At 68.6% G+C, this 57671-nt stretch carries 52 protein-coding genes, 1 tRNA gene and 1 riboswitch (2 of these 54 cut by a window edge); of the genes, 35 read left to right on the top strand and 18 right to left on the bottom strand.

What is annotated here, in order from left to right:
• The 4 genes from IE075_RS14335 to IE075_RS14350 all read left to right on the top strand — a co-directional run.
• A protein-coding gene (locus IE075_RS14335; RefSeq protein ID WP_189457788.1) for a TonB-dependent receptor crosses the window boundary here: on the top strand, nt 1–2058 show its 3' portion. 63 nt of this gene lie to the left of the window's left edge; the window shows 2058 of its 2121 coding nt (coding positions 64–2121); the start codon falls outside the window, past its left edge; its stop codon occupies nt 2056–2058.
• Nucleotides 2059–2060: 2 nt separating this feature from the next.
• The gene (locus IE075_RS14340) at nt 2061–3155 is read left to right on the top strand and encodes a PepSY-associated TM helix domain-containing protein (protein WP_189457789.1); all 1095 of its coding nucleotides are present in this window, start codon (nt 2061–2063) and stop codon (nt 3153–3155) included.
• Nucleotides 3156–3263: 108 nt separating this feature from the next.
• Nucleotides 3264–4256, top strand: a complete 993-nt coding sequence (gene dusB, locus IE075_RS14345; protein ID WP_189457790.1) for a tRNA dihydrouridine synthase DusB — start codon at nt 3264–3266, stop codon at nt 4254–4256.
• 216 nt (nt 4257–4472) lie between these two features.
• A complete protein-coding gene (locus IE075_RS14350) occupies nt 4473–5312 on the top strand; it encodes a class I SAM-dependent methyltransferase (protein ID WP_189457791.1) in 840 nt (279 codons plus the stop codon).
• 64 nt (nt 5313–5376) lie between these two features.
• Here the strand turns inward: IE075_RS14350 and IE075_RS14355 are convergent, their stop codons facing one another.
• Together IE075_RS14355 and IE075_RS14360 are read right to left on the bottom strand one after the other, a co-directional pair.
• Nucleotides 5377–5967 (bottom strand): carbonic anhydrase, encoded by a 591-nt coding sequence (locus IE075_RS14355; protein ID WP_189457835.1) that lies wholly within the window; start codon nt 5965–5967, stop codon nt 5377–5379.
• A 386-nt stretch (nt 5968–6353) separates the two neighbouring features.
• Complete coding sequence (locus IE075_RS14360; protein WP_189457792.1) at nt 6354–7367, bottom strand: metal-dependent hydrolase; 1014 nt, start codon at nt 7365–7367, stop codon at nt 6354–6356.
• A 140-nt stretch (nt 7368–7507) separates the two neighbouring features.
• Here IE075_RS14360 and metK point away from each other — a divergent pair, with 140 nt between their 5' ends.
• On the top strand, nt 7508–8722 hold the full coding sequence (gene metK / locus IE075_RS14365) for a methionine adenosyltransferase (RefSeq protein ID WP_189457793.1): 1215 nt from the start codon (nt 7508–7510) through the stop codon (nt 8720–8722).
• A 287-nt stretch (nt 8723–9009) separates the two neighbouring features.
• Nucleotides 9010–10539, top strand: a complete 1530-nt coding sequence (locus tag IE075_RS14370) for an SDR family NAD(P)-dependent oxidoreductase (RefSeq protein ID WP_189457836.1) — start codon at nt 9010–9012, stop codon at nt 10537–10539.
• An 88-nt stretch (nt 10540–10627) separates the two neighbouring features.
• Here the strand turns inward: IE075_RS14370 and IE075_RS14375 are convergent, their stop codons facing one another.
• Complete coding sequence (locus tag IE075_RS14375; protein ID WP_189457794.1) at nt 10628–13120, bottom strand: S9 family peptidase; 2493 nt, start codon at nt 13118–13120, stop codon at nt 10628–10630.
• Nucleotides 13121–13239: 119 nt separating this feature from the next.
• A riboswitch (S-adenosyl-L-homocysteine riboswitch) is annotated at nt 13240–13366 on the top strand.
• A 47-nt stretch (nt 13367–13413) separates the two neighbouring features.
• Here IE075_RS14375 and ahcY point away from each other — a divergent pair.
• On the top strand, nt 13414–14847 hold the full coding sequence (ahcY, locus tag IE075_RS14380; protein WP_189457795.1) for an adenosylhomocysteinase: 1434 nt from the start codon (nt 13414–13416) through the stop codon (nt 14845–14847).
• Between the two features lie 223 nt (nt 14848–15070).
• On the opposite strand, the gene IE075_RS14385 is transcribed toward ahcY, so the two are convergent.
• From IE075_RS14385 to IE075_RS14395, 3 genes are read right to left on the bottom strand one after another with little or no spacing between them, the layout of a single operon-like run.
• A complete protein-coding gene (locus tag IE075_RS14385; protein WP_189457796.1) occupies nt 15071–15790 on the bottom strand; it encodes a LytR/AlgR family response regulator transcription factor in 720 nt (239 codons plus the stop codon).
• On the bottom strand, nt 15787–16830 hold the full coding sequence (locus IE075_RS14390; RefSeq protein WP_189457797.1) for a sensor histidine kinase: 1044 nt from the start codon (nt 16828–16830) through the stop codon (nt 15787–15789). The genes IE075_RS14385 and IE075_RS14390 overlap by 4 nt, the downstream gene beginning before the upstream one ends.
• A 9-nt stretch (nt 16831–16839) precedes the next feature.
• Complete coding sequence (locus IE075_RS14395) at nt 16840–17739, bottom strand: alpha/beta fold hydrolase (RefSeq protein WP_189457798.1); 900 nt, start codon at nt 17737–17739, stop codon at nt 16840–16842.
• 161 nt (nt 17740–17900) lie between these two features.
• Here IE075_RS14395 and metF point away from each other — a divergent pair, with 161 nt between their 5' ends.
• From metF to IE075_RS14415, 4 genes are all read left to right on the top strand, one after another.
• Nucleotides 17901–18722: a methylenetetrahydrofolate reductase [NAD(P)H] gene (metF, locus tag IE075_RS14400; protein ID WP_189457799.1), complete on the top strand. Its 822-nt coding sequence runs from the start codon at nt 17901–17903 to the stop codon at nt 18720–18722.
• A gap of 258 nt (nt 18723–18980) precedes the next feature.
• A complete protein-coding gene (locus tag IE075_RS14405) occupies nt 18981–19475 on the top strand; it encodes a hypothetical protein (RefSeq protein ID WP_189457800.1) in 495 nt (164 codons plus the stop codon).
• A gap of 54 nt (nt 19476–19529) precedes the next feature.
• Nucleotides 19530–20057 carry a hypothetical protein gene (locus IE075_RS14410; RefSeq protein ID WP_229792550.1) on the top strand — a complete coding sequence of 176 codons (528 nt, stop codon included), beginning with the start codon at nt 19530–19532 and terminating at the stop codon, nt 20055–20057.
• 70 nt (nt 20058–20127) lie between these two features.
• Entirely contained in the window at nt 20128–21039 is a 912-nt protein-coding gene (locus tag IE075_RS14415; protein ID WP_189457801.1) for a branched-chain amino acid transaminase, read from the top strand.
• A 179-nt stretch (nt 21040–21218) separates the two neighbouring features.
• On the opposite strand, the gene IE075_RS14420 is transcribed toward IE075_RS14415, so the two are convergent.
• From IE075_RS14420 to IE075_RS14445, 6 genes are all read right to left on the bottom strand, one after another.
• Nucleotides 21219–22577, bottom strand: a complete 1359-nt coding sequence (locus tag IE075_RS14420; RefSeq protein WP_229792551.1) for a sensor histidine kinase — start codon at nt 22575–22577, stop codon at nt 21219–21221.
• Nucleotides 22578–23267, bottom strand: a complete 690-nt coding sequence (locus IE075_RS14425) for a response regulator transcription factor (protein WP_189457802.1) — start codon at nt 23265–23267, stop codon at nt 22578–22580.
• A 368-nt stretch (nt 23268–23635) separates the two neighbouring features.
• A complete protein-coding gene (rimK, locus tag IE075_RS14430) occupies nt 23636–24589 on the bottom strand; it encodes a 30S ribosomal protein S6--L-glutamate ligase (RefSeq protein ID WP_189457803.1) in 954 nt (317 codons plus the stop codon).
• Complete coding sequence (locus IE075_RS14435) at nt 24586–25071, bottom strand: ATP-dependent zinc protease family protein (RefSeq protein WP_189457804.1); 486 nt, start codon at nt 25069–25071, stop codon at nt 24586–24588. The genes rimK and IE075_RS14435 overlap by 4 nt, the downstream gene beginning before the upstream one ends.
• Before the next feature lie 60 nt (nt 25072–25131).
• A tRNA-Gly gene (locus IE075_RS14440) sits at nt 25132–25205 on the bottom strand.
• Nucleotides 25206–25282: 77 nt separating this feature from the next.
• Complete coding sequence (locus IE075_RS14445) at nt 25283–27139, bottom strand: autotransporter domain-containing protein (RefSeq protein ID WP_189457839.1); 1857 nt, start codon at nt 27137–27139, stop codon at nt 25283–25285.
• A gap of 169 nt (nt 27140–27308) precedes the next feature.
• Between IE075_RS14445 and thiS the strand changes: the two genes are divergently transcribed.
• The 4 genes from thiS (at nt 27309) to IE075_RS14465 (ending at nt 31630) form a co-directional block, all read left to right on the top strand.
• Entirely contained in the window at nt 27309–27509 is a 201-nt protein-coding gene (thiS, locus tag IE075_RS14450; protein WP_189457805.1) for a sulfur carrier protein ThiS, read from the top strand.
• 463 nt (nt 27510–27972) lie between these two features.
• Nucleotides 27973–28767: a thiazole synthase gene (locus tag IE075_RS14455; protein ID WP_189457806.1), complete on the top strand. Its 795-nt coding sequence runs from the start codon at nt 27973–27975 to the stop codon at nt 28765–28767.
• Nucleotides 28768–28832: 65 nt separating this feature from the next.
• Nucleotides 28833–29582 carry a tRNA (guanosine(46)-N7)-methyltransferase TrmB gene (gene trmB, locus IE075_RS14460; RefSeq protein WP_189457807.1) on the top strand — a complete coding sequence of 250 codons (750 nt, stop codon included), beginning with the start codon at nt 28833–28835 and terminating at the stop codon, nt 29580–29582.
• 206 nt (nt 29583–29788) lie between these two features.
• The gene (locus IE075_RS14465; protein WP_189457808.1) at nt 29789–31630 is read left to right on the top strand and encodes an SLC13 family permease; all 1842 of its coding nucleotides are present in this window, start codon (nt 29789–29791) and stop codon (nt 31628–31630) included.
• A gap of 47 nt (nt 31631–31677) precedes the next feature.
• Here IE075_RS14465 and IE075_RS14470 read toward each other — a convergent pair whose 3' ends face one another.
• Nucleotides 31678–32010: a Rieske (2Fe-2S) protein gene (locus tag IE075_RS14470; RefSeq protein ID WP_189457840.1), complete on the bottom strand. Its 333-nt coding sequence runs from the start codon at nt 32008–32010 to the stop codon at nt 31678–31680.
• A 132-nt stretch (nt 32011–32142) separates the two neighbouring features.
• Between IE075_RS14470 and IE075_RS14475 the strand changes: the two genes are divergently transcribed.
• From IE075_RS14475 to mscL, 3 genes are read left to right on the top strand one after another with little or no spacing between them, the layout of a single operon-like run.
• A complete protein-coding gene (locus IE075_RS14475) occupies nt 32143–32466 on the top strand; it encodes a hypothetical protein (protein ID WP_229792552.1) in 324 nt (107 codons plus the stop codon).
• A 13-nt stretch (nt 32467–32479) separates the two neighbouring features.
• Nucleotides 32480–33217, top strand: coding sequence for a fumarylacetoacetate hydrolase family protein (locus IE075_RS14480; RefSeq protein WP_425489386.1), 738 nt, complete (start codon nt 32480–32482; stop codon nt 33215–33217).
• A gap of 19 nt (nt 33218–33236) precedes the next feature.
• Nucleotides 33237–33665, top strand: a complete 429-nt coding sequence (mscL, locus tag IE075_RS14485; protein ID WP_189457810.1) for a large-conductance mechanosensitive channel protein MscL — start codon at nt 33237–33239, stop codon at nt 33663–33665.
• Nucleotides 33666–33686: 21 nt separating this feature from the next.
• On the opposite strand, the gene IE075_RS14490 is transcribed toward mscL, so the two are convergent.
• Entirely contained in the window at nt 33687–33914 is a 228-nt protein-coding gene (locus IE075_RS14490; RefSeq protein WP_189457811.1) for a hypervirulence associated TUDOR domain-containing protein, read from the bottom strand.
• 235 nt (nt 33915–34149) lie between these two features.
• On the opposite strand from IE075_RS14490, the gene IE075_RS14495 reads away from it, so the two are divergent.
• Nucleotides 34150–35520, top strand: a complete 1371-nt coding sequence (locus IE075_RS14495; RefSeq protein ID WP_229792558.1) for a M28 family peptidase — start codon at nt 34150–34152, stop codon at nt 35518–35520.
• Between the two features lie 215 nt (nt 35521–35735).
• Entirely contained in the window at nt 35736–37475 is a 1740-nt protein-coding gene (locus IE075_RS14500) for an EAL domain-containing protein (RefSeq protein WP_189457813.1), read from the top strand.
• 69 nt (nt 37476–37544) lie between these two features.
• On the opposite strand, the gene IE075_RS14505 is transcribed toward IE075_RS14500, so the two are convergent.
• From IE075_RS14505 to flgA, 4 genes are all read right to left on the bottom strand, one after another.
• Complete coding sequence (locus IE075_RS14505) at nt 37545–38774, bottom strand: ATP-binding protein (protein ID WP_189457814.1); 1230 nt, start codon at nt 38772–38774, stop codon at nt 37545–37547.
• The gene (locus IE075_RS14510) at nt 38771–39100 is read right to left on the bottom strand and encodes a flagellar protein FlgN (RefSeq protein WP_189457815.1); all 330 of its coding nucleotides are present in this window, start codon (nt 39098–39100) and stop codon (nt 38771–38773) included. Before IE075_RS14510 ends, IE075_RS14505 begins: the two co-directional genes overlap by 4 nt.
• A gap of 10 nt (nt 39101–39110) precedes the next feature.
• Nucleotides 39111–39422, bottom strand: a complete 312-nt coding sequence (gene flgM, locus IE075_RS14515; RefSeq protein WP_229792553.1) for a flagellar biosynthesis anti-sigma factor FlgM — start codon at nt 39420–39422, stop codon at nt 39111–39113.
• Nucleotides 39423–39670: 248 nt separating this feature from the next.
• The gene (gene flgA, locus IE075_RS14520; protein WP_229792554.1) at nt 39671–40309 is read right to left on the bottom strand and encodes a flagellar basal body P-ring formation chaperone FlgA; all 639 of its coding nucleotides are present in this window, start codon (nt 40307–40309) and stop codon (nt 39671–39673) included.
• Between the two features lie 189 nt (nt 40310–40498).
• On the opposite strand from flgA, the gene IE075_RS14525 reads away from it, so the two are divergent.
• The 15 genes from IE075_RS14525 to IE075_RS14595 form a co-directional block, all read left to right on the top strand.
• Nucleotides 40499–41419, top strand: coding sequence for a chemotaxis protein (locus IE075_RS14525; RefSeq protein WP_189457817.1), 921 nt, complete (start codon nt 40499–40501; stop codon nt 41417–41419).
• A 245-nt stretch (nt 41420–41664) separates the two neighbouring features.
• Nucleotides 41665–42048, top strand: coding sequence for a flagellar basal body rod protein FlgB (gene flgB, locus IE075_RS14530; RefSeq protein WP_189457818.1), 384 nt, complete (start codon nt 41665–41667; stop codon nt 42046–42048).
• Between the two features lie 8 nt (nt 42049–42056).
• Nucleotides 42057–42464 carry a flagellar basal body rod protein FlgC gene (gene flgC, locus IE075_RS14535; RefSeq protein ID WP_189457819.1) on the top strand — a complete coding sequence of 136 codons (408 nt, stop codon included), beginning with the start codon at nt 42057–42059 and terminating at the stop codon, nt 42462–42464.
• Nucleotides 42465–42504: 40 nt separating this feature from the next.
• Nucleotides 42505–43167, top strand: coding sequence for a flagellar hook assembly protein FlgD (locus tag IE075_RS14540; RefSeq protein ID WP_189457820.1), 663 nt, complete (start codon nt 42505–42507; stop codon nt 43165–43167).
• Nucleotides 43168–43199: 32 nt separating this feature from the next.
• Entirely contained in the window at nt 43200–44420 is a 1221-nt protein-coding gene (flgE, locus tag IE075_RS14545) for a flagellar hook protein FlgE (protein ID WP_189457821.1), read from the top strand.
• Nucleotides 44421–44591: 171 nt separating this feature from the next.
• The gene (locus tag IE075_RS14550; protein WP_189457822.1) at nt 44592–45338 is read left to right on the top strand and encodes a flagellar basal body rod protein FlgF; all 747 of its coding nucleotides are present in this window, start codon (nt 44592–44594) and stop codon (nt 45336–45338) included.
• A 47-nt stretch (nt 45339–45385) separates the two neighbouring features.
• On the top strand, nt 45386–46171 hold the full coding sequence (gene flgG, locus IE075_RS14555; RefSeq protein ID WP_189457823.1) for a flagellar basal-body rod protein FlgG: 786 nt from the start codon (nt 45386–45388) through the stop codon (nt 46169–46171).
• 8 nt (nt 46172–46179) lie between these two features.
• Entirely contained in the window at nt 46180–46947 is a 768-nt protein-coding gene (gene flgH / locus IE075_RS14560) for a flagellar basal body L-ring protein FlgH (protein ID WP_189457824.1), read from the top strand.
• Nucleotides 46948–46956: 9 nt separating this feature from the next.
• On the top strand, nt 46957–48054 hold the full coding sequence (locus IE075_RS14565; protein WP_189457825.1) for a flagellar basal body P-ring protein FlgI: 1098 nt from the start codon (nt 46957–46959) through the stop codon (nt 48052–48054).
• Between the two features lie 238 nt (nt 48055–48292).
• Nucleotides 48293–49315, top strand: coding sequence for a flagellar assembly peptidoglycan hydrolase FlgJ (gene flgJ, locus IE075_RS14570; protein ID WP_189457826.1), 1023 nt, complete (start codon nt 48293–48295; stop codon nt 49313–49315).
• 3 nt (nt 49316–49318) lie between these two features.
• Nucleotides 49319–51199 (top strand): flagellar hook-associated protein FlgK, encoded by a 1881-nt coding sequence (gene flgK / locus IE075_RS14575; protein ID WP_189457827.1) that lies wholly within the window; start codon nt 49319–49321, stop codon nt 51197–51199.
• Nucleotides 51196–52398: a flagellar hook-associated protein FlgL gene (gene flgL, locus IE075_RS14580; protein WP_189457828.1), complete on the top strand. Its 1203-nt coding sequence runs from the start codon at nt 51196–51198 to the stop codon at nt 52396–52398. Before flgK ends, flgL begins: the two co-directional genes overlap by 4 nt.
• Before the next feature lie 256 nt (nt 52399–52654).
• A complete protein-coding gene (locus tag IE075_RS14585) occupies nt 52655–55633 on the top strand; it encodes a bifunctional diguanylate cyclase/phosphodiesterase (protein WP_189457829.1) in 2979 nt (992 codons plus the stop codon).
• A 119-nt stretch (nt 55634–55752) separates the two neighbouring features.
• Nucleotides 55753–56772 carry a low-specificity L-threonine aldolase gene (ltaE, locus tag IE075_RS14590; protein ID WP_189457830.1) on the top strand — a complete coding sequence of 340 codons (1020 nt, stop codon included), beginning with the start codon at nt 55753–55755 and terminating at the stop codon, nt 56770–56772.
• A gap of 172 nt (nt 56773–56944) precedes the next feature.
• Nucleotides 56945–57671: the 5' portion of a flagellar brake protein gene (locus tag IE075_RS14595; RefSeq protein ID WP_189457831.1), read on the top strand. Its footprint extends 38 nt past the window's final position; only the first 727 of its 765 coding nucleotides appear in the window; its start codon is at nt 56945–56947; the stop codon falls past the right edge of the window.

Below are 57671 nucleotides of genomic sequence, written 5' to 3' on the forward strand. Positions count from 1 at the left end.
GAAGACGCCACCGACCTCGACCGCGTGACCGTCTCTGCCAGCACGTCGCGGCTGCCCGACTCCGAGGCCGCACTGCCAAACACGATCACGGTGATCGACCGCGAGCAGCTCGAGCGCCAGCTCACATTGACGCAGGATCTCTCGCAAGTGCTCGCGAACCTGATCCCCGCATTCGCGCCGTCGAGCCAGAAGCTCACCAGCCGCGGCGAGTCGCTGCGCGGTCGACAGCCGCTCTACATGGTCGACGGCGTGCCGCAGTCGACGCCGCTGCGCGACGGCGCCCGCGATTCACGCACGATCGACCCGGCGATGATCGAGCGCATCGAAGTCGTCCACGGCGCGAACGCGCTGCAGGGGCTCGGCGCGTCTGGCGGCATCATCAACATCATCACCAAGCGCGCACCGCGCCAGGACGGCGCGACGTTCGTCGACGTGGCGGTTGCGGGCAGCACCGCACTGCCGAGCCAGGACGAAGGCACCTCCGTGCGCGGCTCGGTGCTGTTCGGCACGCGTCGCGGCGCGTTCGACCTGATTGCCGGCGCCTCCATCGCCGAGGAAGGCCTGTACTACGACGGCGACGGCCGCGCGATCGCGGTCAACGGCGTGCAGGGCGACACGATGGACGCGCACAGCCGCAACCTGTTCGCCAAGGTCGGCTGGCGGCTCGACGACGAGCGCCGCCTGCAACTGACGGCAAACCACTTCGAGCTGCAGGGCCACAACGATTACGTCTCGGTCGACGGCGATGCCGTGCGCGGCATCACCGCGACCTCCGTGCGCGGCGAGCCCGAAGGCGAAGGTCCGCGCAACCGCGCCGACTCCCTCTCGCTCGACTACACCGACAACGCGTTCGCCGGCGGCTACCTGCAGGCGCAGCTGTACTGGTTCGACTTCGCGGCGCTGTATGGCGGCAGCTATTGGCGGGATTTTTTCCAGGACGGTTCGCGCCCGAACTGGTTCGACCAGTCGCAGAACGCGAGCCGCAAGCTCGGGGCGAAGTTCGCCTGGTCGCGCGACCACATTGCGGACCTGCCGCTGCGCGTGATGCTCGGCCTGGATGCGCAGCGCGACACGACCTATCAGGAGCTCATCGAAAGCGGCCTGAACTGGGTGCCGGAGACCACGTACGAATCGGTCGCGCCGTTCGTGCAGGCCGAATACCGGCTCGGCCCGGTCGCGCTGATCGGCGGCGTGCGCCATGAGCGCGCCGAATTGCAGGTCGACGATTTCACCACGCTTCCGATCTACGGCAGCCAGCGCGTCGAAGGCGGCTCGCCGCGCACGCGCGAAACGCTCGGCAACCTCGGCGCAATCTGGAACGTCAACGACGCGTTCAAGCTCTACGCCTCGTATGCCGAGGGCTACACCGTGGCCGACATCGGTCGCGTGTTGCGCGCGATCAGCCGGCCGGGCGAGCGCGTCGATACGCTTGCCGACATCCGCCCGGTCATCGCCGACAACCGCGAGGTCGGGCTCGACTACGACGACGGCCGCTGGCTCGTGCACGTGGCCGCGTACTGGTCGGATGCGGAGTTCGGCTCGCGCCTGGACTACAACCCGGATTCGCGCAGCTACGAGGTGCGACGCGAGCCGACGAAGATCCGCGGCGTCGAGGCGAATGCGGCGCTTCAGGTGTCGGAGGCCACGCGTGTCGGCATCGCGTACGCCGCGGCGGAGGGTCGCTACGACGGCATCCCCGAGCGCAATCCGGACGGCTGGTATGAAAGCGACCTGTCCGGCGCCGACATCGCACCCGACCGCGCAACCGGGTTCTGGGAGCAACAGTGGACGACCAACGTGTCGACACGCCTCCAGGCCAGCCACGCGTTCGATCGCGGCTTCGAAAGCGAGGGACAGGAGGTGGCCACGTTCGACGGCTACACCACCTTCGATCTGCAGGCCCGGATCGCGCTGCCGGTCGGGCATCTGAATGTCGGCGTCGAAAACCTGTTCGACCGCCAGTACGTGACGTATTACTCGCAGACGACGCCGTCGAACCGCGACTACGTGTCGGGCCGCGGTCGTGTGCTCACGCTCGGCTGGTCGAACCGGTTCTGAGCATGGTCGCCGTCGCCGCGCCGCGAGCCATCCCGCGCGCCACGTTGCGGCAGCGTGTGCGTGCGCTGCTCGCATGGCTGCACCTGTGGGTGGGCCTAGGCGTCGGCACGGTGTTCGCGGTGATCGGCCTGTCGGGCTCGGTGCTCGTGTTCGGCGAGGACATTCTGCGTTGGCAGCAGCCGCAGCTCAGCACGTTCGAGCCGCGCATCGACGGCGAGGTGCTCGCCGGCATCCTCGCGCGCGAAAGCAGCGAGGGCCTTCGAGGCGTGCACCTGCCACATGCGGAGCGGCCGGTCTGGACGGGCTTCTATACCGACGGCCGCGAGCGGCTGTTCGCCCCCGATGACGGCCGCCTGCTGCTCGAACGCTCGGCGGAGAACGACGTGATCGCGTGGCTGTTCGAACTGCACGCGCACCTGCTCGGCGGCGAAACCGGCGAGGCGGTGCTCGGCATCGTCGGCTGGATCTCGCTCGGCCTGCTGTTGACCGGGCTGTACCTGTGGTGGCCCAAGCCCGGGCGCATACGCGCGCAACTGCGCGTGTTCCGCGGCCCGCCAACGCGGCGCTGGCTGACGTGGCACCGCAGCGCGGGCGTCGTGCTGACGCCGCTGTTGCTGCTGTCGACGCTGACCGGCGTCGGCATGGTCTACCACGACGGCGCACGCGCCCTACTGACCTCGCTGTTCGGCGGCGGTGAGACGCCCGCGGCCCCCTCGCAGGACGCACGCCGCGCCGACGTCGACTGGCCAGCCGTGCTGGCGCGCGCGCAGGCCGCGTTGCCCGGCGCGCAGCTCACCCGCACTGGCGCGCCGGCGGAGGACAACGACGTGGTGTCGTTTCGCGCACGCGCCGTCGGCGAATGGCATCCAAACGGTCGCAGCACGGTGCACGTGGATCGTGCCGGCCGCGGGCTATTGCTCGTCCACGACGCGACCGGTCAGCGGCTGGGCGCGCGCATGACCGAGGCGATTTATCCGCTGCACATCGGCTCGGTCGGCGGGGTCGTGATGAAGTGGCTGACGGCGCTCACCGGCCTGCTGCCGGCCTTCCTGCTAGCGACAGGCTTTCTGTACTGGCGACGCCGTCGCGGCAAGTGACGTATTCGCGCGCCCGGGCTTCCGGTCGCGCCGGCGCAGCACCGTCCCGGAACAACGGTCGCCCTTTGCATTCAGCCGGGCCCGACGCCCGTCCGTAGAATGCGCGCCATGCGCATCGGCCCCTACACCATCGCCCCGCACGTGATCCTCGCGCCGATGGCCGGCGTCACGGACAAGCCGTTCCGCGTGCTGTGCAAACGCCTCGGCGCTGGGCTGTGTGCGTCGGAGATGACGACGTCCGACCCGCGCTTTTGGAACACCGCGAAGTCGCGCCACCGCATGGACCACGACGGCGAGCCTGCACCGATCAGCGTGCAGATCGCCGGCACGGTGCCCGAGGTGATGGCCGAGGCCGCGCGCTACAACGTCGCGCACGGCGCGCAGATCATCGACATCAACATGGGCTGCCCGGCGAAGAAGGTCTGCAATGCCTGGGCCGGCTCCGCGCTCATGCGCGAGCCCGCGCTCGTCGCACGCATCTGCGAGGCCGTCGCGCGCGCGGTCGACGTGCCGGTCACGCTGAAGATCCGCACCGGTTGGGCCGCGGGCCAGAAGAACGCGCTCGAGATCGCGCGCATCGCAGAGAGCGCCGGCATTGCCGCGCTCGCGATGCACGGTCGGACGCGCGATCAGCAGTACACCGGCACGGCCGAGTACGACACGATCGCTGAAGTAAAGGCCGCGCTGTCGATCCCGGTCGTCGCAAACGGCGACATCGACTCGCCCGAGAAAGCCGCGGCCGTGCTCGCCTACACCGGCTGCGATGCGGTCATGGTCGGCCGCGCGGCGCAGGGCCGGCCGTGGATCTTCCGGGAGATCGCGCATTACCTGGCTACGGGCGAGCACCTGCCACCGCCGACACTGGACGAGGTGCGTGACGTGCTGCTCGGCCACCTCGAGCAGCTGCACGGGTTCTATGGCGAAGTCTCGGGCGTACGCATCGCACGCAAGCACCTGGGCTGGTATGCAAAGGACCGCCCGGAGAACGCGGCGTTCCGCGCCGTCGTCAACCGCGCGGAAACGGCCGAGGCGCAGCTTGCGCTCACGCGCGAGTATTTCGATGCGCTGATCGCCGGCGAGCCGCTCGCGGTTGCGGCGTGAGCAAGCACCGGGCGAGCGCCAGCGCTTTGCCTCCAGCAATGGACTGAAGCGTCTCCCGCGCCAAGTGGCCTGAAGCAGCCTTCTGTGCTGCGCGGCGTCCATGCGCCTGTGAGGACAGGCATCGACGCACGTCGCCGCATCCTGCATGCAGTGCGGCACGGCCCGTCATGGCCGCCGTCCGCGTATTTGTTCTTGTCCCTTTGCAGTTGCAACGCCATGACCGACGCCACCGCCCCGTCCACACCCTCGATGCCCTACCTGCACGGCTTCTCGCCGACCGAGCAGGCCCGACTGCGCAGGCAGGCGCGCATTGCCGAGTCGACCATCTTTCGCAACGTCGACTACAGCGGTGCCCGTCGTCTGCTCGAGGTCGGCAGCGGCGTGGGCGCGCAGACCGAGATTCTGTTGCGCCGGTTCCCGGACCTGCACGCGACCTGCGTCGACCTCAACGCCGCCCAGCTCGATGCCGCACGCGAACATCTGGGCGGCATGGCCTGGCTTGAGGGCCGTTATTCGCTGCAGCAGGGGGATGCGAGCGACCTGCCCTTCGAGCCGCGCAGCTTCGACTCGGCGTTCCTGTGCTGGGTGCTCGAGCACGTGCCCTCGCCCGCGCGCGTGCTCAGCGAGGTGCGACGCGTGCTCGCGCCCGGCGCGCCCGTGTACATCACCGAGGTCATGAACGCCTCGTTCTTGCTCGACCCGTACTCGCCGAACGTCTGGCGCTACTGGATGGCGTTCAACGATTTCCAGATCGACTCCGGTGGCGACCCGTTCGTCGGCGCGAAGCTCGGCAACCTGCTGCTGGCCGGCGGCTTCCATGACGTGCAGACCGAGATCAAGACGTTCCACTTCGACAACCGTGAGCCCGCGCAGCGCAAGACGATGATCGCGTTTTGGCAAGAGCTGTTGCTGTCGGCAGCCGAGCAGTTGATCGCCGAAGGCAAGGTCACCGAGGAGATCGTCGCCGGCGTGCGTCAGGAGATGCAGCAGGTGCAGAACGACCCGAATGCGGTGTTCTTCTACTCGTTCGTGCAGGCGCGGGCCGTCGTGTACTGACCGATTCCTGGCGGGCAAGCCGCTGGGGGCCTGGGACCGCCAGGGAGAATGGCCGGACGAACCGTCAGGTGTGGAAGAAATCCACCTTGCCGTCGTCGAGGTCGTAACGCGCGCCGACGATCTTGAGCTTGCCGGCGGCGATCGGGTCTTCGAGAAGCTTGCCCGAGATCTTGAGCCGTTCGACCACGTCCACAACATTGCGGCGCACCGCGTTGTCGAGCCAGTCGCCTTCTTCCGACCGCGCGCGAATAGCCGCCGGCAGGATGGGGCCGACCATTTCACCAATGGCGCCGGGGAACTCGGTTCCGTCACGAACGATGGAAACGGCCGCGGCCACCGCGCCGCAGCGCTCGTGCCCCATTACCACAATCAGCGGCACGCCCAGTTCCGCGATGGCGTACTCGATGCTGCCCAGGCCCTCGGCGGAAACCGTATTGCCCGCCACCCGCACGATGAAAAGGTCGCCGAGACCCTGACCGAACAAGGCCTCGGGCGGAACGCGCGAATCCGAGCAGCTCACCAGCACCGCAAACGGGGTCTGGTTCTTCGCGATCTCAAGCCGTCGCTTGCGGTCGAGCTGAGGCGAAGGCGCCTTGTCGGAGACAAACGCCTGGTTGGCCTCTTTAAGGCGCTGCAGTGCCTGGTCGGCCGTCATCGTGGTGGTGGTCTTGGCGCCTGCGGGTGCTGCAACCGCGGCGGCCGACGCGGCAACGCCAGCGGCGCCTGTGGCGCCCAATGCGAGCGTACGCAGGGCATTGGCACCTAGCAGCGGCGCCGCGGCGACGGCACCCGTGCAGGCGCAGACGGCGCCGAGTGCGCGGCGGCGACTCGGAGAAGCGGGAGGGGGATTGCTCATGATCGAACCTCATCGGTTGCGGCAGAAGTAAAGCGGCGCACCGCCTTCGTCGACAACCGAGCGGTTCAGGCCGGTGCATCCCCATCCTGCCATGACACCCTGCCGAACCGGACGACACCGCATTCACCGCATACGTCCCGCCGAAGCCGAGCCACTCCTCTAACGCGTCAGCGCTGTGCCCCGCTTCACCGGGCTGACGGCTCGTTCCAGATGCGATGCCACATCGATGCAAGCCGCCGGCTTGCATTCCACGGCCATTCGATCGGACGCGGTTCAATCGCGCGCCACCCGCCGTCGACCCGCTCCGCGACCACGAAGCGAAACGTGTAGTCAGGTTCGCTGCCCATGCGCAGGTCCGACAGCACGAGCGCGCCGTCGCGGACCTCAGCCTTCATGAAGCCCCGGTTGAACCACGCGAGCCGCTTTACCACCGGCAAGTCGCGCACCGCGTGCATCGCGTCGACATCAGACGCGTAGTGACGGAACCGCATCGGCCCGCGGTCGGCCACGATCGAGCGCTCGCCTTCGACGAAGCCCTTCGGCGTCATCGCTACGACGCGCCACAGCAGTGTGTTGAACGGCATCGGCACGGAGAATCGAGGTGCGTCGGCGAGCCCGATGCGTGCAAGCGACGCATCGGCAGCGCGCTCAACCGATGTCTTTGCGAGCAGTGAAAAGCCGAGGTACGCGGTGCTCAGCACCAAGCCTGCAACAAGCAACCTCTGTGCGCCGCGCCGCTCGCGCAGCCACCAGGCCGCGATGCATGCCGCGAGCAACCAGATCGTATAGAGCGGATCGATGATGAACACGCTCGACCACATCGCAGGCGGCGGCCTGAGCGGCCACCACAGCTGCGTGCCGTAGACGGTGAACGCATCGAGCAGCGGATGCGTCACAAGCGCGAGCTGCATCGCCCAGAACCACCGCATCGGCGCCTGCGCCACGCGCCCGCCGCAGCGCTTGAACCATGCCCACAGCAGCGCACCGATGATCGGCAGAACGACCAACGAGTGGCTGAGGCTGCGGTGCCAGGTCATGCGCTCGACTGGATCGTCGGTGAGCGGATTGATGACCAGCACGTCGAGATCCGGCAGCGTCCCGAGCGCGGCGCCTGCGAGCAGCGCCGCGCGGCGATGGCCGGCGGGGGCGATGGCGGCGGCGACCGCGGCGCCGAGGACGATCTGACTCAGGGAATCCATCCGCGCATGCTAACCGTCGCGCTTGCGGCCGGCGCCGGGTGGCCCTCGCCTTAACGGCCGTGCAGGCACCATGCGCGGCTGCCGGCGTGGCTGTATCATGCGCGGCCATCCTTTTATCCGAATGCAAGGATATAGCCTCGATGTCCAGCTACCTGTTCACCTCCGAATCCGTCTCCGAAGGCCATCCGGACAAGATCGCCGACCAGATCTCCGATGCCGTCCTCGACGCGATCCTCGCCCAGGACAAGCGCGCGCGCGTGGCCTGCGAGACGATGGTGAAGACCGGCGCCGCGATCGTCGCGGGCGAAGTCACCACGACCGCGTGGGTCGACATCGAAGCGCTCGCGCGCAAGGTCATCAACGACATCGGTTACGACAATTCCAATGTCGGCTTCGACGGCCACACCTGCGCCATCATCAACATGCTCGGCAAGCAGTCGCCGGACATCGCCGCGGGCGTCGACCGCACCTCGCCCGAGGAACAGGGCGCGGGCGACCAGGGCCTGATGTTCGGTTATGCCGTGAACGAAGCACCCGAATTCATGCCGGCGCCGATCTTCTACAGCCACCGCCTCGTCGAACAGCAGGCGAAGGTGCGCAAGGACGGCACGCTGAAGTGGCTTCGTCCGGACGCGAAGAGCCAGGTCACGCTGCGCTACGACAACGAGCACAAGGTCGTCGGCCTCGACGCCGTCGTGCTGTCGACCCAGCATGACCCGGGCATCGCGCAGAACGACCTCGTCGACGCGGTGTACGAGCACATCCTCAAGCCGGTGCTGCCGGCCGAGTGGCTGGGCGCGCTGCCGAAGAACAAGGTGCATATCAACCCGACCGGCATTTTCGTGATCGGCGGCCCGGTGGGCGACTGCGGCCTGACCGGCCGCAAGATCATCGTCGACACCTACGGCGGCATGGCGCGCCACGGCGGCGGTGCGTTCTCGGGCAAGGACCCGTCCAAGGTCGACCGCTCGGCCGCGTACGCCGCGCGCTACGTCGCGAAGAACGTCGTCGCCGCGGGCCTCGCCGACAAGTGCGAAGTGCAGGTCTCGTACGCGATCGGCGTCGCCGAGCCGACCTCGATCTCGGTCACCACGTTCGGCACCGGCAAGATCAGCGACGAGCAGATCGAGAAGCTGATCCGCGCGCATTTCGACCTGCGCCCGTACGGCATCGTCAAGATGCTCGACCTGATCCACCCGGTGTACCAGGCCACCGCCGCGTACGGCCACTTCGGCCGCGCGCCGGAGCAGGTCAGCTACCGCGACCAGGGTGGCATGGAGCACACGGCGACGGCGTTCTCGTGGGAGAAGACCGACAAGGCCGACGAGCTGCGCAGCGCGGCCGGCATCAAGTAAGAAACTTCCGCTGCACCCTCGCGCCTGCGTCCGCATCGACGCAGGCGCGGCCGACGGGCCGCCCATTCGGGCGGCCCGTTCTGTTTTGGTCAGCGAGGAACCTCGATACTTCGCGCCCAGCATTTCCGGCCCGCACCTGCACGCGGGCGTCTTTCCGGCTCTCATCGGCCTGCCATGGACCTCCAGTTGTGAACGACGCGCAATCCACCTGCACCGCCCCGCACCCCGAATCCACCGACGCACCCGGCCCCGGTGCGGCTGACGCGCATGCCGCGTCGCCCGACAGCGTGCTCAACGCGATCGAGCTGCTGGAGGCGATCGTCGCCGACCGCACGGTGCTCGACACGCTGCCGGAGCAGGATCGCGTGCGCCTGCATCGGGCCGTGGCGCAGGTGCATTCACCCGAGCGACGCCAGAAGCGACAGAAGACGAAGACGCTGACGCGCCAGCGCAATGCGGATCTCGCGCGTCGCACCGAAGCGCTTCTCGACAGCACCGGCATCCGCGAGCTGCGCCGCAAGCCGGTGTTCACGACGCCGAACTATTTTCCGCCGGGCCCGGCGGGCAGCCATCTCGCGCTGGAATCGTCGTCGCCGCATCGCGAGGACCGCGAATCGCCCGAGCTGCTGCACTGCTATGTCTGCAAGCAGAAGTACACGCAGGTGCACCACTTCTACGACCAGCTCTGCCTGCCGTGCGCCGACTTCAACTTCTTCAAGCGCACCGAGCTGGCCGACCTGCGCGGGCGGGTGGCGCTGCTGACGGGCGGCCGCGTCAAGATCGGCTACCAGGCAGGCCTGAAGCTGCTGCGCGCCGGTGCCGAGCTCATCGTCACGACGCGCTTTCCACGCGATTCGGCCGCACGCTACGCAGAGGAGCCCGACTTCGCCGAATGGGGCCACCAGCTCGAGGTATTCGGGCTCGACCTGCGCCACACGCCGAGCGTGGAGGCGTTCTGCCAGCACCTGCTCGCCACGCGCGAGCGGCTGGACTTCATCATCAACAACGCCTGCCAGACCGTGCGCCGCCCGCCCGAGTTCTACGCGCACATGATGGCCGGCGAAACCGCCGCCGTGCACGACGCGCCCGAGGCCGTGCGCCGCATCCTCGGCCGCTACGAAGGACTGCGCAGCTACACGATGCTGCCCGAAGGCGATCAGGCGACTACCCAGCTCGTGCACGACACGAGCGCGATGCGCGACGCGGCCGGCCTGACGCGCGCCGCCGAGCTCTCGCAGGTGCCACTGCTGCCCGAGGAACTGCTCGGCCAGAAGCACCTGTTCCCCGAGGGTCGACTCGATGCGGACCTGCAGCAGGTCGACCTGCGCGGCCGCAATTCATGGCGGCTGCAGATGCACGAGGTGCCGTCGGTCGAGCTGCTCGAGACGCAGCTCGTGAACGCGGTCGCGCCGTTCGTCCTCAATGCGCGGCTCAAGCCGCTGATGCTGCGCACGCCGGGCCGCGACAAGCACATCGTCAACGTGTCGGCCGTCGAAGGGCAGTTCTACCGCAACTTCAAGACCACGAAGCATCCGCACACGAACATGGCGAAGGCCGCGCTCAACATGATGACGCGCACCTCGGCGGCCGATTACCACGGCGACGGCATCCACATGAACTCGGTCGACACCGGTTGGGTCACCGACGAGGATCCGATCGAGATCGCCGCGCGCAAGGTCGTCGAGGAGCGCTTCCACCCGCCGCTCGACATCGTCGACGGCGCGGCGCGCATCGTCGATCCGATCATCGCCGGCCTCAACACCGGCGAGCATGTGTGGGGTCAGTTCCTCAAGGATTACAAGCCGACCGACTGGTAATCGACCGCACGCGTTGCGCTCGAATCCGCTGAAACGAAACAGGGCGCCGAGGCGCCCTGTTTCGTTTCTGATCGTGCGAAACCGTTGCTTACTTCTTCGCCTGGGCCGCCGGCTCCACCGCCGCGTCCTTGACGTACCGGTCCAGCCACTCGCTCGTCTCAGCGAGCATGTGCAGGATCGATTCGCGCGCGCGGTAGCCGTGCGACTCGTTCGGAAGCATCACGAGCTTTGCATTCCCACCGAGGCCTTTGATCGCCGCAAACAGGCGCTCGGACTGGACCGGGAACGTTCCCGAGTTGTTGTCCTGCTCGCCGTGGATGATGAGCAGCGGGTCCTTGATGTTCTGTGCGTGGTTGAACGGCGACATCGCCGCGTACGTATCACGCGCCTGCCAGTAGTTGCGCTCCTCGGCCTGGAAGCCGAACGGCGTCAGCGAGCGGTTGTAGGCGCCGCTGCGCGCGATGCCGGCCTTGAACAGACGCGTGTGCGCGAGCAGGTTTGCGGTCATGAACGCACCGTACGAATGCCCGCCGACCGCGATGCGGTCGCGGTCTGCAACGCCGCGGCGCACGACTTCATCGACCGCCGCCTCCGCGCTCGCGACGAGCTGCTCGACGTAGGTGTCGTTGGGCTCGGCATCGCCCTCGCCGACGATCGGCATCGACGGATCATCGAGCACGGCGAAGCCCATGGCGACATACGGCAGCGGGCCCCAGTAGCCGATCGCGTTGAAGCGGTGCGGCGAATCGGTGACCTGGCTTGCCGCGCTCGCGGATTTGAACTCGGCCGGATACGCCCACATCAGCAGCGGCAATGCGCCATCGCGCTTGGCGTCGTAGCCCGGCGGCAGGTACAGGTTGCCGGTCAGCTCGACACCGTCGCGGCGCTTGTAGCGGATCTGCTCCTTGCTCACGTCGCGCAGCTGCGGCGTCGGATGCTCGAACGCCGTCAGCGCGCGCGGCGGCGCATCGCCGCGCCGCACGAAGTAGTTCGGCGGATCACGGGGAGACTCACGACGCGTCAGCAGCGCAGTGCCGCCGTCGTCGAGCAACGCCAACGGCACCTCGTAATGCGGCGCCTGCGAATGGAACAGCCGGGTCTTGGAGTTGTCCGCAAGCGACCAGCGATCGACGAACGGACGATCGCCTTCGGGCGACGCGCCCTCGCCGATCAGGAACAGCGCATCGCCCTCGCCAATCAGCAGCCGCTCGAACCCGGCCGCATCGCGCACGGTGACCGGCTCGCCCGGATCGTTATAGCGATCCTCGCTCGAGCCTTCGTGCAGCAGCGTCGGTGCGGTCGAGGGCGCATCGGGCGCGACACGCCAGCGCTTGGTCTGCCGCGTCTTCCACCAGTACTCGTCGACGAGCGCGAGATCCCCGCGGCCCCACTCGGCGCCTGCGTAGCGGCTGCCGAGCTTCGCGAGCACAGCCGGCGGCTGCTTGAATGGCGCGGCCTGGATCATGACCTCGTCGCGCACGGCCGTCTCCACGGCCGGATCCCCGTTGTCGCGCGCCTCGGCCCAGACCAGCGTTGCCGGCGCGTCGCTGCGCCAACCGATCGCGCGCACGCCGGTCGGCACCGCATCGTTCCCGGTGGGCAGGCCTTCGACGAGCGGCCGCTTCGCGACCGTGTGCAACACGCGCCCGTCGAGGCCCAGCACTTCGGTGCGCTGTGGGAAGAAGTAGACCGGCACGAGGTACGAAAACGGCCGCTCGATCGCGACGCTCAGCACGTGCCGCCCATCGGGCGACGGGGCGGCCGTCGTGCGAAGCTCGGGCGAACCGAGCTTCTGCTGCGTGCCGTCCAGCGATACCAACGCAAGCTGCGAGCGCAGGTAGTGCTCGAACGTCTTGGCGTCGTGCTCGTTCTTCAGCAGGTCCTGGTAGGTGCGCATTGATCGCACAGTCCCGCCCGGGCCCGTCTGCTGGATGTTCGGCCCGGTCGGAACGCCGTCCGACACCGGCGCTTCACCACCGGCGCGCAGCGTCACCAGCAGGCGCCGGCTGTCGGGGAGCCAGTGGTACCCGCGCCCGGCAACGGTGTTGAGGTCGCCCGCAATGCGCCGCGCGCGACGCGTCGCGACGTCGACGACCCAGAGTTCGTTCGCCCCGCTGCGCGGATCGACATGGTTGAACGCGAGCTGCGACTGGTCCGGCGACCATGCGGTGGTCGCGATCGACAGCGGCTGCGGCAGACCTTCGATGCGCAGTTCCTTCCCGGAGCCGACCTCCATCAGCGACAGGTCGCTGCCGAAGCTGAAGCGGCTGTCCGAGTACGTGCGCGGGTTGATGCGCATCCCGGCGAGCTTGAGCTCGGGCTGGGCGACGGTTTCGATCGACGGCAAGGGCGGCACCTGCATCAGCGCGGCGAGGTCGCGCTTCGGGCCGAGCAGCAACTGGGGCGGGCGTGGCGCATCGACGATGGCCTTGAGCGCAGCCGATGGCAGACGGTAGCCACCGGCGGCCGTTTCTGCGGGAGCGGGCGCAACCGTGGCAGGCGCCTGGGCGACGAGCGTCGACCACGGCAGCAGGGCGAGCAGCAGGATGGCGGCGGAGCGCCGCGGCGCGATCTTGTTCATGGGCGACCGTTGGAATGGAGGTGTCCGCAACGGGACGCGGCTCACATCTCCTGCCCGTCCCTTAGCGCGACCCCGAGCATATCGGCTGGGCGGCGCCCGAGCCGGTACAATTGTGGCGATTCACCGAGGGGCGCTGCGACCGCTGCACCGTGCGGATTCTTCCGCCAAGCCCGCACATTCGTGTGCGGACTTTAAGGCAACGGCCAGGCTCGGCGAAATCTCTTCTGTAAACGGCGCCCGATGTCCGCGATCCGCCTGTTCGACCACGGCGTATCGCCCACTTCGGAGCACGTATGAACGCTATGCCCAAGACCTTCTCGACCGAAGGCGATTACAAGGTTGCCGATATCTCGCTGGCCGACTGGGGCCGCAAGGAAATCGACATCGCCGAGCACGAGATGCCCGGCCTGATGTCGATCCGCAACAAGTACGCACCGGATGCGCCGCTCAAGGGCGTGCGCGTGACCGGTTCGCTGCACATGACGATCCAGACCGCGGTGCTGATCGAGACCCTCAAGGATCTCGGCGCCGACGTGCGCTGGGCCTCGTGCAACATCTTCTCGACGCAGGACCACGCCGCCGCCGCGATCGCCGCGTCGGGCACGCCGGTGTTCGCGTGGAAGGGTGAAACGCTCGAGGAATACTGGGATTGCACGCTCGATGCGCTGTCGTTCGCGGGCGGCAAAGGCCCGCAGCTCGTCGTCGACGACGGCGGCGACGTCACCCTGCTGATCCACAAGGGTTACGAGCTCGAGCAGGGCGACACCAACTGGGTGAACAGCGCCTCCGCGTCGCACGAGGAGCAGGTCATCAAGAACCTGCTCAAGCGCGTCGCGAAAGAGCGCCCGGGCTTCTGGGCTGGCGTCGTCAAGGAATGGAAGGGCGTCTCAGAAGAGACCACGACCGGCGTGCACCGTCTGTACCAGCTCTCGCAGCAGGGCAAGCTGCTGGTGCCGGCGATCAACGTCAACGACTCGGTCACGAAGAGCAAGTTCGACAACCTCTACGGCTGCCGCGAGTCGCTGGCCGACGGCCTCAAGCGTGCAATGGACGTGATGCTCGCGGGCAAGGTCGCGGTCGTCTGCGGTTACGGCGACGTCGGCAAGGGTTCGGCGCACTCGCTGCGCGCGTACGGCGCCCGCGTCGTGGTCACCGAAATCGACCCGATCAATGCGCTGCAGGCGGCGATGGAAGGCTTCGAGGTCAACACGATCGAGAGCACGCTCGGCCGCGGCGACATCTACGTGACCACGACCGGCAACAAGGACGTGATCACGCTCGAGCACATGAAGCAGATGAAGGACCAGGCGATCGTCTGCAACATCGGCCATTTCGACAACGAGATCCAGGTCGATGCGCTTTACGCCTCGGGCGCGCAGCACACGAACATCAAGCCGCAGGTCGACAAGTACACCTTCAACAACGGGAACTCGATCTTTCTGCTCGCCGAAGGCCGCCTCGTGAACCTCGGTTGCGCGACGGGCCACCCGAGCTTCGTGATGTCGAACTCGTTCTCGAACCAGACGCTCGCGCAGATCGACCTGTGGGCGAACAAGGACAGCTACGAGCCGAAGGTCTACATCCTGCCGAAGAAGCTCGACGAGGAAGTCGCGCGCCTGCACCTGGAGAAGATCGGCGTGAAGCTCACGACGCTGACCGCTGAGCAGGCCGATTACCTCGGCGTGCCGGTCGAAGGCCCTTACAAGCCGGACCACTACCGCTACTGATCGCGCATCCGCGCATCGGCTGCATCGAGACGGGCGCTTCGGCGCCCGTTTCTTTTTGGTGGAGGCGTGGCAGCCCTGGGCCGGGACGCACGAACGTCAGGCGTCGTCACACAGCACACCGCGACAGTCCAGCGCGCGCATCGCCCGAGTTCGTACATCCGCTGGCGCGAGCGCTGACCCGGGAATCGTGTGTCGATGCTTGGTTCGCGAAGTGGTCTTCGGCTTACAGCGCCAACCGCTCGCGAAGCTCCCTGGCCTGCCGTCGCGAGACCTCGACCTCGGCGCCGTCCCTCATCGTCAGCGTGTAGCCCTCTCCCACCGAGAGGTCGATCGCCTGCACCAGGCGCAGATTCACGAGCGTGTTGCGGTTCGCACGAAAGAACACCGCGGGATCGAGCCGTCCCTCGAGCGTCGCGAGGCTGCGGCCCAGCATCGCCTTCTCTCCGCGGAAGTGCACGGTCGCGTAGTTGCCATCGACCTCGATGCGGCTGATATGGGCGAGCTGCACGAACCAGCACCGCTCGCCATCGCGCAGGAAGACCTGATCATCCGCGCGCAGCAGTTCCCGCGCGGACGCCACGGGCTCGCGCGTCACCGCGCGTGCCTTCTGCAGCGCCGCCGCGAGGCGGTCGGCCTGCACGGGCTTGAGCAGGTAATCGAGCGCGTTTGCCTCGAAGCCGCGCAGCGCGTACTGGTCGTAGGCGGTGGTGAAGATCACGCACGGTGCGACGTCGAGGCGCTCGAGCAGGTCGAAGCCCGTGCCCGACGGCATCTGGATATCGAGCAACACCGCGTCGGGCTGCAGGCGTTCGATCGCCGCCTGCGCGGGGGGCACGTCGTCGGCCTCGCCGACGCATTCGACGTCGGGGATATCGCGCAGCAACGTGCGCAGCTCGAGCCGCGCAAGGCGCGTGTCGTCGACGATGAGCACGCGCACTGTCATTGCGGGATCTCCAGGGTGGCGATAACGCGACCGTCGTGCTCCGACAGCTCGAAGCGGCCCCCGATGCGGGCCAGGCGCTCGTGCAGAAACGCATGCCCGACACCGGTGCCGGCACGCGCGCCGTCGTCGAGGCGCCCGGCGTTGGTCACGCGCGCAATGAGCACGTCCCCGCGGCGTTCGGCGTCGATCGCGAGCACGCCGCCGCCGGCCGTGCGCGCAATGCCGTGCTTGATCGCGTTCTCGACCAGCAACTGCAGCGCCATCGGCGGCAGCCGAGCGCCGTGCAGCGCGTCGGACACGTCGATGCGCGGCTGCAGGCGCGATTCGTAGTGCACCTGCTCGACGGCGAGGTAATCGCCCACGACAGAGATCTCCTCGCCGAGCGTGGTCCATTCGTGCTGGCTGTGCTCGAGTGCGTGTCGGAGCGTCGACGACAGGCGTGTCACGAGTTCGCGCGCGCGCCCGGGGTCCTCGAGGATCAGCGCGCGCAGGTTGTTGAGCGCGTTGAACACGAAATGCGGATTGAGCCGCGCGCGCAGCGCATCGAGTTCAAGCGCGCTGCGGGCGGATTCGGCGCGCAACGCCGCGACTTCACTCTCTCGAGCACGGCGCAGCATACGGCGACCGGCCCAGACACCCGTCCACAGCGCGAGCATGATCACCGTGTTGACCCAGTATCCAAACGCCGCGCCAACGCTGTAGCGCGCGCCGGTGCCGTGCAGCGTGACCCACCCCTGCCCGAGCGCAAAAAACAGCACCACGGCGATGCCCGCCTGCACGAGCAGCGCGAGCCCCGCGACCGCGAAGCCCAGCCGCCACGCCAGTGCGAGCGGCTCGCAGCGAAGCCAGCCGCGGGCAAGCGCGACGCGGCGCAGCGACGCGCTCGCCGTCCACAGGAGCACCGTCAGCAGGATCACGACGAGCGTGTAGCCGGACGACTCGCCGCCAGCGAACGCGCGCCCCATCGCGAGGCTCACCGCGCCGTAGACACACCAGACCGCCGCGTTGATCAATCCGAAGCGCAAGGCGGCGGTCGGCATGTCGGCTCGTCAGTTCGTCTGCGGATGCGCGGCGAGGAAGTCGCGGACGTTCGACTGCAGCCACGTCGGGTCGTCCCACATGAGGAAATGGTAGCCGCCCTCGCTCATCTCGATGCGCGCGCCGTCGAGGCCGGCGTATTGCGTGCGGAAGATCGCTTCCGTCGACGCCTTCGTCGAGCCCATCGGCGCGTACGCGGCCCACGCGCCGAGCACGAGCGTCGGCGACTTCACCTTCGACAGCTGCGGGCGCAGGTCGGTGACCATCAGCTCGTACATCGCCTGCGATGTCGTCGCGCGCTCACTCGCGCGGCCCCAGGTCTTGAGCGTTTCGGTGCGGGCCGGGTCACGCGTCATGCCGCGCACGGCGGCTTCGGCGTTCTTCGCATAGGTGGCGTCGTCGGCCGCGAGCATCTGCGCGCGCATGCCGGCGGCCATGGGCTCGACGGAGGCAGCGGTCGCCTTTGGATTCATCACGCCGGCGAAAAACGGCAGCGAGTCGACGATGACGAGCGGGCCGACCGCGTCGGGCGCCTCGACCGCCACCTGCAGGGCGAGCACACCACCGAGGCTGTGACCGATGACCGCAGGCTTCGCGAGCTTGCGGCTGCGCACGTACTCGACAAGCTGCGCGCGCATCGCCGGCAGGAAGGCATCGTGCTTCGCTGCAGGCGCACCGGCGAACCCTGGCAGCTGGACGAGGTGGCACTGCACCTGCGGCTGCAGCGCCTGGCAGGTCTCGCGCCAGGTGTCGGCGGCGCTGTTGAGGCCGGGAATCATGAGCACGGGGCGGCCGTCGCCGACGACTTCGACGCTGAGGTCGCTGAAGCGGTCCGTGGCGTGGGCGCCGCTTGCGGCGGTGATGAGAGCCAGGACGAGGGCCGGGCGGATCGTACGAGGGGTAAGGCGCATGGCGGTGCTCCATCGAATGTGGATGCAGCCTGCCGCCGCGCCGCGCCGGCAGAGTCGGAAAAGTGACGAGCGGCCCATCGCGTCCGTAAGCGGCGGCGCTTCCATTGTTCTCTTCATCGCGATGCAGAGATACAATGCCGCGCCTTCCGGGAAAACGCGCCATGGTCCCCATCAGTTTCGAGTTCTATCCGCCAAAGACGCCCGAGCAGCAGGCCCAGCTCGACAAGACCGTCGCGAAGTTGCGCACGCGCGGCCCGGACTACGTCAGCGTGACGTTCGGCGCCGGCGGCTCGACGCTGAGCCACACGCCGGAGACGATCCGCCAGTTGCGCACCGACGGGCTCGAGGCCGCGCCCCACCTGACCTGCATGGGCGGCTCGCGCGAGGAGATCCGTAACCTGCTCAAGCTCTACCGCGCGCTGGGCGCAAAGCGCATCGTCGCGCTGCGCGGCGATTTGCCGTCGGGCATGGTGAGCGCGGGCGAGATGCGCTACGCGGACGAGCTCGTGAGCTTCATCCGCGAAGAAACCGGCGACCACTTCCACGTCGAAGTCGCCGCATATCCCGAAACGCATCCGCAGGCGCGCGACGCCCGGGTCGATCTCGAGCACTTCATCGGCAAGGTCAACGCCGGTGCGAACGGCGCGATCACGCAGTACTTCTACAACGCCGACGCCTATTTCCGGTTCGTCGACGACGTGCGGGCGCGCGGCATCGACGTGCCGATCGTGCCGGGCATCATGCCGATCGCGAACTTCAGCCAGATCCGCCGTTTCTCCGAGCTGTGCGGCGCCGAGATCCCGCGATGGGTGGCCCAACGCATGCTGGCCTACGGCGATGACGTCGAAAGCGTGCGCTCGTTCGGGGCGGACGTGGTCGCGCAGCTTTGCCGTCGACTGATCGACGCCGGAGTGCCGGGCCTCCACTTCTACACGTTGAATTTGTCGAAACCCACCATGAACGTGCTCGCGCGTATCGGTTGAGTTAGGCCGGCGTTCAGCGCAAACGCACGTTTTCGCACCGGACGTTGACAGTGGCAGGCGGAGCATCGGAATCGTTTCCGATGTGGCTGCCGTGCAATGAGAACGCTCCCGTTTGCCGCTTGCCTGACCGCGCTGTGCGCGCTCGCGCTGCCCGCTCCCCAAGCGGCGCAGGCGGGCACTGGCCTGGTCCGGTGTGAAGGGGCGAACGGTCAGACGATTTACACGGACAAACCCTGTGCGGCCTTGGGTGCGCGACATGTGCCGATTCCTGGCGAACTGCTCGCCCGGCTTGCGACTGATCGCGACCCAGCGACCCTCCCCGACCTCGACAATCCCGGCGCGATGCCGCTGCCGGCTGCGCCCGGGCGCCGTTCGCCTGCAGCAGGCTGCGCACGCTCGCCGGGCCAACTCGCGCGCGATCTGCACGGCGCCCTCGCGCTTGGCGACGTGAACCGCGTCTCCGAGAGTTACCACTGGGTGGGCCACACCCACGCACAGGCGCAACCCGTGCTCGCTCGGCTTGAACGGCTCGGCAGCCGTCCGGTCCGGCAGGTGGAGTTTTTCGACGTCACGATCGGCCCCGCCTCGTTCGTCGACGCGCAGGCGCCGGCGCTTGCACGTCCGGATGGGACCGCAGGCCTGTTGCAGCTCGAGTTCGGCCAGGGCACGGCGTACGAAGTCGTCGACTTCGACGTGCAGCGCTATGCGGGCTGCTATTTCGTGCGCTTCCGCGACCGCAGCCACCGCGCCTGAACCGGCCGAGCGTCCCGGATCGCCCGCGTGCGGCGGGGCCGTTAGGCTGCACGCATGCATGCTCGATCCCTACGTCGTTGCACCGGCCTCGCACTGCTGATCGCTTTCGCGTCCGCGCCGGATGCACAGGCGCAGGTCCGTCGCTGCGTTACTGCCGAGGGACAGGTCATCTACACGGACCGTCGCTGCGAGGACCTTGGCGCACAGGAGCGGGCAGCGCCGCAGCGGCCCGCGTTGCGTTCGACGCACCGCGCCGGCTGTGCACGCACCCTGCGTGATCTCGTGTTCGAGGTCGGCGACGCGATCAATGCCCGCGACCCGAACCGGCTCGCGGCGTACTACCACTGGGCCGGCATGTCGAATGCGCAGGCCTATGCCACGCTGGGCCGGCTCGACGCGATCGCGCAACGGCCGCTCGTCGACATCGTCCCGATCATGCCTGCCGGCACGAGTGATGCAGACGCGTGGCGTCGACCGCCGACGGGCCTGCGCTTCGAGCAGACGCAGCGCAATGGCATCACGCCCGCACGCGCGGCGTTCGGCCTGCACCGCCACCTCGGATGCTGGTGGCTGCGGGGCTGAGCAGGCCGGGCACAGTCGAGGCCTCGCGCGAACGGGCACAATAGCCGCCTTTCCCGACGGACGGCCCCGCATGCAGTACCCCGAATGGATCTGGCACAACGGCGAAATCAAGCGCTGGGCCGACGCGACCGCGCACGTGATGTCGCATGCACTGCACTACGGCTCGTCGGTGTTCGAGGGCATCCGCTGTTACGAAACGCCGAGCGGGCCCGCGATCTTCCGCCTCAACGACCACAACAAGCGCCTGTTCGCGTCCGCGAAGATCTACGAGATGCAGATCCCGTACACACTCGAGCAGATCAACGCCGCGTGCCATGAGGTGATCAAGCGCAACGGACTCACGAAGGCCTATCTGCGGCCGTTCGCGTACCGCGGCCTCGGCGGCTTCGGGTTGTCGGCCGAGACGCCGATCGATGTCTCGGTCGCCACGTGGTTCATGGGCCCCTACCTCGGCGACGGCGTGCTCGAGGCCGGCATCGACGCCTGCGTCTCGAGCTGGCAGCGCTTCGCACCGAACACGATTCCCGCAGGCGCAAAGGCCGGCGGCAACTATCTTTCGGGCCAATTGGTCGCACGCGAAGCGCGCCGCCTCGGCTTCGGCGAAGGCATCGCGCTCGCGTCCACGGGCCTGCTCAGCGAAGGCGCGGGCGAGAACCTGTTCCTCGTGTTCGACGGCGCGCTGCACACCACCCCCGTGAGCGCGGCGCTGCTCAATGGCATCACGCGCAACACCATCATTACGCTGGCGCGCGATGCCGGGCTCACGGTGGTCGAGCGCGACCTGCCGCGCGAATACCTGTACCTGTGCGATGAGCTCTTCATGTGCGGCACCGCCGCCGAGATCACGCCGATCCGCTCCGTCGACGGCCGCCAGGTTGGCGCCGGCAAGCCCGGCCCGGTCACGCGGCAGATCCAGGACCTGTTCTTCGGCCTGTTCGACGGCCGCACGCGGGACACCTATGGCTGGCTCGATCCACTGTAAGCGACAGCGGGCTGCACAGCGCGGTGCCGAAAAACGGCATCGCGCTGCAGCGCTCACGACGAACTGAAAACAGGGGCGGATGCGGATACCCAATGCATCCGGCCTTTCGGCGCCGGCAAGTCACTCCGCCGCGCCTGAGCGGGCGCCCCGCCCGCTCCCTCGCGCGCCTCACATGCGCTTCAACCCGCGACCACCTCGCGCGCGGTATTGCGCTGCGTGAACGTCAGCGTCGCGATGACGCCCGTCTCTTCGCCCGGTTTGACCCGCACATCCCAGCCGTGCAGGTCGCACAGCCGGCGCACGATCGACAACCCGATGCCGCCGCCCTGCGAATGACCCGCGTGCGTGCCGCGGTAGCCGCGTTCGAACAGCTTTGCGGCGTCTTCCGCGCTGAGGCCCGGGCCGGAGTCGATGACCTGCACAAACGTCGGCCCGAGCCGCACGATGACGTCGCCGGCGGGCGTGTACTTCACCGCATTGCCGATGAGGTTGCCCAGCGCCACGGCAACCGCCGCCTCCGGCGCGTCGACGACGAGCCCGCGCTCGCCTTCGAGCTTGAGTTGCAGCGGCTTGCCGCCGATCTGCGCCCGATGCATGTCGAGCAGCTGCTCACAGAGCTTCGCGACGTCCGTGCGCCCGGTCGCGCGTTCATTACGCGAGAGCTGCAGCAGCGCGCTGATGAGGTCAGTGCACTGCTGCTCGGCGCGCTGGATCCGCTGCAGACGGCTGCGTGTCTTCTCGTCGACATCGCTGCGACTCAGGAGCAATTCGACCGCGCCCTTGATGACCGCGAGCGGCGTGCGCAGCTCGTGGCTCACGTCGGCATTGAACTCGCGGTCGCGCTGCACCACGTGCGTGAGGCGCGCGGCGTAGTCGTCGAGCGCGGCGGCCAGCTGGCCGACCTCGTCGTCGGAGAAATGGCTCGCGAGTGATTCGGGCTGCGCGCTGCGGCCCGAGCGACGGATGCGACGCGCGAGTTCCGAGACCGGGCTCATCACGCGCGAAGCCGCCCACCAGCCCACGAGCAACGACAGCCCGGTGAACACGACCACGGCGCCGAAGATCGCGCGATTGAACTGCGCCTCGCCCCGCCCGGCCTGCGTCATGTCGTAGGCAAGGAAGAACCACTCGTCCGGCGTCTTGCGCACCGCGAGCTTGTACGAGAACGGCGTGCCGTCGGGGTTCTTGCCGTTGAGCGTGTGGATGCCGTCGGGCAGCGAGTACCAGTCCGGCTGCTCGGCGCGCAGCTCCTCGAAACGCTCGCGGCGCACCACCCGCCCAAGCATTTGTTGCACGCTGAACTCGGGCTTCTGCCCGGGCTGAGCGTAGTACTGCTCCGCGAACGCATCGATGTTGCGGTTCATCACGTCTTCGACGAGCTGGTTTTCGACGCGATTGCGCGTCCAGTTGGTCGCGAACGCGAACAGCAACATCAGCCCGAACCCGAGCATTACGAATGCAAGAATGATGCGGCTGCGCAACCGTCGCCGGTAGCGCGCCTTGGGCCGCCTCGCGGGCGGCTCGGGAGCTGGGGTCACTTATTGACCGTTGGCGCTTTCCGGGGCAGCGATACGATAGCCGATGCCGTGGCGCGTCTGAATCAGCGGCGTGTCGAACGGCTTGTCGACGACCGCGCGCAGGCCATGGATATGCACGCGCAGGCTATCTGAATCCGGCAGCTCCTCGCCCCAGACGCGGGTTTCGAGCTCCTGCCGCGTGACCACCGCGGGCGCGGCTTCCATCAGCGACTGGAGGATCTTGAGCGCCGTCGGGTTGAGTTGCAGCAGCTTGCCCTGGCGGCGCACTTCGAGCGTGTCGAGGTTGTACTCGAGGTCGGCGACGTTGAGCACGCGCGTCTGCACGCCGCGGCCGCGGCGCGAAAGCGCGTTGAGGCGCACTTCGACTTCCTGCAACGCGAACGGCTTGATGAGGTAATCGTCGGCGCCCGAATCGAAGCCGGCCAGCTTGTTATCGAGGCTGTCGCGCGCGGTGAGCATGAGCACCGGCGTCTGCTTGCGTGCTTCGTTGCGGAGCTTGCGGCAGACCTCGATGCCATCGAGGCCCGGCAGGTTGAGATCGAGCACGATCGAATCGAAGTCGTTTACGACGGCCAGATGCAGGCCGGTGATGCCGTCCGCTGCGAAATCGACGGTGTGGCCGCGGTCCTCGAGAAAATCGCCGAGGTTCGCCGCAATGTCCTGGTTGTCTTCAATGACGAGGATGCGCATGGAGTCGTCCTGAGGGGAAAAAGGCCCGGCGCGCCGGGCGCGTCATCGCGGTACCGCGCTTTGGAGCAGCGGCGCCGCGGCGAAGTTCCCGAAGTGTGGCGCGGGCGTGTGCATGTGCAAAGTGAGCGCGACCCGTCCGCACGGCTTGTGCGCACCGCGGACCGTCATGCGCAAAGAAGACGCTTCGGCAGCCCTGAAAACAAGGACCCAGGCGCGGGGCCGCCACGCCTGGGCCAATAGGGATTACCCGATTCACCGTGACCGGCCCACCCGCGGCCGGGAGGTCCGGTCGCGTTCGGGCTGTATCGCGGTCGCAGGAGCCTAGGGCCGGCGGGATTAAACGAACGTTAAAAACCCGTCAAAGCCGATCAGCCGGCTGCGGATCCCTTGCGGCCGTAGGCGCCGAGCTTCTGCGCCGCGGCGTCGGCCGCGCGCTGCTTGCTGCGCTGCGTCAGGCGCTCGGCGACGTGCTGGACGATCGCGCCCGCGACGTCGATGCCGCTTGCGTTCTCGATGCCTTCGAGGCCTGGCGATGCATTGACCTCGAGCACGAGCGGCCCGCGGTCGGAGCGGATCAGGTCGACACCCGCGACGCCGAGCCCGAGCGCATTCGCCGCGCGCACCGCCACGTCTTTTTCCGCCTCGGTCGCGCGCACGCCCTTCGCCGTGCCGCCGCGGTGCAGGTTGGAGCGGAAATCGCCTTTCGGTGCCTGCCGCCGCATCGCGGCGATCACCTTGCCGCCCACGACGAAGCAGCGCAGGTCCGCGCCCTTCGCTTCGGCCACGAACTCCTGCACGAGAAAGTTCGCGTACAGCCCGCGCAGCGCCTCGATGACGCCGCGGGAGGCCGAGAGCTTCTCGGTCAGCATGACGCCGGCGCCCTGCGTGCCTTCGTTGAGTTTGATGACGTGCGGCGGCGGGCCGAGCATCGCGAGCAGGTCATGGGTGTCGTCGGGGTTGTCGCCGAAGACGGTCGCCGGCAAGCCGATCTTCTGAGCCGCAAGCAGCTGGTGGCTGCGCAACTTGTCGCGCGCCTTGAGGATCGCGTCGGACGGGTTCGGTGTGAACGTGTCCATGAGCTCGAACTGCCGCAGCACCGCCGTGCCGTAGCGCGTGACCGACGCGCCGATGCGCGGTATCACCGCGTGGTAACCCGACAGCGGGTTGCCCTTGTAGTGCATCGCAAAGCCGTCGGAGTCGATTCGCATGTAACAGCGCAACGGGTCGAGCACGCGCGCGGTGTGCCCCTGCTCGCGCGCGGCCTCGAGCAGCCGTCGCGTCGAATAGAGCTTGCCGTTGCGCGAGAGGATCGCAAGTTTCATGACGCGGCCTGACATGCCAGAGCGGGCTCGACGGCGACGGTCGCGGGCGTGCGACCGTGCAGGAACGAGCGTGCGGGATCGACGATGAACGTGCGCGTCATCGCGCTGCGGCCAAGCAGCATCGGAAACGCCATGCCGCCGCGGTGACAGAGATTGAGTTCCACCTCACGCTCGACGCCCGCAAGCGCAAGACGCGAACGAAGGAAGACGCGGCGCGTCGTGTGGCCGCCCGAGTCGGTGACCTCGCGCTCGTCGACGATCGGCGCTGCGGTTTCGAGCGAGCCGGCCACCCCTTCGGGGCCGAGGCGAAACCCGATCCAGGGCGCACCGCCCTCGACGAAGCGCCACTGGGCGTCGACATGCAATGCGGACGTGCGCGCGCCGGTGTCGACCTTCGCACGCACGATAAAGCGCAGGTCCGGCAATGCCACCCACTCCCGCCAACCGAGCACGATCCTCGCCATCGGGGTCCTCGAATGCATGCGCGATTGCCGAAACCAAAAACGGCGGCCACCGTAATCGGGGCCGCCGTGCAGGCGATGTGGAGCGGGTGATGGGAATCGAACCCACGCTAGCAGCTTGGGAAGCTGCAGTTCTACCATTGAACTACACCCGCGCCGGCGCAGTGTACGTCGCACCTGCGCGCAGTGGCAACGCGGGCGGACGGCGCACCGAGCGCCGCCCGCGGCCGTGTCAGAAGCGCTGGCCGATCGTCGCGAACACCGTCGTGTTGCTGCCGTCGTCCTGACCGACGGTGAGGCTTGCGCCCACGTTCGCATCGAAGCCGAACAGCTCCATGCGCGTGCCGAGCAGCACCGTGCCGTAGCTGTCGTCGAACTGCACGCCCGGCACCGCGTACGGCGTCGAACCCGGAATCGACTGCGCCTGAGCGAACGCCTCGGCCGGCGCGTCCTCGAACTCGCGGTCGATCGTCGCGCGGGCGTAGGGAGCGAAATGCTCGCTCGCACGCAGGCTCATCTGCCAACCCACGCTGCCGATCAGCGAGTCGAAGTTCTGCTCCGGATACGACAGCGACGTCGACAACGTCGGCTGGTCCTCGGCAAACGCGTCGATGTCGATGCGCTGCGCGAGCGCCGCGACGACCGGGCCATGGCGCAGCGCGCCGTCGCCGAACTCGAAGCCGCCCTGCACGCCCATCGCGAGGTTGTCGCCGTCGGCCGACGCGCGATGCGTACGCACCGACTGACCGAGCACGACGGTGCGGTCGATGTCGAAGTCGAGGCGGCTGTAGCTCAGCTGCGCATCGACCCAGCCGCCGCCCGAGCGCCATGCGACGTGCGCGCCGAGCGTGGCATCGCTCTGGTCGAAGCTGCCGCCGCGCAGGCCCCAGTCCATGCCGCTGCGGCCAAAGCCGGCGAACGCGCCGTACACGAGGTTGCCCGACGTGAAGTCGACGCCGCCGGTGAGCGCCGGGCCGGCGCCGTCGTAGAGGTCGCCGTGCTCATAGCGCTGCACGTCGGCGCGCACGTCGGCCCACCAGCCGGCGCCCGCGCCCGCTGGCGCACCGATCATGCGCGTCGCCACGCGGTCGGCGCGCGCGCGCCCAACGGCGGCGGCGGAGTTCGTCAGCACGCCGACGCGGCGCGGCGCCTCGAGCATCGACACTGCGTAGTCGGCGATGATTTCGTGCGCGGCGAGCGTCGGATGCACGCCGTCGGCGAACGCGTAGGTGAACGGCGCGGATGGGTTGACGTACGTGTCCGGGCGGCAGGTCAGCGACTGCGCGGTGATCTGCGGCTGGCATGCGGTCCCGGTGACGTTCGTGAAGCCGAACGTCGACGGGTTGGCCACGACTTCCTGGAACAGGCTGAACATGTTGAGCGGGATCACGCGCAGGCCGGCGGTGGCGAGGCCGGTGTAGAGCGCTGTGTTGTAGCCGCGGGCAAGCTGGGTGAGACCGGCCTGAGCGGCATCACTCTGCCTGCGTGCCTCCGGCGTCAGACCCAGATCCGGGATCGAAGGCACAAGCACGTAGCGTGCGCCGGCGGCCTGCAACGTTCCGATCGCGGAGATCTGGGACCTCACCGCGGCTCCAATCGTGGCAGGCGCGTCGGCAGGCGGGTTCTGTGCTGCAAAGAACAGGTCATTCGCGCCACCCCAGACCGTATAGAGCGCATTCGGGTCGGCGCTGCCGCCCGTCGTGGCGAGATAGCGGCCAACCTGTGCAGTCACCGGGAGCGCCGGGCCGAGGGCCGTGGGATTCGGAACGCCCGTGCGTGCTCCGCCGATCGCGAAGTTCGTCGCGCCCGGATTCGTAACGACGCCGATCGGCGCGTCCGGAGGCGGAAGTCCCGTCAAGCGATACTGCAACGCAGGATCGGCGCGGGTGCCGTAGAAATCCGCGAGGTACTCGGCCCAGACCAGGCCCGGGTTCGTCGTGAAGCGCCCGAGCACGGCCGCCGCCGGGTTCTGCGCGACGAGGAGCGGACGGAACGCACCCGAATCGGTGAGGCTGTCGCCGAAGAAAATGGTCTGCGAGTACGTCTGGGCGAAGGTCGGCGCAGCGGCGAGCGCAAGCGCGGCCGCCAGGGCGGTGCGGGTCAGCTTCATTCAAGGTCCTTGTCGAGATGCGATCGGATCCGGCCCGCAAGCGCGTACGCCCACGGATGGCGCGCAATCGAAACACGACGGCGTGAAGATGCACAAGCGGCAGCGCGTCACGCTTGGGTGCGAGGCTCGGCGAGGCGACAATGGGGGAATGGACATCGTGCTCAACGGCGAGCCTCGCTCGCTCGACCCCGCCCTCACCGTGCTGCAGCTGCTGCAGCGCGAAGGCCTCGCCGACCGCCGGGTGGCGGTCGAAGTCAACGGCGACATCGTGCCGCGCAGCCGCCACGCCGAGCATGCGCTCGCGACGGGCGATCGTGTCGAGATCGTGCATGCGCTGGGCGGTGGCTGACGCGACGGCGTGAGCGATCCTCCGGTTGGCGGCCGCGCGCCGAACGTCCACAGCGCGGCGCCGCGCGGAATGAGCGTGCGCGCTTTCGCGGCGACCTTGTAATCCAACGGGTGCTGGGCAACGCACGATGAGCGCGGCCGCTCGCGCAGCGTCCCTGTGTGGACATTCCAACGGCTCGCGCGGCGCCAAGCCGCATGGGCCCAACGCAGCTCGTCGGCCGATGCAAAGGCATTCGCCGCGGGCGCTGACGGCCGCGGGATCCGCGTCAGTCGCCCTCACGGGTCCGCACCACCGGTGACTGACACGGCTTCCGACGAATCGAGCCTCCGTCCGCTGCCTCGCCGACCAGGCGCAGGACCTGCGGCGCGTCGCGCGGCGCACCCGAGGTCGGGGACGCGACACCGAGCCGCGGATTCACGAACCCGCAGGCCCGGCCCGCCGACACCGGTGCGATAATCCACGGATGACCGCACCCGCCCATCTCGACCCTCTCGTCATTGCCGGCACGCCATACGCGTCGCGCCTGCTGACCGGCACCGGCAAGTTCACCGACCTCGAACAGACGCGCCTCGCCACCGAGGCCGCCGGCGCGCGGATCGTCACCGTCGCGATCCGCCGCACGAACATCGGCCAGAACCCCGGCGAGCCGAACCTGCTCGACGTGCTGCCGCCCGAGCGCTACACGATCCTGCCGAACACCGCCGGCTGCTACACCGCCGACGACGCGGTGCGCACCTGCCGCCTCGCGCGCGAACTGCTCGATGGGCACAAGCTCGTGAAGCTCGAAGTGCTCGGCGACCAGCGCACGCTCTATCCCGACGTCGTGCAGACGCTCGCCGCGGCTGAAACGCTGGTCAAGGACGGCTTCGACGTCATGGTCTACACCAGCGACGACCCGATCCTCGCCAAGCGGCTCGAGGAAATCGGCTGCGTCGCGGTGATGCCGCTCGCCGCGCCGATCGGCTCGGGGCTCGGCATCCAGAACAAGTACAACCTCATCGAGATCATCGAGAGCGCCAACGTGCCGATCATTGTCGATGCCGGCGTGGGCACCGCGTCGGACGCGTCGATCGCGATGGAGCTCGGCTGCGACGGCGTGCTGATGAACACGGCGATCGCCGGCGCGAAGGACCCGGTGCTCATGGCACACGCGATGAAACTCGCGGTCGAAGCCGGGCGCGCGGCATTCAAGGCCGGGCGCATTCCGCGCAAGCGCTTTGCGAGTGCGTCGTCGCCGATCGACGGCCTCGTCGGCTGAGCGACGATGCCCTGCTTCCTTTGCCACCAAGGCGCCCGCCGCCGTGGATCGACGCCGGCAGCGCGATGACCGACCCGTTCGCAAGTCCGGGCGCGAAGTCGCCGCCCAAGCCGTTCACGATCGAGGACGGGCACCGCAAGGTGCGCAGCTTCGTGCTGCGCCAGGGCCGGTTCACGCCCGCGCAGCAACGCGCGTTCGATGCGCTGTGGCCGCGCTTCGGCCTGGATTACGAGCCGAACGAACGCGGGGGCGCGCCGCGCGACTTCGATGCGGCGTTCGGCCGCGCCGCGCGGCGCGTGCTCGAGATCGGCTTCGGCAACGGCGAGGCGCTGCGCTTTGCCGCCCGCCAGGATCCCGCACGCAACTACATCGGCGTCGAAGTGCATGCGCCCGGCGTCGGCCGGCTGCTCAATGCCCTCGCCGAAGACGACAGCGACCACGTGCGGCTGTACCACCACGACGCCGTCGAAGTGCTGGACAACGAGGTGGCGGATGCGAGCCTGGACGAGGTTCGCATCTATTTCCCCGATCCCTGGCACAAGAAGCGCCACAACAAGCGCCGGCTCGTGCAGCCCGAATTCGCCGCGCGGCTGGTGCGCAAGCTTGCGCCGGGCGGTCGCTTGCACCTGGCGACTGACTGGCAGGACTATGCCGAGCAGATGTGGGACGTGCTTGATGCAACGCCGGGGCTCGTCAATCGCACGGGACCGCGCGGCCATGTGCCGCGACCCGAATGGCGTCCGCAGACGCATTTTGAAACGCGCGGCCAGAAGCTGGGCCACGGCGTGTGGGACCTGCTGTACGACAGGCGTTGACATGAAGCACGTGGTTCGCGCTCCCCGCGGGGCGCGCGGATCAGGTTGGGCGGTTCGGATCGGGACGTGGAGCCAGTGACGAGACACATGCAGTGCAGCTTCCAAGCCATGGCGCGGGCCGGCTGCACGCATGCGGCGTCCGCCTGCGCGCCTGCATTAGGTCCCGACGGGCTCAGCTACCCGCCTTCTGACTCGCGCGCTCCATGATGGACACCGCGCTGACGCTCACCACCGACATGAAGCTCGTGCTCGGGCTGGTGGGCTTCACGATGGTGATGTTCCTGTTCGAGCGCATCCGCGCCGACGTCGTCGCGCTCGTCGTGCTCGTGCTGCTGGGCCTGTCCGGGCTCGTCGAGCCTGACGAGCTGTTCAACGGGTTCTCGGGTAACGCCGTCATTGCGATCATCGCGACGATGATCCTCGGCGCCGGGCTCGACCGAACCGGCGCACTCAACCGTCTGGCAGGTTGGCTGCTGCGACGTGCGAAAGGCACGGAAAGCCGCCTGCTGCTGCTCACGAGCGCGGTCGCGGGCCTCAACTCCTCGTTCATGCAAAACCCGTCGGTGATGGCGCTGTACATGCCCGTCGCCGCGCGTCTGTCGTCGCGCACGGGCCTGTCGCTGCCGCGGCTGCTGCTGCCGCTCGCGGCGGCGATCGTCATGGGCGGCGCACTGACGATGGTCGGCAATTCGCCGCTGATCCTGCTCAACGACCTGCTGCTCGCCGCGAACAGCAACCTCCCCTCGGGCGCGGCCACGCTCGAGCCGCTGAAGATGTTCGCGCCGCTGCCGATCGGCCTGACGCTGCTCGCGGCCTCGTTGCTGTATTTCCATTTCTTCGGCGACAAGCAGCTGCGCGACGAGGGCGGCGAGTCGGTGACGCCCGGCCGCACGCAAAGTTACTTCGCGAAGACGTACGGCATCGACGGCGACGTGTACGAGCTCACCGTCACGGCCGACAGCCCGCTCGTGGGCATGTCGCTCGGCGAAGCCGAGGCGCTGCGCGGCGCGCCGCTGTTGCTCGCGCTCAAGACCGGCACCGAGGAGGCGAAGCTGTCGCCGTCCGCGGACGCGCGCATCTGGGTGGGCACCGTGATCGGCGCGATGGGCCCGCGGCAGCAGGTCGTGGATTTCGCGCAGAACCAGCTGCTGAGGCTCGCCACGCGGCTGCGCAACTTCGCTGACCTGTTCAACCCGAGCCGCGCGGGCATTTCCGAAGCCGTCGTGCCGTCCACGTCGAAGTTCATCGGCAAGACCGCGAGCGACCTGCAGCTGCGCAAGCAGTTCGGGCTGAGCCTGCTCGCGGTGAACCGGGACAAGACCGTGCGCCGCGAGAACGTGCGCGACATGGCGCTGCGCGCGGGCGACATGCTCGTGCTGCACAGCATCTGGACCGACCTCGCCGAGGCGGCGGAGACGAAGGACCTCGTCGTCGTCACCGACTTCCCCAAGGGCGAGCAGCGGCCGCACAAGCTGCGCATCGCGCTCGCGATCTTCGCGGTCACGATGCTGCTCGCACTCTCGTCACGGCTGCCGGTGTCGATCGCGCTGATGACGGGCGTGGCCGGCATGCTCGTCGCGGGCGTCATCAACATCGACGAGGCCTACGACGCGATCAACTGGAAGACCGTGTTCCTCATGGCGAGCCTGATCCCGCTCGGCTGGGCGATGGATTCCAGCGGCGCCGCGGCGTGGATCGCAGCGCACACGGTCGAGCAATTGCCGGGCGACACGCCGACGTGGCTGCTCGAGCTGTCGATCGGGCTCATGACGACGATGTTCTCGCTGGTGATCAGCCATGTCGGCGCGACGATCGTCGTCGTGCCGCTCGCGATCAACCTCGCGCTCGCCGCGGGCGGCAACCCGACCGCGTTCGCGCTCATCGTGGCGCTGTCGGCATCGAACAATTTCATGACGGCGTCGAACCCGGTGATCTCGATGATCACCGGCCCGGCCGGCTACACGACCCGCGAGCTGTGGCGCATCGGTGCGCCGCTGTCGTTGCTGTACACGGTGCTGATCGTGGCGATGGTCAACCTGCTGTTCTGACGGCGCGGACGCGCACCCTGCCCGGCTTGCGGCCCGGTGACGATTCGCTATTGCGCGGCGTTCGCCCGCAGGAACACCCGGCCGTCGTGCACGTCCACCTCAACCGCGCGCAGCGTCTGGCCGCGGCACGGGCCGGACACGCATTCGCCACGCAGCAGTTCGAAGCCCGCACCGTGCGCGGCGCACACCAGCAGGCCGTCCTTGCTCTTGAGGAACTGGCCCGGCGACCAGTCGAGACGCCGGCCGGCATGCGGGCAGACGTTGAGCCAGGCGCGCACCGCGTCGCCTTCGCGAAACAGCACCAGCGACTCGGGCTCGTCGTCGATGCTCGCCTCGACCTCGGCGAAGCCGCCGTCCGCGATGCGGTCGAACTCGATCAGCCACTCGCGCTGCGCGTTGCCGCGCTCGTTGTGACCATCGTCTCCGTTTAACGAACCCCTCACACGCCTGCTCCGCGTCGCATCGATACTCGCCGGTCCCGGCTCCGCGCCGATTGTGTCATGTGCCCTCCGATGTTCGCGTACGCCCGACTCTTCCTGTCGAGCCGCTTCGGCTCGCGTCGTCCCGATCCCCGCCACGTGCTGTCCGCGCTGCGCACGCTGCTCGAGCCGCGCAAGCCGCGGCACCGCGCACTGCGCGTGCTGCTCGGTGTGGTCGGTGTGCTGCTGCTGGCCGTGCTTGCGGTCGTCGGCATCGCACTCGGTGCATTGATGCTCATGTGCGGCCTGGGTTACCGGATGCTGCGCGGCAGCCCGCGTCGCGAACGCGTCACGGCCACCCGCGTCGTCGACGGCGAGTACCGCGTCGTCGCGCGGCCCGTGCTGCCTTCGCATTGATCGGGCGGTCACGATCGTGGCCGACGTGATCCCGGTGCCGGCGCCAGTGCGCATTCCCGTTCGCGGCAGCGGCACGCTCTCCAGCGGCCGCTTTCCCGTGCGCCGCATCCACTGCGTGGGACGCAACTTCGCCGACCATGCACGCGAAATGGGCGCGCAGGTTGCGGCCTCGCCCGCCGAGCGCGGGCAACCCGTGTTCTTCACGAAGCCGGCCGACGCGATCGTGCTTGACGGCGTCGTGCCGTACCCGCGCGCCACGCGCGAGCTTCACCACGAGGTCGAACTCGTCGTCGCGCTCGGCGCCGATGCACCCGAGGGCGTGCTTGATCCGTCGGAGGCCGATGCCCTCGTGTTCGGCTATGCGATTGGGCTCGATCTCACGCGTCGCGATCTGCAGGCCGCGATGAAGGCCAAGGGCCTTCCTTGGGACATCGCAAAGGCGTTCGATGCGTCCGCGCCGGTCAGCGAAATCGTGCCTGCGCGCGAAGTCGGCTCACTCGCCTCGCGTTCGATCACGCTGGATGTCAACGGCACGCGGCGCCAGCACGGTGCGCTGCATGACCTCGTGTGGTCCGTGCCCGAGATCCTGCACGAACTCTCGCGCCTCTACGCGTTGCGCGCGGGCGATCTGATATTCATGGGCACGCCGGCCGGTGTAGGGCCGCTCGTCCCGGGTGATCGATTCGAGGCGCGCCTCGACGACATCGTGTCGCTCACGGGCCGGGTCACGGGAGCGATGCCGCCGGCCTGACTCCTCTAGGACCGGTGGCATGCGCCTGATCAGCGAATTCCGTAAATTCATCGCACGCGGCAACGTGGTCGACCTCGCCATCGCGGTCGTCATCGGCGCAGCGTTCAACAAGATCGTCACCGCGCTGGTCGACGGCGTCATCATGCCGACGATCGCGACGATCACCGGCGGCGTCAGCGTCGACGACTGGAAGTACGTGGTGAAACCGGCGCGTGTGTCGCCGACGGGCGAGGAACTCGCCGAAGTCGCGATCCTCTACGGCCACGTTCTGCAGACCGTGATCGACTTCCTGCTCATCTCGTTCGTGATCTTCCTGGTGCTGCGCGTCTACAACCGCGTGCGCAGCCACGAAGACGAGAAGGCCGAGAAGAAGCCGATCGAAACGCCCGAGGACGTGAAGCTGCTGCGCGAGATCCGCGACCTGCTCAAGCAGCCGCGCGCAGGCTGACGCCGGGCTGGAGCTCGGGCGTCAATCGGCCTTGTACGGCCGCAGCGCGCCGGGCTTGTGGATCGCCGTGCTGCCGGTCTTGTCGCTGCGCACGCGGTACTGCGGCTCGTCCTTCGTTGCATGCGCGGTGTGGCCGCCTGCCTGCGCGCTTGCGGTCACCGTGCCGACGATGGTGCCGTGCGTGGTGCCCTGCGACGTGTTCCATTCCACGGCGTCGCCCTTCTGGAATTTCGGTGTGTCGTTCGACATGGCCGGCCTCGTGCGCGATGCAACGCTGCGGGATGCAGCGACGTCATGGTGCCCGGTGCAGGTTCACGCATTGTCGAGCCCCGTTCAGCGCGATCCAGCCAGATCGCGCACACAAGGCCGCGCGGCAGCGTCGTGCTGCCGGCAGCCCATGATTGATACCCTCGGCGGCTTCATTCGAGGGAGACATGCCATGCGGGCTTCGATGTGGGCGACGGCGGGCCTGTGCGCCGGGCTGATGATGGGCACCGTGCAGGCGGCGCCGCGCGAGACGCGCATTCCCGACGCTGCGCTGCAGACGGCCGCGCAGTTGCGCGAGAAGGCGCTGGAAAGCGAGCTCGGATACCGCATCACCGAATCGTTGACGACCGAGGTCGGCCCGCGTCTGGCCGGCAGTGAAGCCGACGCACGCGCGGTGAAGTGGGCCGAAGCGAAGTTCCGCGAACTCGGCTACGACAAGGTGTGGCTGGAGCCGGTCACGTTCCCGAAGTGGGAGCGCCGCAGCGAAAGCGCGCAGGTGCTCGGCGCGAACGCGCAGCCGCTCACGGTGAGCGCGCTCGGCGGCAGCCCGGGCGGCACGGTCGAAGCCGAGGTCGTGCGCTTTGCCGATCTCGCTGCGCTGGAGGCGGCGCCCGCGAGCTCGCTTGCCGGCAAGATCGCGTTCGTCGATTACGAAATGAAGCGCGCACGCGACGGCAGCGGCTACGGCCCGGGCTCGCGGGTGCGCAGCCGCGGGCCGTCGACCGCGATCGGCAAGGGCGCGATCGGCTTTCTGATGCGCTCGGCCGGCACCGACTCGCACCGCAATCCGCATACCGGCATCACCCGCTTCGACGAAGGCCTGATGCCGATTCCGTCGGCCGCGCTCTCGGTGCCCGATGCGCAACAGCTCACGCGCCTGCTCGCGCTTCGGCCCCAGCGCGTGCGCCTGTCGATCGACGCGGGCTGGAACGGCACGGCGACCTCGCACAACGTGATCGGCGAGATCACCGGGCGCAGCAAGCCGAAGGAGGTCGTCGTCATCGGCGGGCACCTGGACTCGTGGGACCTCGGCACCGGCGCGGTCGATGACGGCGCGGGCATCGGCATCACGATGGCCGCCGGCGCGTTGATCGGCCAGCTGCCGAAGCCGCCGGCGCGCACCGTGCGCGTCATCGCGTACGCGAACGAGGAGCAGGGCCTGCACGGCGGCAAGGCGTACGCCGAGAAGCACGCGGGCGACCTCACCCGCCATCAGATCGCGGCGGAAAGCGACTTCGGCGCGGGCCGCATCTACGCGTTCGCGACGTCCGCGCCGGAGCATGCGAAGGCCGCCGAAGCTCAGATCGCGCAGGCGCTCGCGCCGCTCGGCATCGAGCACACGCCCGGCAAGGGCGGGCCTGGCCCGGACCTGGGCCCGTTCGTCGAAAAAGGCATGGCCTGGGCGAACCTGCGTCAGGACGGCACCGACTACTTCGACCTGCACCACACGCCGGACGACACCTTCGACAAGATCGATCCGCAGGCGGTCGCGCAGAACGTCGCGGCGTACGCGGTGTTCGCCTACCTCGCCGCAGCGGCCGAAGGTGACTTCGGCAGCGCGCCGACGGCAGCGGCACCCGCGAAGTAGGTTCGACGAGGGGCATCGATGAGCGCCCTCAGGCGTGTCGCACTGCACCGTGCAGCATTGCGACGCGCTTCGATGCGGGCCGCATGGCCGATGCAAGCGCTGCGCGCTCGCGCGGTCGCGCGGTCGCGCTCAACGCTCGCGCCAGCGCATCGACCCTCCCCGGCCCTGCATCGGCATGTGCAGGACCGCGCCCTGGCGTCGGCTAAGCTGAGGCCATGATCCGACAGCGATACGACGAATCCGGCGGTGTGTCGGTCGATCCGGTCACCGCGCTGTACCGGCTCGGCGCGGGCGGGCCGAACCTTCACACGGTGCTGTCCGCTGCCTCGGCGACCGGCCGCCGGGTCGCGCTGTTGCACATCGACGTGGACCGGTTCCGCTCGATCAACGAGAACATGGGCGAACTCGTCGGCGATCAAGCGCTCGCCGCGATCGCGCAGCGGCTGCACAAGGCGATGCCGAGCGGCAGCTGGCTGTGGCGGCTCGGCAGCGACGAGTTCCTGGCCGGCATCGGCTACCGCCATGACGAGCCGGACGGCAGCGTGCTCGCCGAGCGCCTGCGCGATGCGTTCGAGACGCCGCTGTCGATCCCGCCTTATTCGCTGCCGGTCACGCTGTCGATCGGCATCGCCGTCCACCCCGACCACGCGCAGGACGCCGCCTCGTTACTGGCCACGGCCGAGCAGGCGATCCGCCGCGCGAAGCACGACGGCCCGAACGGCGTCGGTCTGTTTTCGATCGAGCACACCGCACCGGCGCAGAGCGATGACCTGTCGCGGCGCTTCGTCGAGGCGATCGCGAACAGCGAGTTCCGGTTGTTCCACCAGCCCGTCGTCAATGCGCACGATGGCAGCATCGCGGGCTTTTCGACCGTGCTGCGCTGGCAGACCGAGCAACAGGGGCTGCTGCGGCCGAACCGCTTCCTGCAGCTCGTCGAACGTGTCGGATTGTCGGCGCGCGTGGGCTATTGGGTGGCCGAGGGCGCGATGCGGCAGCTCGCGCAGTGGCGCGAGCAGGGCCTCGACTACCTCAGCATGTCGGTGCACCTCGCGAGCCCGATGCTCACGCGACCGGACTGCCTCGACCAGATCGGCGAGCTGCTGCACCGCTTCAACCTGCCCGGCGAATCGGTGGAGTTCGAGATTGCCGAAAGCGTGCTGGGCCTGGACGCGCGCGATGTCTACGACACGCTGGCGGGGCTGCGCCGTCTCGGCACGACACTGACGGTGCAGGACTTCGGCATGGGCGGGCTCAGCTTCGCCGCGCTCGCGCAGTACCCGCTCGACCGGCTCAAGATCGACCGCAGCTTCATCCACCACGTCGAGAGCGACCCGCGCAGCGCCGCGATCGTGCGCGGCATCATCGCGATGGGACATCGCCTCGGCATGCGCGTGACGGCCAAGGGCGTGGAGAGCGAAGCCGAGCTCGGCTTTCTGCGCCGCAACCACTGCGACTTCTTCCAGGGCTACCTGTTCGCGCCGCCGCTGCCGGCCGAAGAACTGGGCGAACTCATCCGCCGCCGTTTCCTCTTGCCGAAAGCATTCGCCGCGACCAAGCCCGAGCGCACGCTGCTGCTGCTCGACGACGAGGAGAACGTGCTGCGCTCATTGGTGCGGCTGTTCCGCCGCGACGGCTACCAGATCCTCACCGCGAACAGCGTGGCCGAAGCGTTCGACCTGCTCGCGAGCAACAGCGTGCAGGTCATCCTGTCCGACCAGCGCATGCCCGACATGAGCGGCACGGAGTTCCTCACCCGCGTGCGGGACCTATATCCGGACACCGTGCGGATGGTGCTGTCGGGCTACACGGACCTGGCGACGATCACCGAGGCGATCAACCTCGGCGCGATCTACCGCTTCCTGACCAAGCCCTGGAACGACGACGAGCTGCGCGAACACATCCGCGATGCATTCCGGGCACACGAACGCCGCGCGCAGGGCGAGACGGCGTTCTGATCAGCCGAGCCGCCGGGCGCCGGCGCGTCGGTCGTGCCTTGCGCATTCGGCGCGGTTACGCGTCAGCGGTTAGGCGTCGGCGCTCTCGAGGCGCGGCTGCTTGACCGGCAACACGATCTTGAACGTGCTGCCGAAGCCGAGCCGGCTGCTGACTTCGATGCGCCCGTGGTGCTTGGCGATGATGCCGTAGCAGATCGCAAGCCCAAGTCCGGTGCCGCGACCGATCGGCTTCGTCGTATAGAACGGGTCGAAGATGCGCGCGAGCGATTCGTCGGGAATGCCGCAGCCGCTGTCGGCGATGCTGATCCAGGCCTCGTCGCCGTCGGTGCCGGTCGCGACCGTGATCGTGCCGCGCTCGGCAATCGACTGGCCGGCGTTGATCAGCAGGTTCATGAAGACCTGGTTGATCTCCGAGGCATGGCATTCGACGTTCGGCAGCTCGCCGTAGTGCTTTTCGAGCCGCACCTTGTACTTGAGGTCGTTCCACACGATGTTGAGTGTGGAATCCAGGCCCTTGTGCAGGTCGACCGGGCGCATCGGCTCATCGCGGCCAACGTGCGAGAACTCCTTGAGGTCCTGCACGATCTTCGTCACGCGCTCGATGCCCTCGCGCGACTCGTCGAGCAGCTGCGGCAGGTCGCCGACGATGAAGTCGATGTCGAGCCGCTCGCGCACCTGCTGTAGCTGCGGCGCGGCCTGGTGTTCGTCGCCGATCTCGCGCCCGTAGGCCTCGACGAGGCTGATCAGCGCGCCGGTGTAGTCGCGCAGCGTGCCGAGGTTGGAGTGCACGTAGCCGATCGGGTTGTTGATCTCGTGCGCGACGCCCGCGGCGAGCTGACCGATCGAGGCCATCTTCTCGGTCTGCAGCAGTTGCTCCTGCGTGCTCGCGAGCCGGCGGTAGGTGCGCTCGAGCTCGTCGTGGCGGCTCGTGAGTTCACGCTCGCGCGCGATGCGCTCGGACACGTCCTCGATGACGATGAAACGGCGCATTTCGCCGTGGCGCAGGCCGCAGTAGGCCGAGGCCTGCAACACGATGGCGTCGCCGATCGCGATGTCGCTGCGCCAGCGGCCGACGCCGGAGCCCGGCTGCCAGGCGTCGCGCGGCAGGCGTGCGAGCAGCGACTCCGGCTCCGGCCGGTCGGGATCGACCTTCGCGGCGAGCGCGTGCGCGGCCGGGTTTGCGTGCGTGATGTGCAGATCGCCGTCGACGAGCAGGACGGCGGCATCGAAAACCGAGAGCGCCCAGAGCAGGTCTTCGCTCCAGACGGGGTGCTGCGGTGACGTGGTGCTGTGACTCATCCGACTCCGAGACAGCGCGCCTGGGGGCGGGCGCCGGGCTGTCCGGAGGCATCGTACACGGCAGAAGACTCGACGCGGCCGAGATGGCGCAGCGCCCAGCTGACCTCGCGACGGCGGCGCGCGAGGAGAACGTGGTTGGCCTGATTGAGCTCGCTGAGCCGGCTCACGCGCGCGGGCTCGGCAGTGCCCGCGGGCATGCCTTGGAGCACGCGCACCGCCACGAGCTTGGCCTGCGTGCAGCGCAGCAACGCCTCGACATCGTGCTCGAGCAACGCGCGACGCTCGTCGTGCAGCGCGGTTTCCAGCTCGGTCAAGGCGTCGGACACGGGGAATTCCTCAGGAGAGCGCGCGCTCGAGGTCGAGCATGCGGTTGGCAATGGCCTGCGAGTCGATGCGATAGCTGCCGTCCGCAATCGAGGCGCGGACCGCGTTGACGCGATCCATGTCGATCCCGGCCGGTGCAGCGCCCAGATCGCGCGCAAGGGTCTGCAGGCCGGTGGCCTCGCCGGTCAGGCGCAGGCTGTCGGCTTCGGGTGTGGCGGCTACGGGAGCGGAGCGAGTGGCACCTGCGCGCGCGCTCTGCGCGGCCGCGGCTGAACCGGTTTCCACCATTCGCATGGGCGCCGCAGCACCGTCGATCTTCGTCATCACAAACTCCAACTAAGCCTCGGATATGCCCAGTAACGGCTCGGGCTGAGAGAACTTTAGGGATCTGTGAGGGACTTGGCGAAAAGCCCGCCGAGGGCCAAAAGTGACGCGGAGCGCCTACCGCCCGAAGCCGTAAACCTTCGTCAAAACAGGCATTTACCTGCTCCAACCGTGACCGCGCACGTCCGGAGCGGTACATCCTCCGGTGCGCTCTAAGCTGAACCGTACGAGGCGCGTTCATGGTCTGCTTACCGCATGATCTCGACGACGCCCGGTGCCGACACGCGGCCGCGCACGACGCGCCGCGAGTCGACGTTCTCGGCCGACACGATGCCACCTGCGCCCGCCGGACCCAGCGCGCGACCGGCCATGCGCACCTCCACGCCGCCGACGCGCGTCAGCAGCACGACCGGGTCCCCGCGCCGCAGCGGCGGGCCCTGCATCACGTCGGTGGCTGTCAGCGTGGTGCCTGCGGCCATCGCCTTCGAGGGGGTCATGCCGACGAGCTGCGCAGGATCGGTGAACGCCGGTGCCGTGCCGGCACCGAGATCACGCCGCTGCACGACAAGCTGATCCGCACTGATCGGCTGCCCTGCCCGCACCGGCCCGCGCAACACGACGACGTCCGCTTCGCGCCGCACGCGCACCGGCACATAGAGCTTCCAGCCGGGCGCGTCGGCGCAGCGCACCTGCGCGGTCTGAGCACCGGTCGCGACGGCCTCCAACGGCTGCGTGCACTGCGGAAAGCGCAGGGTCGCGGCAACAGAGGCGGTCGCCGCCGCAGGATCGGCGCCGAGCGCGGCGATCGCGGCCGCGCGGATGTCGTCGACCGAATGCGGCGTGCGGGCTGCCGCGTATGTCGCAAACAGCACGAGCGCCGCGGTCATGCTTCGGATCGGCCAGGGGTGGATGCGCGAGTTCGGTGCCATGCCAAGACTAGGCAAGCGCCGTGCCTTGCAGCGCTGCCATAGAGCAAGGACAGGCTTGCACCGCGCGACGCGGGCTCGACGTCGCACTTTCCTGCGTGCCGTGCCTGCGGCCCTCAAGGATGCGTGGCGGCCGCCGACAACGCCGCCATGAGCCGAGATCTTCTGGACCGCATCGACCAACGCACCCGCCTCGCCGGTCACAACCGGCTTGCGCTGCTGCTGTTCCGCCTTGGCACACGTCAGCTTTTTGGCGTCAATGTCTTCAAGGTGCAGGAAGTGCTGCCGCGGCCGGGGCTGTTCCGCCTGCCGCAGCTGCCGGCTGCGTTCGCGGGCGCCGCGGACGTGCGCGGGCGTACCGTGCCGGTGCTCGACCTGGCACGTGTGATCGGCCACGAGACCGAATCGGGCGAGCCGCGCTACCTCGTCGTCACCGAGTTCAACCGCTCGGTCCAGGGCTTCCTGGTGTCCGGTGTGGAGCGCATCGTCAACATCGCGGTCGAGGACATCCACCCGCCGCCGGAACTCGGCAGCGAGACGAACTACCTCACCGCCGTCACCCGCTACCAGGGCGAGCTGATCCAACTGATCGACGTCGAAAGCGTGCTCGCCGACTCCGCCCCGCGCGAGTCCGACGGGATCACGATCGCCCCGCTCGCGGTGCCGGCGAACGTGCAGCGCGAGGTGCTCGTCGTCGACGACTCGCGCGTGGCGCGCAACCGCATCCACTGGGTGCTCGAGCAGCTCGGCCTGTCGGCGACGCTGCTGTCGGACGGCCGCCAGGCACTGGAGCACCTGCAGGCGATCGCGCAGTCGGGCACGCGCCCGTCGGATCGATACGCGATGGTGATTTCCGACATCGAGATGCCGGCGATGGACGGCTACACATTGACGACGGAAATCCGTCGCGACCCGGCGCTCAACAATATGTTCGTGCTGCTGCACACGTCGCTGTCGGGCGTGTTCAACCAGGCGATGGTCGAGCGCGTGGGCGCCGACGACTTCGTGCCGAAGTATTCCGAACAGGAACTTGCCGACCGCATTGCAACGCGGATCGCCGCGCTCGCGTAAGCGAAACCCGGGCCGCCCGACGACGGCCCGCGGCCGGGACAGGCCGCCACACGGCACAGGGCCGCTGCTGGCGGCCATCGATCTGATCGCCCTGCTCGCGTCTGCGGGCAGCTCGAAGCGCGGTGGACGCTTGATGGGCCACCCATGGCCGTCCGCGCCTGCTCCGACTGAATCGTTGCCGCCACTGGATGCTCGTGGCACGCCACTTGCCTTGTCTTCCGCAGATCCATCCGCGGGAGCGGGCGATGAGCGATTCACTGACAGGCAAGAACTTTCTCGGTATCCACGGCACTGCGCTTGCGCTGCGTGAGCAGCGGCTGCAGTTGTTGGCGGCCAACCTTGCCAATGCCGACACCCCGGGCTTCAAGGCCCAGGATCTCGATTTCAACGCCGCGCTGAACGCAGCGCTGCAACCCGGCGCGGGTGCGGCCGGCGGCGACGCGATCAACACCGCGGTCGGCGCCGCCCAGTTCGCGCGCGTCACCACGCAACCCAGCCTCGACGGCAACACCGTCGAGGGCGAACGCGAGAACGCCGCATTCGCGAAGGCCGCGCTCGAGTACCGCGCTTCGATGTCGTTCGTCGAATCCAAAGTCCGGTCGATGCTGACCGCGATCACCGGTCAGTAAGGGATCTCATGAGCAGCCTGCCCATCTTCGACGTCGCCGGCTCGGCGATGACCGCGCAGTCGGTGCGCCTGAATACCGTCGCCAGCAATCTGGCGAACGCGAATTCGATTGCCGGCGCGCCCGATGCGGTCTACCGCGCGAAGCAGCCGGTGTTTTCGGCCGAAGCCGTCGGCGCCGACCCGGCTCTGAACGGCGTAAAGATCACCGAAGTGCGTGAGAGCGAGGCCGCGCCGATCAAGCGCTACGAGCCCAGCCATCCGCTTGCCGATGCGCAGGGCTATGTCTACGCGCCCGACATCGATCCTGTCGCGCAGATGGTCGACATGATCTCGGCCTCGCGCAGCTACCAGGCGAACGTCGAGGTGTTCAACACCGCCAAGGAATTGGCGAACGCGACTTTGATGATGGGCAAGTAATGCACGTGCCCGCCTTTCCACCTGACGCACCGGGGTGCGCATGACCACGATCACCAACAACAGCGACGCACTCACGTCGCTCGGGCTCGCCGCGCCGCAGAAGAAGCGCTCGGGTGACATGGGCCAGGCCGACTTCCTGCGCCTGATGACCGAACAGCTCAAGAACCAGGACCCGCTCAAGCCGCTGGAAGGCTCGCAGTTCCTCGGCCAGCTCGCACAGTTCTCCACCGTGCAGGGCATCGAGAACATGCAGAAGTCCCTCGGCGCGGTTGCCAGCGTGATGGAGTCCGACCAGACCCTGCGCGCCGCCGCGCTAGTCGGGCACGACGCGCTCGTCGACGCCTCGACGGTGTCGCTGCAGGCCGGTGCCGGCATGCGTGGCGAGATCGTCGCGCAGGGCGCGGGCCCGATGCAGGTCGACATCGTCGACGCGGGCGGCCAGGTCGTGCAGCGCATGACCGTCAATTCGACCGGCGCCGGCAATGTCCCGTTTGCCTGGGATGGCCGCGCCGCGAACGGCAACGCCGCCCCCGCGGGCCGCTACACCGTGCGCGCTGCCGCGGGCAGCGGCGCCGACGCCGAAGCACTTGATGTCCGCGTCGCCGCGCGCGTGGACAGCGTCTCGATCGAAGCGACCGGCCTCGTCCTCAACCTTAACGGACTCGGCAGCCATCCGCTGTCCGCGGTCCGCCGCATCGGCTGAGCCGCTGCGCCCCCGACACCCAGGAGCCCATCATGAGTTTCCGTATTTCGCTCAGCGGTATGAACGCGGCCTCGTCCGACCTCAACGTCACCTCGAACAACATCGCGAACGCGAACACCACCGGTTTCAAGGAATCGCGCGCCGAGTTCGCCGACGTGTACGCAGTCTCGGCCTACGGCGGGTCGCAGAACGCGATCGGCGCCGGCGTGCGCCTTGCGAAAGTGGCGCAGCAGTTCGGCCAGGGCAACATCGACTTCACCGGCAAGACGCTCGACATGGCGCTCTCTGGCCGCGGCTTTTTCACGCTGTCGAACCAGGGCGCGCAGGTGTACTCGCGCGCCGGCAATTTCGGTGCGGATCGTGATGGCTTCGTCGTCAACCCGGCCGGGCATCGCCTTCAGGTCTACGCGCCCACCCCGTCGGGCGTGGGCTTCGAGATGGGCCGCATGACCGACCTGCGCCTGTCGACGAACGACTCCCCGCCGCGGGCCACGGCGTCGGTCGACGTGCTGACCAACCTGCCGGCGAACGCGACGCCGCCGACGATCACCCCAATCGATCCGAACGACCCGGCGACCTACAACCACACGACCTCGCTGACCGTGTACGACTCGCTCGGCGCGTCGCACAGCCAGTCGATTTACTACGTCAAGACTGCCAATCCGAACGAGTGGCAGATGCACACGTACGTCGACGGCAATGCAATTGGTGGCCCGCAGACGCTGCAGTACTCGGGCACCGGCGCCCTGGTCGCACCGGTCGGCGGCCGTGTGAACCTGCCTCCGTACGATCCGGGCAATGGCTCGGTGCCGATGAGCATGACGCTGGAACTCGGTGATTCGACTCAGTACGGCGAGCGCTTCGCCGTGGCCTCGCTGTCGCAGGACGGCTACACCACCGGTCGCCTGAGCGGCGTGGAAGTCTCGGCCGAAGGCGTCGTCAGCGCGCGCTACACGAACGGCGTGTCCACGCCGCTGGGCCAGGTGGCGCTGACGAACTTCTCCAACCCGCAGGGCCTGACCTCGCAGGGCGACAACGTGTGGTCCGAGAGCTTCGAGTCGGGCCAGCCGCGCCGCGGTGCGGCCGGCGCGTCCGATTTCGGATCGGTGCAGGGCGGTGCGCTCGAAGCGTCGAACGTCGACATGACGGCGCAGCTGGTCAACATGATCACCGCGCAGCGCAACTTCCAGGCGAACGCGCAGATGATCTCGACGCAGGACCAGATCACCCAGGCCGTGATCAACATCCGCTGACGACGCGCTGCACGTCCCGCACGCGGGCTGCAGACAGAAAGCCGCGCCTTCACCGGTGCGGCTTTTTTTTGCGCGCGACGCAGGTCCGGCGCCGCGGCGGGAAGCCGACACAAGCGCGGCACGCGGCTTGCACCGCTCCGCGCAACGCCATTGGCGAACCCGTGAACCCGCATGACCGACCGTGCCCTTTATGTCGCGATGACCGGTGCCAGCGCCTCGCTGCGCGCACAGGCATCGGTATCGCACAACCTCGCCAACACCGACACCGTCGGGTTCCAGGCCACGATGAGCGGCACGGTGGCCGCGCCGATCGATGGCGAAGGCCACCGCACGCGCGTCAACGCCGGTTTCCAGAACCTCGGCGTCAGCGGCGCCCGCGGCCACATCATGACCACGGGTAACCCGCTCGATGTCGCGCTGCATGCCGACCGCTGGCTGGCCGTGCAAGCCACCGATGGCACGACCGCCTACACCCGCGCCGGCAACCTGCAGGTGACGCCGAACGGCCTGCTGACTACGCGCAGCGGCCTGCCGGTGCTCGGCCCCGACGGCGCGCCGGTGGCGATTCCGCCGAACGATTCGATGAGCATTGCCAGCGACGGCACGATCTCGGTCGTGCCGCAGGGCCAGCCCGCCGCGACGATCGCGACCGCCGGCACGATCGGCGTCTTCCAGGCGACGCAGTCGCAGCTGGTGCGCGGCGACGACGGCCTGTTCCGCCCCGCTCCGGACGTGCAGCCGGCACTCGCGACCGGCGCGTCGATGACCCCCGGCGCACTCGAAGGCAGCAACGTCGAGGCGACTACGGCGCTCGTGTCGATGATCGAGCTCTCGCGCCATTTCGAAATGCAGGTACGCGTCTTGCAGACCTCCGACGAGAACGCCCGTTCGGCGAACTCGCTGCTGTCCTCGCGCTGATTTTCCGGCGCTCGCCCACCGCACATGACTGAAACAGGATCACCGCCATGACCCAGGCTCTGTGGATTGCCAAAACCGGCCTCGATGCGCAACAGACGCGCATGGCGGTTACGTCCAATAACCTCGCCAACGTCAATACCGCAGGCTTCAAGCGCGACCGCGCGAGCTTCGAGGACCTGCTGTACCAGACCGTGCGCCAGCCCGGCGGCGCGACCAGCGAGCAGACCCAGCTGCCGACCGGCCTGCAGGTCGGCACCGGCGTGCGCGTGTCGGCGACCGCCAAGAGCTTTGCGCAGGGCAACCTGGCGCAGACCGGCAACGCGCTCGACGTCGCGATCAACGGCCGCGGCTTCTTCGAAGTGATGATGCCCGACGGCAGCACCGCGTACACGCGCGACGGCAGCTTCCAGATCAATGCGCAGGGCGAACTGGTCACGAACCAGGGCTACGCCGTGCAGCCCGGCCTGCAGATCCCCGAGGGCGCGCAGAGCGTGACGGTCGGCGCCGACGGCACGGTCAGCGTGCAGGTCTCCGGACAGCCCGAGCCGGTCCAGGTCGGCGCGCTGACGCTCGCTGACTTCGTCAATCCCGCCGGCCTGCAGGCCAAGGGCGAGAACCTCTACGTCGAAACCGGCGCCAGCGGCCCCGCACAGAGCGGTGCACCGGGCCAGGGCGGCGCAGGCCTGCTGATCCAGGGCTCGCTCGAAGGCTCGAACGTCAACGTGGTCGAAGAGCTGGTGTCGATGATCGAAACGCAGCGTGCGTACGAGACCAACGCGAAGGCGATCTCGACCACGGACCAGATGCTCGCCTACCTCAACAACAACCTGTGATCGCCGCAATGAGCCGTGTCCCGCTGCAGTTCGCCCGTCACGCGCTGGTCTTGGCGGTGGCGCTGGCCGCCCTGCCCGGCTGCGCGACCGTCGGTGCGCTGCAGGGCGACGTCAAACCGTTCGCGCCGGTGCCGAATGCGCCCGGCACGCACGCCGCCGTCGCTGCGCAGCAAGCGGCCGCGGGCGGCTCGATCTATGCCGGCGCGAACGCCGGTGCCACGTCGACCGGCTCGATCTACGCCGCCTCGCAGGGACCGCGCCTGCGCCTGTTCGAAGACAACAAGGCGCGCGACGTCGGCGACCTGCTGACGATCGTGCTGGTGGAAAGCACCGAGTCGCGCACCCGGGCCAACACGGCGGTCACCAAGGACGCGGGCGTGGGCATGGGGGTGCCGAACATCGCCGGCTCGTCGGTCACCTACAAGGGCCGCAACATCCTGCAGGCCGAAGTCGAAGGCAGCCGCGAGTTCGCGGGCGGTGGCGTGTCGACGCAGAGCAACGAGCTGGCCGGCGACATCACCGTGACCGTCGTGCAGCAGCTGCCAAACGGCAACCTGCTCGTGCGCGGCGAAAAGATGATGCGCCTGAACCAGGGCGACGAGCTGGTGCAGGTGCAGGGCGTGGTGCGCCCGGCCGACATCGGCCCGGACAACCGCATCGCGTCCAACCGCATTGGCGATGCGCGCATCGTCTATGGCGGCAAGGGCACGCTCGCGCGCTCGAACGCGATGGGCTGGCTGGGCCGCTTCTTCAATTCCGCGCTGTTCCCGTACTGAGGCTTCGCCATGCGCCGTTTTTCCGTCGTGCTCGCCGCGTTCGCGCTGGCATTTACTGCGCTGCCGGCTTCGGCCGAGCGCATCAAGGACCTCGCGCAGGTCGCCGGTGTGCGCGGCAACCCGCTCGTCGGCTACGGCCTCGTGGTGGGTCTGGACGGTTCGGGTGACCGCACCAGCCAGACACCGTTCACCGTGCAGAGCATGAAGGCGATGCTCGAACAGCTCGGCGTCACGATTCCGCCGGGCGTGAACCCGCAGCTCAAGAACGTCGCGGCGGTGGCGATCCACGCCGAACTGCCGGCGTTCGCGAAGCCGGGCCAGACCATCGACGTGACGGTTTCCTCGATCGGCAACGCAGGCAGCCTGCGCGGTGGCAGCCTGCTGATGGCGCCGCTCAAGGGCGCCGACGGCCAGGTCTACGCGATCGCGCAGGGCAGCCTGGTCGTCAGCGGTTTCGGCGCCCAAGGCCGCGACGGCTCGCGCATTTCGGTCAACGCACCGAACGGCGGCCGCATTCCGAGCGGCGCAATCGTCGAGCGCGCGGTGCCCGGCGCCGCGCCCGGCGGCAGCGTCACGCTGAACCTGCACCAGAACGATTTCACCACTGCCGCGCGCATCGTGTCAGCGGTGGACGCGGCATTCGGCGCCGGCCACGCGAAGGCGCTGGACGGCGTCACGATCGAGATCACGCCTCCCGCGGGCGATCGCATCGCGTTCCTGTCCAAGCTCGAATCTCTCGACATCAGCCCGGGCGCGTCCGCGGCGAAGGTCATCGTCAACTCGCGCACCGGCACGGTGGTCATGGGCGGCAGCGTCACGGTCATGCCGGCGGCGGTCGCCCACGGCTCGCTCACCGTCACGGTCAGCGAGACGTTCAACGTCGACCAGCCCAATCCGCTGACGGGTGGCGCCACGGTGGTGACGCCGCAGTCGACCGTCACCGCGAACGCCGACGGCAGCCGCATGTTCATGTTCAAAGGCGGCACCTCGCTGGAGGCGATCGTGCGCGCGGTCAACGCGGTCGGCGCGGCGCCGGGCGACATCGTGGCCATCCTCGAGGCACTCAAGCGCGCAGGCGCGCTGCGCGCCGAACTGGAAGTGATCTGACTCCCACTCCGCGCCCGGCTCACTGCAGTTCGCGCGCTCGCTGCCGATAAACCCCTCATGCAAGTCTCCGTCGTCCCGAGCATCACGCCATCACCGAGGGCCGCAGGTCGGCAGCGGCGTGCGCGTGCTGCACGGGCCGATGCCCTTCTGCCGGCCGGCGCGCCGCATCTGCGGCCGTGCCGGCAAGCCGTCGCGGTGGTGCCCACGCTTGCGGCACGTGACTTGCACCGGAGCTGACATGCACCTGCGATCCGTCACCCCACTGCCGCTGACCCCGTCGACCGAGACGCCGCGCGCCCGGATGGAAGAGGCCGCGCGTGGGCTGGAAACCCAGTTCGCGCACATGCTGATCAAGTCCATGCGCTCGACCACCGGCGGCGATCCGCTGGGCGGCAACAACACCACATACCGCGAGATGTACGACCAGCAGCTCTCCAAGGAGCTGACCAAGGGCCGTGGCCTGGGCCTGGCGCCGGTGATCATGCGCCAGCTCGAACGCAGCACCGCACCGGCCCCGGCGGCACTGCCGACCGGCCCGATGCCGCTGCGGCTGCCGGCCTCGCCAATGGCGATGTCGATGGCGATGCCGAGCTCCGGTGGCTTGAACCTCGCAATGCCGGGCAACGGCGCCATGTCGCTCGCGCCCGCCACCAGCGGTGTATCGATCCGGGCCTCGGCGCCGGTGGCTGCGCCGCCGCTGCCCGCAATGCCGAAGGCCGCGGCCCCGGGCGAAGTCGGCTGTGACCCCACTGCCCCGCTCGACTGCAGCAGCCCCGAAGCGTTCGTGCGCTCGATCTGGCCGCATGCGCAGAAGGTCGCTGCCGAACTCAAGGTGCCGGCCAAGGCGCTGGTCGCCCAGGCTGCGCTCGAGACCGGCTGGGGCCGGCGTCTGGCGGGCGGCAACGGCCAGGCGACGTCGCACAACCTGTTCGGCATCAAGGCGACGGGTCGCTGGCTCGGAGAGAAGGTCGTCTCGGGCACGCACGAGTTCGTCAACGGCGTGCGCAAGAACGTGCGTGATGCATTCCGCGCGTACGGCTCGGCCGGCGAGAGCTTCAACGATTACGCGCGCCTGATCAGCGGCAGCCGGTATGCGGCGGCCCGCGGCACCGGCGACGACGTCCACGGCTTCGCAAGCGCGCTGCAAAAAGCCGGCTATGCGACCGACCCGTCGTACGCCGCCAAGATCAGCGCGATCGCAAACGGCGCCACCCTCAATCGCGCGTTGGCCGGCCTGCCCGGCGTCACACCCAAGGGATAAATGATGAGCAGCGTGCTTTCCACCGGTACTTCTGCCCTGCTCGCGTTCCAGCGCGCACTCAGCACCGTCGGCCACAACGTCGCAAACGCGGCAACGCCCGGCTACAGCCGCCAGAGCGTCGAACTCGCTTCGCGGCCCGGCACGTCGGTCGTGGGCCTGCAGATCGGCTCCGGCGTCGAAGTCGCCAAGCTGCAGCGCCTCGCGGACGGACTGGTGTTCGCGCGCCAGATCGACAGCAGCGGCGAAATGGGCCGGCTGCAGCAGGTCTCGTCGCTTGCCGGCCGCGTGGACGCGCTGCTGACCGACCCCGCGACCAGCCTCTCGCAGCCGTGGTCGGCGTTCTTCTCGGCCGCGCAGGGCGTGTCGTCCGAGCCGACCTCGACGGTCGCGCGCACGGCGATGCTCGACACCGCCGACCAGCTTGCCGGCCGCTGGCGCTCGCTCGATTCGCAGCTCTCGCAGATGGGCAGCGAAACCAACCAGCGCATGATGACCCAGGTCGCCGAGGTCAACCGCCTCAGCGGCGAGATCGCGAAATACAACCTCGACATCGTCGCGGTCGGTGGCAACGCCGCGCCCGACCTGCTCGACGCCCGTGCGCTGCGCATCGATCAGCTCGCCCGCCTCGTCGGCGCCGAGACGGTGCCACAGGACGATGGCTCGCTCAACGTATTCACCGGGGGCGGCCAGCCGGTCGTGCTCGGCACCAAGGTGTCGTCGCTCGCGACGGTGCCCGACCCGTACCGCCCCGATCGCCTGCAGTTCGCACTCGCCGGCCCGAACGGCACGGTGCAGTTGCCGGCCGGCAGCGTCTCCGGCGAGATCGGCGGCCTGCTCGAATTCCGCGACCGCGTGCTGGACCCGGCGCGCGCCGAACTCGGCCGCCTGGCGACCGCGTTCGCGACCACGTTCAACCAGGTCCACAGCGCAGGCATCGACTCGGCCGGCAACCCGGGCGCGAACATGTTCTCGCTGCGCACCCCGACCGCCGAGCCGCACTCGGCCAACACCGGCACTGCGACGTTCACCGCCGCCGTCGCCGATGTCGGCGCGCTGCAGTCTCCGGATCTCGTGCTGCGCTTCGACGGCGGCACCTGGAGCGCGAACCGCGCCGACACCGGCGCGGCGGTCGCGATGGCCGGCGCCGGCACGTCGGCCAACCCGTTCCGCGTGTCCGGCCTCAGCCTCACGGTGTCGGGCACGGCAAGCGCGGGTGACCGCTTTGCGCTGAACCCCACCTCGGGCGCGGCCAGCGGCATGCAGCTCGTGATGCGTGACCCGGGCGGCGTCGCCGCCGCATCGCCCGTACAGGGCCGTGCCGACACCACCAACCTCGGCACGGCGCGCGTGCTCAGCACGCAGGTCACCGATCCGGCTGCGTTCGCCGGCTTCTCGGGCGCGACGGTCGAATTCATCGATGCGACCCAATACACGGTCGACGGTGCCGGCCCGTTCCCCTACTCGTCCGGTTCGCCGATCGCGAACGGCGGCTGGTCCCTGGCGCTCGAAGGCGCGCCGGCGGCCGGGGACACGTTCACGCTCTCGCCCACGCCGCCGCGCTCGGCCGACAACGGCAATGCGCGCGCCATGGCCGCGCTCGACCAGCGCCGCATGCTCGACGGCGGCAACACCAACGTCGTCGAAGGCCTGGGCCAGCTGACGGCACGCGCCGGCAGCCAGGCCCGCCACGCCGAGCTGTCGGTCGAAGCGCAGCAGGCGATCCACAACCAGGTCGTCGCCGAACGCGAATCTGTGTCGGGCGTAAACCTCGATGAAGAAGCCGCCAACCTGCTGCGCTATCAGCAGGCCTACCAGGCCGCCGCGCAGGTCATCGCGACCGCCGACACCCTGTTCCAGACCCTGATCGGAGCGATCCGCCGATGACCCTGAGAATCTCCACCGCCGCCCTGCATTCGCAGGGGCTGCAAGGGCTGCTGAAGCGGCAGTCCGACGTCGCCCGCACCCAGCAGGAAATGGTCACGGGCAACAAGCTCACGCGCGCCGCGCAGGACCCCAGCGGCGCCGCGCAGGCCCAGCGCATCGACCATGCGGTCGCAATGCTCGACGGCTTCGAGCGCAACGCCAGCCTGCTGCAGAGTCGGCTCGAGCAACAGGAGTCCGCACTCAGCGATTCCGGCGACCTGCTCGGCCGCGCGCGCGATCTCGCGGTGCAGGCGAACAACGCGTCGTTGTCGTCAGCCGACCGGCGCATGGTCGCACTCGAAATCCGCCACCTGCGCAGTGAGCTGTTGTCGGTCTCCAACCGCGACGACGGCACCGGCCGTGCGCTGTTTGCCGGCCGCGTCGATGGCGTACGCCCGTTCGTCGAATCGGGCGGCACCGTCAGCTACGCCGGCGACGATGGCCGCAACATGCTCGACGTCGGCCCCGATCTCGCGCTCGCCGATGCCGAGCCCGGCAGCGACGTGTTCATGCGCGTGCGCACCGGCGACGGCACGGTGCGCGGCACCCCCGCATCGACGAACGCCGGCAACGTGCTGATGCAGGGCGCGCAGGTGGTCAACTTCGGCACCTGGGCCGGTGCGCCGATGCGCATCGAATTCACCGCACCCGACGCATACCGCATCGTCGACTCCGGCGGCGCGGTGCTGAGCACCGGCGCATACACCAGCGGCGAGTCGATCACATTCGGCGGCGTGCAGACGCGTTTGAACGGCACGCCCGCCGTCGGCGATTCGTTCACGGTCGAACCGGCACCGACGCGCGACGTATTTGCGACGTTGGAGCAACTGGCCGATGCGCTCGACATGCCGGTTGCCTCCGATGCCGAGCGTGCACGCCAGAACAACCTGATCGGCGGCGCACTCGGCGATATCAGTACGGCACAGAACCACGTGCTCGGCCTGCGTGCCGGCACGGGTGCCCGCCTCGGCGCGATCGACGAGGCCGGACATCAGCGCGAAGCGCAGAACGAATCGCTCCGCACCAACCTGTCCGATCTGCGCGACGTCAACTACGCCGAAGCCACGAGCCGACTCAGCCTGCAGCTGACCGCGATCGAAGCCGCGCAGCGGACCATGCTGCGCGTGCAGCAACTGTCGCTGTTCGACCGCCTGGGCTGATCGCCGCGCACGCCGCACCATGCGGCTGCGTACAGCCCGCCATAGCACGCAGTGGCCGCCCTCGGCGGCCACGAACAGCCGCAAAAGCCCGGTAACCGCGCACGAATCGCAATCGATCGCGCGGCTCGTGTTCACCCGCTTTTGCATCGCCACTTGCTGACATGCCGCCCAGGAAGTCGAGCCTGTTACGGCGTCGGCATGGCCGCAGTCTATGGATTACCCCACCGCGGGGGCGCGCGTGCGCAACCCTCGGCCAATGCGACGGATCACCGCAGCACTTGCCTGTGCGCTGGTATCGCCGATTGCTGCCGCGTCGAACGCATCGCTGCCGGGCATGCGCGGGGATCTCTACGGATGGATCGCGGCCGCTGCCAGCGCCACGGTGCTGATTGCCGGGTTCGAATACGCCCATCGGCGCCCGCGCGTGCGCAATCGCATCGCCCGTGGCGACCGCAGCCTGCGGCTGTTGATCCTCGCGGTTGTCGTGCTGTTCGTCGGCGGCGTCGTCGCAAACCTGTTCTTCTCGCTGCGCAACACGCACGAGACGCTGCTCGATGAAGCGCGCGACGACACCGCCAACCTCGCGCTCGCCGTACAGCAGCAGCTGTCCGGCCTGATCGATGACATCGATTTCTCGATGTCGATCGTGGCGCGCAGCGCGCCTGCGCAGGCCCTCCCCGGCACGGCCGATGCCACCGTCGCCGAGGAAATGCTCACAGGCATGGCAAGGCACCTGCCAGCCGTGCAGGCAATGTGGGTGGTCGACGCCGGCGGCCGCATCGTCCATCGCAGCCGCGACATGCCGCGTCGCGCCGAGGCCGCCATCGCGGGCCACCTGCAGCTGCACCAGCAGCGCAACACCGACGCACTCGCGTTCGGACGGCCGATGCCGGATGGACCCGGTCGCTGGTTCATCCCGGTCAGTCGCCGCATGAAGCGGCCGGACGGGCGCTTTGCAGGCATGGTCGTCGCCGCGTTGCGACCGGGCTACATCGCCCGCCAGACCAGCGCGCTCGACCTCGGGCGCGAGGGCGTGGCGGTGCTCATGAGCACGGACGGCGTGGTCATGCAGCAGGCCGCGCTGCCGTCGACAATGATCGGTCGGCCGATAGAACCCACGCCACGCTTCATCGCGCTTACGCGCCGCGCCGACACCGGCAGCTATCGCACCGCGCACCCGTTCGACGGCGTCGACCGCATCATCAGCTACCGTCGCCTGCCGGGTCGGCCGCTGGTCGTGCTCGCCGGTGTCGGCGTCAACGAGGTGTTGGCCCCTTGGCGGCAGACGGCGGCGACCTACATCGCCGGCTCACTGCTGCTGCTCGTGCTGTTGACGCTGCTCGGCGTGCGCCTGTGGCGCGAACTGCAGCGCCGCGCCGAGCACCAGACATTGATCGCGCGCCTGGAGCGCACGCGGCGGCTGCAGGCCGGTATCAGCTCGCTGATCGTGCGCGCCACCACGCGCAGCGAGTTGTTCGAAGGCACCTGCGACGCAGCGGTACGACATGGACGCCTGGGCGCCGCTTGGATCGACATGTTCGATCCGGCGACCGGCACACTGAGCACGGTGGCGTCGGCCGGCAAGGACGTGGGCCAGCTGCTTTCTCAGCCCGCCACGCTCAACGACGACGGCAGCGGCATGGCGGTGGAGACGTTCGTCTCGGGCCAGACGGTCGTCAGCAACGACCTGGCCACGCGCACCGACCGCAGCCCGCGACGCCAGTGTGCCGTCGCGCTCGGCTACCGCTCCAAGATCACGCTGCCGCTGCTGCGCCGCAACGAGCCGCTGGCCACGCTCACCCTGCTCGCGCGTCCCGTCGGTTTTTTCACCGCTGAAGAAACCCGCACGCTCGAGCACCTCGCCGCCGACCTGTCACACGCGCTCGACCACCTCGCCGCGGTCGAGCGTGTGAACTACCTTGCGCTGCACGATGCACTGACCGGCCTGCCGAACCACACACTGTTCATCGACCGCACCGCGCAGCGCCTGCGCCGCGCCGCCGAGAGTGACCTGCGCTGCGCGGTGGCGAAGATCGACATCGAGCGGTTTCGCCAGATCAACGCGACCGCGGGCCGCGAAGCGGGCGACACGGTGATCCGCCTGATCGCGCAACGGCTGACGACCGCACTGGGCCGCGACGCGGTGCTCTCACGCCCCGAGCGCGACCACTTCATGTTCCTCATCGACGAGGCCGGCTCCGAAGCGGAGATCGCCTCGGCGGTGCACAAAGCGCTGCAGGCCTGCAGCGACGCGCCGATGAACGTCGATGGCCAGGCGCTGCACATCTCGGTGCGTGCGGGCGTGTCGCTGTACCCCGATGACGGGCGCGACACCGAGACGCTGGTGCGCAACGCCGAGGCCGCGCTCGCACGCGCCAAGCACATGCGCGAACGCATGGTGTTCTACGCACCGGCGATGAATGCGCGCGTTGCCGAGACGCTGCTGATCGAGAACAAGCTGCGCAGCGCGCTCGAGCGCGGGCAGTTCGCGCTGCACTACCAGCCCAAGTTCGACGCGCACAGCGGCGCGCTGTGCGGCCTGGAGGCGCTGATCCGCTGGAAGGACCCCGACGAAGAAGGCCTGATCCTGCCCGCCCGCTTCGTGCCGCTTCTCGAGGAAACCGGCCTGATCCTGCCGGTTGGCGAGTGGGTGATGAACGAGGCACTGCGCGATTACCGCCGCTGGCGAGAGGCCGGCCTCTCGCCGCCGCGCATCGCCGTCAACGTGTCGGCGCTGCAGTTGCGCCAGGACTCGTTCACGCGCTCGGTGCGCAGCGCGGTCGGCGGCGCCGACCATGCCGAGCGCGGCCTTGAACTCGAGATCACCGAAAGCATGCTGATGACGCGCGTGGAGAGCAACGCGGACAAGCTCGATGCGATTCGCGACATGGGCGTGTCGATCGCGATCGACGACTTCGGCACCGGCTACTCGTCACTGCAGTACATCGCGCGTTTGCCACTGGACACGCTGAAAATCGATCGCTCGTTCGTCGCAGGCATGACGCGCAACACGACCGACCGCGAGATCGTCGCCAGCGTGATATCGCTTGCGCACCAGCTTCACCTGAAGGTCGTGGCGGAAGGCGTGGAGTCGAACGAACAGGCGCAACTGCTGCAGCAGCTTTCCTGCGACGAAGTCCAGGGCTTCCTGTTCAGCCCGCCATTGCCACCAAGCCGCGTGGAAGCATTGATGCGCTCGAGCCGCCGCTTGGACCCGCCCGCGGCGCTGCATTGAACCGCTGCACGAGGCGGTTTGCATGATCCCGCGGATTGCCTGCCCACGGCTGCCGCGCGGCTGGCCGGGCACATGCGGAGCGTTAGCATCGACGTCCCCATCCACGAGCCCATCCCTCGATGAATGTCATTGACCTGCGCAGCGATACCGTCACCCAGCCGACGCCGGCGATGCGCGACGCGATGCTGCGCGCACCGGTCGGCGACGACGTCTACGGCGAGGACCCGACCGTCAATGCGCTGCAGCAGCGGCTTGCGGATGAGCTCGGCTTCGAGGCCGGGCTGTTCGTGCCCAGTGGCACGCAGTCGAATCTGCTCGCGCTGATCTCGCACTGTGCGCGAGGGGATGAATACCTCGTCGGCATGGACGCCCATGCCTACAAGTACGAAGGCGGCGGTGCGGCCGTGCTCGGTTCGATCCAGCCGCAACCCATCATGCATGCCGCGGACGGCACGCTGCCGCTCGACGACATCGAGCGCGCGATCAAGCCGGTGGACGCGCACTTCGCGCGTTCGCGGCTGCTGTGCCTGGAAAACACCTGGCACGGCCGGCCGCTGCCGCTTGAGTACTTTGCTCAGGCGCGGGCGCTGTGCGACCGGCGCGGGCTTTCGCTGCACCTCGATGGCGCGCGCGTCTACAACGCCGCGGTGGCCTGCGGCGTGCCGGTGCGTGAGATTGCACAACATTTCGACAGCGTGTCGGTGTGCCTGTCCAAGGGCCTCGGTGCCCCTGTTGGCTCGGTGTTGCTCGGGACTCAGGCGTTGATCGAGACGGCGGCGCGCTGGCGCAAGGTGTGCGGCGGCGGCATGCGGCAGGCGGGCATCCTCGCCGCCGGCGCCCTGCACGCGCTCGACCATCATGTCGCGCGCCTCGCCGATGACCACGCCCGCGCCGCGCGGCTCGCTAACGGTCTGCGCGATGCGGGCATCACGGTGACCGCGCAGCACACCAACATGGTGTTCATCGACGTACCGGTCGAACGGCTGCCGGCGTTGAAGCAGCAGATGGACGCGGCCGGCATCCGGCTGTCGATCGGTTACACGCCACTGGTCCGACTCGTCACGCACCTGGACGTGGACGACGAAGGCGTCGAGCGAACGGTCACCGCATTCCAGCAGTTTTCATCGCGGGCAGCATGAGTGCAGGCGCAGACCCGCCGCAGCGCGACTTCGATCACAGGACGGCTGCGTCACCCTGTATCGAGACGACGCGCGGCCGTTACCCAATACGCAGCCGGATAAACCGGATGTACAGTCCATTGCGGCGCGTGCAGCGCGCCACACCCGCCTCGACTCAAGACCATCGACGCCCATGACCGATACGGCTCCGTCTTCCAGCCGCGATGAATTCGAAAGCATGTACGAGAAGTACATGCTTCATCATCCGGCCGAGATCCGCGCACGCCTGCGGCAGCTGATCGACAAGCGCTGCACGGTGATGGTGCGCGCACCGGGCCAGGAGGACGTGACCACGGCCGCGCTGGCACTCGGCGAACGCAGCTTCTGGATCGACGTGCCGCGCAACGCCGAGCTGACTCCGCGGCTGCAAAGCGCGGAAAAATTGCGCTTTGAAAGCGCGATCGAACTCATCGGCGTGCGTTTCACCACCGGCCCGGCGCGGCTGGGCACTTACGAAGGCTTGCCGGCACTCGAGGTCGACCTGCCCGCAAAGCTCATCCATCTCCAGCGGCGCGATTACGTGCGCCGCGAACCGCTGAGCTCGCTTGATTGCAAGCTCAGCGTGCCCGCTGCCGCCGGCGGCGACCGCACGATCACCGCACGCATCGCCGACATCGGCGGCGGTGGCCTTGCGGTGCTGACCAGCGACGACACGGCCCTGCAGCCGGCCGTCGGCGACGAGCTCGAACACGTCGTGCTCGACCTGCCGGAGGATGGCCCGCTCACGGTGCGCCTGCGCGTGCAGCACGTCGCGAAATTCGATCAAAACGGGCGCACGGTGGTACGTGCCGGCTGCGCGTTCGTCCAGCTCAGCGCGCAGGACCAGGCGCGCCTGGTGCGCTATGTGATGCACCTCGACC

The organism is Cognatilysobacter bugurensis, from assembly GCF_014652095.1.
GTDB classification, from domain to species: Bacteria; Pseudomonadota; Gammaproteobacteria; order Xanthomonadales; family Xanthomonadaceae; genus Cognatilysobacter; species Cognatilysobacter bugurensis.

Coding starts and splice junctions, on each gene's coding strand:
- IE075_RS14340 (WP_189457789.1), top strand. CDS start 2,061: ATGGTCGCCGTCGCCGCGCCGCGAGCCATCCCGCGCGCCACGTTGCGG.
- dusB (WP_189457790.1), top strand. CDS start 3,264: ATGCGCATCGGCCCCTACACCATCGCCCCGCACGTGATCCTCGCGCCG.
- IE075_RS14350 (WP_189457791.1), top strand. CDS start 4,473: ATGACCGACGCCACCGCCCCGTCCACACCCTCGATGCCCTACCTGCAC.
- IE075_RS14355 (WP_189457835.1), bottom strand. CDS start 5,967: ATGACGGCCGACCAGGCACTGCAGCGCCTTAAAGAGGCCAACCAGGCG.
- IE075_RS14360 (WP_189457792.1), bottom strand. CDS start 7,367: ATGGATTCCCTGAGTCAGATCGTCCTCGGCGCCGCGGTCGCCGCCGCC.
- metK (WP_189457793.1), top strand. CDS start 7,508: ATGTCCAGCTACCTGTTCACCTCCGAATCCGTCTCCGAAGGCCATCCG.
- IE075_RS14375 (WP_189457794.1), bottom strand. CDS start 13,120: ATGAACAAGATCGCGCCGCGGCGCTCCGCCGCCATCCTGCTGCTCGCC.
- ahcY (WP_189457795.1), top strand. CDS start 13,414: ATGAACGCTATGCCCAAGACCTTCTCGACCGAAGGCGATTACAAGGTT.
- IE075_RS14385 (WP_189457796.1), bottom strand. CDS start 15,790: ATGACAGTGCGCGTGCTCATCGTCGACGACACGCGCCTTGCGCGGCTC.
- IE075_RS14390 (WP_189457797.1), bottom strand. CDS start 16,830: ATGCCGACCGCCGCCTTGCGCTTCGGATTGATCAACGCGGCGGTCTGG.
- IE075_RS14395 (WP_189457798.1), bottom strand. CDS start 17,739: ATGCGCCTTACCCCTCGTACGATCCGCCCGGCCCTCGTCCTGGCTCTC.
- metF (WP_189457799.1), top strand. CDS start 17,901: ATGGTCCCCATCAGTTTCGAGTTCTATCCGCCAAAGACGCCCGAGCAG.
- IE075_RS14410 (WP_229792550.1), top strand. CDS start 19,530: ATGCATGCTCGATCCCTACGTCGTTGCACCGGCCTCGCACTGCTGATC.
- IE075_RS14415 (WP_189457801.1), top strand. CDS start 20,128: ATGCAGTACCCCGAATGGATCTGGCACAACGGCGAAATCAAGCGCTGG.
- IE075_RS14425 (WP_189457802.1), bottom strand. CDS start 23,267: ATGCGCATCCTCGTCATTGAAGACAACCAGGACATTGCGGCGAACCTC.
- rimK (WP_189457803.1), bottom strand. CDS start 24,589: ATGAAACTTGCGATCCTCTCGCGCAACGGCAAGCTCTATTCGACGCGA.
- IE075_RS14435 (WP_189457804.1), bottom strand. CDS start 25,071: ATGCATTCGAGGACCCCGATGGCGAGGATCGTGCTCGGTTGGCGGGAG.
- thiS (WP_189457805.1), top strand. CDS start 27,309: ATGGACATCGTGCTCAACGGCGAGCCTCGCTCGCTCGACCCCGCCCTC.
- IE075_RS14455 (WP_189457806.1), top strand. CDS start 27,973: ATGACCGCACCCGCCCATCTCGACCCTCTCGTCATTGCCGGCACGCCA.
- trmB (WP_189457807.1), top strand. CDS start 28,833: ATGACCGACCCGTTCGCAAGTCCGGGCGCGAAGTCGCCGCCCAAGCCG.
- IE075_RS14465 (WP_189457808.1), top strand. CDS start 29,789: ATGGACACCGCGCTGACGCTCACCACCGACATGAAGCTCGTGCTCGGG.
- IE075_RS14475 (WP_229792552.1), top strand. CDS start 32,143: ATGTTCGCGTACGCCCGACTCTTCCTGTCGAGCCGCTTCGGCTCGCGT.
- mscL (WP_189457810.1), top strand. CDS start 33,237: ATGCGCCTGATCAGCGAATTCCGTAAATTCATCGCACGCGGCAACGTG.
- IE075_RS14490 (WP_189457811.1), bottom strand. CDS start 33,914: ATGTCGAACGACACACCGAAATTCCAGAAGGGCGACGCCGTGGAATGG.
- IE075_RS14495 (WP_229792558.1), top strand. CDS start 34,150: ATGATGGGCACCGTGCAGGCGGCGCCGCGCGAGACGCGCATTCCCGAC.
- IE075_RS14500 (WP_189457813.1), top strand. CDS start 35,736: ATGATCCGACAGCGATACGACGAATCCGGCGGTGTGTCGGTCGATCCG.
- IE075_RS14505 (WP_189457814.1), bottom strand. CDS start 38,774: ATGAGTCACAGCACCACGTCACCGCAGCACCCCGTCTGGAGCGAAGAC.
- flgM (WP_229792553.1), bottom strand. CDS start 39,422: ATGACGAAGATCGACGGTGCTGCGGCGCCCATGCGAATGGTGGAAACC.
- flgA (WP_229792554.1), bottom strand. CDS start 40,309: ATGACCGCGGCGCTCGTGCTGTTTGCGACATACGCGGCAGCCCGCACG.
- IE075_RS14525 (WP_189457817.1), top strand. CDS start 40,499: ATGAGCCGAGATCTTCTGGACCGCATCGACCAACGCACCCGCCTCGCC.
- flgB (WP_189457818.1), top strand. CDS start 41,665: ATGAGCGATTCACTGACAGGCAAGAACTTTCTCGGTATCCACGGCACT.
- flgC (WP_189457819.1), top strand. CDS start 42,057: ATGAGCAGCCTGCCCATCTTCGACGTCGCCGGCTCGGCGATGACCGCG.
- IE075_RS14540 (WP_189457820.1), top strand. CDS start 42,505: ATGACCACGATCACCAACAACAGCGACGCACTCACGTCGCTCGGGCTC.
- flgE (WP_189457821.1), top strand. CDS start 43,200: ATGAGTTTCCGTATTTCGCTCAGCGGTATGAACGCGGCCTCGTCCGAC.
- IE075_RS14550 (WP_189457822.1), top strand. CDS start 44,592: ATGACCGACCGTGCCCTTTATGTCGCGATGACCGGTGCCAGCGCCTCG.
- flgG (WP_189457823.1), top strand. CDS start 45,386: ATGACCCAGGCTCTGTGGATTGCCAAAACCGGCCTCGATGCGCAACAG.
- flgH (WP_189457824.1), top strand. CDS start 46,180: ATGAGCCGTGTCCCGCTGCAGTTCGCCCGTCACGCGCTGGTCTTGGCG.
- IE075_RS14565 (WP_189457825.1), top strand. CDS start 46,957: ATGCGCCGTTTTTCCGTCGTGCTCGCCGCGTTCGCGCTGGCATTTACT.
- flgJ (WP_189457826.1), top strand. CDS start 48,293: ATGCACCTGCGATCCGTCACCCCACTGCCGCTGACCCCGTCGACCGAG.
- flgK (WP_189457827.1), top strand. CDS start 49,319: ATGAGCAGCGTGCTTTCCACCGGTACTTCTGCCCTGCTCGCGTTCCAG.
- flgL (WP_189457828.1), top strand. CDS start 51,196: ATGACCCTGAGAATCTCCACCGCCGCCCTGCATTCGCAGGGGCTGCAA.
- IE075_RS14585 (WP_189457829.1), top strand. CDS start 52,655: ATGCGACGGATCACCGCAGCACTTGCCTGTGCGCTGGTATCGCCGATT.
- ltaE (WP_189457830.1), top strand. CDS start 55,753: ATGAATGTCATTGACCTGCGCAGCGATACCGTCACCCAGCCGACGCCG.